Below are 56582 nucleotides of genomic sequence, written 5' to 3' on the forward strand. Positions count from 1 at the left end.
TCTAAAACTCACTGCGCTGAGCTAGGCCTCTAGCCCCGGACCGTTCGCCTACTACGGCGACGGCCCGGGGTTTTCATATGCTCAGTTTGCTTCACACCATCCCGCAGAAGTTATCCACAGGGTGTGGATGAACCTGTGAATAAGTCACTTCCGTCCCACCTTCCACAGGCTGTGGATAACTGAATTTCCCGCGTCTAAACTGCAGTTTCAACAGGGCCCGCACCGAGTTGTGCACAACCCTGTGGAATGTGGCCTGCGGGTTTGTGGCTGGGGATGGCTGGGGATAACCCGGTGAACAACACACCGTGATTTCCACACGTTCCACAACCCGCAGGGTGGGTGCATGCGCTGGATTGTGCAGGCACGAAAAACCAGCGCTGGAAAAGCGCTGGTTCGTGCGTTCTGGGAGGTGATCGGGCTTAACGCCAACCCATGGTCATGAGCAGACCGATGATGAAACCGCCGAAGCCAATGGCGTAGTTCCACGGGCCGAGCTCGTTCATGAACGGGATCTGGGGGCCGGCGAGGTAGTTGACCACCAGCCAGAGCAGACCGACGAGCATGAAGCCGAACATCAGGGTCTTGTACCAGACCGGGGTGCCACCGGTGTTGATCTTCACCGGGGTGCGGTTGGCACCGGTGGAGGTGGTGGTGGACGGGGTGCTGACGGTGTCCTTAGTGACCTTTGCCTTAGGCATGTTGCACGTCCTTCATCGTGGGCTGAACCTGCACGGCTGGGAGTTTGAGTGGCTCCGTCGCGCGAGCAGGCAGCGCGCGTGTTCTTACTGTGTCGTCGGTAGTCTTCAGGTGTCTTCTGAGCGGTGACTTTACCAGCAGGAAGCTGAGGGCTCCCAGCTGGCTGCCGTCACTTAGCTACGGGCGGGGGAGAATACTGTCCACGCCTTCGCGGATCGGGTTCTTCCAGATGTCGATGGTGATGTCGGAGTCCTTGCGGATCTCCGTGCCCTCCGGCGGACGGTGGCCGGCGATCAAGCCGTGATCGTTCAGGTCCGGGGTGTCCACCGGGTGGCCGTTCCTCAACGTTCCGGTCCACCCCTGGCTGCGCAGGGTGGCCTCAGCCTGCTCGCGGGTCTGGCGGACCAGCTTAGGCATCTTCATCAGCATGCCGTTAGAGACGCGCAGTTCAATCGTCGTGCCACGGTCCACCTCAGAACCCTCGCCAGCGACAGCCAACACCTCGTCTGCCGGCTTGAGGGAGTCCACCTGAACTGTGGTGGACTTCAAACCGAGAGAGGCCAGCAGGGACTCAGCCTGGCCAGCATTCATGCCTGCCAGCGACGGAACCTGGATTTTCTCGCGGCCCTCGGACACGATGACGCTCACCTTCGACCCCTTGGACAACTGGGAGCCTGCAGCTGGCTGCTGGGAGATGATCACGCCTTCGGGGACGGAGTCGGAGTGCTCGCGCTTGATGTCGTCGTCAAGCTTGAGGCCCGCTTTTTCTAGTTCGGCGGCCGCGTCCTGCGGACTCAGGTCGGTGATGTCCGGGACATCCGTGATCTCGCGCCCCGAGGACACTGTGACCGTAATGTTCGTGCCCTTTTGCAGCTGCGAACCCTCAGTCGGGTTGGTGCTGAGAACCTGGCCGCGTGGCACCTCCGGGTGGGGCGCCTCGTTGACGGTGACCTGCAGGCCGAGCTTCTCCAGCTCCTTGACGGCTTCCTCCCGCGGCTTACCCACGACCTTGGGCACGAAGACCATCTCGTCGACGGTCTCTTCCTCGCGGTCCTGGCGCACCTTGTTGAACGCGAAGGCGCCCCCGCCGAGCAGCATGACGGACGCCATCAAGATCGCGAGGATTTTCAGCCCCGTGTTGTTCTTGCCCTTCTGGGTCTCCTTGCGGTGCTGCTCGTACCGGCTCTCCTCCGGGACCGGTGCGGGAGCTTCCGCCAAATCTGTCTCGGACAAGTGGTTGCGCGCCGCTTGGGTGACCGAGCCGCGTTCCAGACGTTCGAGGTCATCGGCCATTTCCAGCGCGGTTTGGTATCGGTCCGCCGGGTGCTTGGCCATGGCGGTGAGGATCACCGCGTCGACGTTCACGGCCTCGGACTCGGTGAGATCGGGGATCCGCGCGCTCGGCGGTTCCGGATCCTCCTGAACGTGCTGGTAAGCGACCGCGAATGGGGTCTCACCTTCGAACGGCGGGGTGCCAGTGACCGCCTCGTACATGACGCAGCCGAGAGCGTAGATGTCGCTTCGGTTATCTGCAGTCTTCCCTCGGGCCTGCTCCGGGGAAAGGTACTGCGCAGTGCCAATGACAGCGGAAGTCTGGGTCATCGCCGCGGTGGAATCATCCAGGGCGCGCGCAATGCCGAAGTCCATCACCTTCACTTCGCCGGTGCTGGTGACCATGATGTTGGCGGGCTTCACATCGCGGTGAATGATGCCGGAATCGTGGCTGGCCTGCAGGGCCAGCGTCACCGGGAACATCAGCGCCGCGGCTTCCTCCGGACGAAGCGGCCCGTCCTCGCGCACGATCGCACGCAGGTCGCGGCCCTTGATGTGCTCCATGACGATGTAAGGGATGGAGATGCCCTCGACGACGGTCTCACCGGTGTCGTAGACCGCAACGATATTCGGGTGATTCAGCCGCGCGGAATTCTGCGCTTCTTTGCGGAACCGCTCGCGGAAATTCTCGTCCCGGGCCATGTCGATTTTGAGCATTTTGACTGCCACTTCGCGGCCGAGGAGCGTGTCCGTGGCCACGTAGACGTCGGACATGCCGCCGGTGCCGATGGAATTACCAAGCTGGTAACGGTCGCCGATGAGAGTCATGAATCGCAGGTCCTTAGGGGTTTATGGGTTGGGCAGTCCAGGGAGATTCAGTCCAGGAAACGGATTGTCGTTGGCGGGTGGCTGCTGTTGCGTGGCCGGTGCTTCCGACGGCTGCGGTGCCGGTTGCTCGGGTTGGCGGCTCGGCTGTTGCGGCTGCTGCGGCTGCTCCGGCTGCTGTTGCGGCTGGCTCGGACGTTGTGCTTCCGGCGAATTGTACAGCGTCGACGGCGGTGCCTGGGTCTGGCGCTCGCGCTTTGTCGGCCGCTGTTCAGTGGTCTCGGTCTCCGTCACCGTTTCCGTCGGGGGAGCGGTTTCGCTCTCCGGTTCGGTGCTCGTGGCGGTGGTGGAGGTGGGTTTGTCACCGGTGCCTTCGAAAAACCCGGAGGTGTAGGCCCACACAGCGGCGGTGCCGGCCAGAATCACCAGCAGCGCGACGAGGACACCGGTGCCGAAGCCGTTGCTCTTCTTCTTCTGCTGTTGGGGTGTCTTCGGTGCGGGAGGCTGCTGCTGCCGAGGCCGGGGACGCGGCCGCGACTCAGGCAGGGGTGCTTCGGGCTGCATGGTCGTCGCCTCGGTCACGGCGGCGAGCTGTGCGGTGGATTCCTGCGGCGTCGGTTCGACCGGGACCTTCTTGGTCACGGCGGTGGTGGGGCGCGCGCCAACTCGGGCGTCGGCGATGGCGTTCTGGAATTCGGTGCCGTCAGCGAAGCGCGTCGCCGGGTCCTTACGCAGCGCGATTCCGATGAGTTCGCGTGCCGGCGCCGAGATGGAGGTGGACATCGGCGGGACCTCGTTGGACACATGAGCCAGCGCGACGGACACAGACGAGTCGCCGGTGAATGGGCGCTGGCCGGTGAGCAGCTCATAACCCACCACGCCGAGGGAGTACACGTCCGATGCCGCGGTGACATCGAAGCCCTGCGCCTGCTCCGGGGAGACGTACTGGGCGGTGCCCACCACCATTCCTGTGCGGGTGAGCGGCACGGCGGAGGCGGCTTTGGCAATGCCGAAGTCCGTGATTTTCACCTTGCCGTTCTGCGTGATCATGAGGTTGCCCGGCTTGATGTCGCGGTGCACGAGGCCAAGCTGGTGGATCACGGCGAGACCGTGAGCGGCTTGCTCGAGGACGTCGAGGGCAACGGCTTCCTCGAGCTTGCCTTCACGGGCAATGAGATCGGCCAAGGATTCCCCGCGGACGTACTCCATGACGATGAAGCAGACGTTGACACCGTCGCGGGAGGTGACTTCGCGGTAGTCGTAGGTGGCCACGACATTCGCCGAATTGATGCCTTGCGCTGCGTGGGCTTCGTTGCGGAAGCGGGTGAGGAATTCCTCGGTGCCGGAGAATTCGGGGCGCAGCACCTTGACGGCTACTTCGCGGTCGTTTGCGGGATCGTCGGCAAGCCAGACGGTGGACATCCCGCCGTGCCCGATGATCCATTGAAGCTGGTAGTCGGGGCCGATGAGCTCTTGAAGTTCTGCCCGGTTGTCGGTGTGCATTACTCAGCGCCTCCTACGGGGTTCGCGTCCTGCTTGTCGTCCTTCTTGGGGGCCGGTGCCACGGCCAGAATATTGCGGCCGACGGGTGCGGAGACTTGGCCGCCGGTCGCGCCCTCACCCAGGCCGCCGCCGTTTTTGACCACGACGGCTACTGCGACATCCTTGTCGGGGTCGAACGCGACGTACCAGGTGTGGGGCGGAAGATTCTCCCCGTGCTCGGCGGTGCCGGTCTTGGAAGCGTAGCCGTTGCCGTTGTACCCGTACGTGTTCCGCTCGGAGCTGTACATGAGGTCGGTGATGGTCTCCGCTTCTTCCTTGGTCACAGCCTCGGCCGCCTGGCGGGGCCGGATCTGCCGGACGGTCTTCATCTCCGGGCTGACCACGCGGGACACCACGTGCGGTTCCATGCGGCGGCCCTCGTTGGCGATGGTGGCAGCCATGACTGCGGCCTGCACCGCCGTCATGGTGACATCGCGCTGGCCGATTGCGGACATACCTACGGCAGCCAGGTCCTCAAGGTCGCCGAGGGAGCCCGCGGCGTTGGGGAGGCCCAGGTCATATCGCTGGCCAACACCGAAAGCGGTGGCGGCTTCTCGCAGTGGTTCATCGCCGAGCTCGGTGGACATCTGCACGAAGGCCGTGTTGCAGGACAGCATGAATGCGGTGCGCAGCGTCGTGCTGGTGCTTCCGCCGCAGGTGTTGCCGCCGTAGTTGGTCAGCTGGACCTCGGTGCCCGGCAACGTGATCGCGGACTCGCCAGTTAGCGGGGAATCGGGGGTGTACCCGTTCTTGAGGCCGGCTGCGGTGGTGATGATCTTGAAGATCGAGCCCGGGGGGAGCTGCTCCTGGGTGGCGTGGTTGAGAAGGGGCTGCCCGGGGGCGTCGTTAAGCTGCTTCCACGTCTCTTCGGCTGTGGCGTCGTTGGCCACGGAATTCGGGTCGTACGACGGGTTCGACGCCATGGCCAACACCTCACCGGTGGACGGGCGAAGTGCCACAACAGCACCCTCGTATCCGCGGCTTTCCAGCTGGTCGTAGGCGGCGGCCTGGGTCTTCGGGTCGATGGTCAGCTCAACGGAATCGCCCACCCGGCCGTCCTGGTTCGTGCGCAGGAAACGGTTGCCCTTCGCGTTGGATTCGCCGTTCAAGTCGGCGTTGAACCCGGACTCGATGCCGGCCACGCCGTAGCGGTCGGAGAGGTAGCCCACGACCGGTGCGAAGGAGTACGGCATATTCGGATAGCTGCGTTCGTAAAAGCCGTCGCCGACCGGGGTGGATTGCGCGAGGATCTGGCCACCGGCGCTGATCTGGCCGCGTTCGACCTTCTTCGCCTCGATGAAGTTGCGGGAATTGAGTGGGTTGCGCGCGTACTCCTCCTCGTGGAACGCCTGCACCCACGTGAAATTCGCCAGCAGCAGCACGGTCAACAGGATGGAGCCAAAAGCTCCCCAGCGTATCGACGTATTCATTTACCGCACCCCCACCAGCTCAGGCTCGCCGGCGCTTTCGGTGTCCTCCACCGGCCGGTTGGCGTTGTTGGAGATGCGCAAAAGCAGACCCAACAGGATGTAGTTCGCCATGATCGCGGAACCACCCGCTGACATGAACGGAGTGGTCAGACCGGTCATGGGCAGCATCGCGGAGACGCCGCCGGCCACGACGAAGATCTGCACGGCGATGGTCAGCGACAGACCCGAGGCGACGAGTTTGCCGTACGGGTCGCGCACCGCTAGGGCTGTGCGGAAACCGCGGGTGATGAACACGGCGAAGAGAATCAGCACAGCCGCGAGACCGACAAGGCCCAGCTCCTCGCCGATGGCGGCGAGAATGTAGTCCGCATGAGCCACCGGAACCATCTGCGGGTGGCCGAAGCCGAGGCCCGTACCGGTCACCCCGCCCCAGCTCAAACCGAACAGAGCCTGGGAGGGCTGGTACCCGGTGGTGTCGTAATTGGCCAGGGGGTCGAGGAAGTTGGCCACGCGGTCCTGGATCTTGGCAGAGACCTTGTACACAGCCAGGCCGCCAACGGCGACGAGGCCCAGGCCGATGACCAGCCAGCTCGTGCGGCCGGTGGCGAAGTAGACCATGCCCAGCACGGTGGCGAAGAGCAGCAGGGCAGGACCGAAGTCATTGGACACGCCCATGATCACGATCGCGATGGCCCACACCAGCAGAATCGGCGCCAAGTCGCGTAGGCGCGGGAAGGTCATGCCGAGGAAACGGTAGCCGGCCACCGTGAACAGGGAGCGCTTCTGCGCCAAGAGCTGCGCAAAGAACAGAAGCAGAAGGATCTTGGAGAATTCACCGGGCTGGATCGAGAATGGCCCGAGCCAAATCCAAATACGTGCTTCAGCGTCCGGCGGTTGCGGCCACACCAACGGCAGAGCCAGCAGGATCAAGCCGAGCAGCCCCAACAGGTAGGAGAACCGGGTGAGCTCGCGGTGGTCGCGCACGATCAGCAGCGTGGCCACCAGGAAGAGGATTCCCACCAGAGACCACATCATCTGGCGCGGGGCAAGCCCGAAATCGGTCTCTAGGTCGAGGCGGTAGATCATCACCAGTCCGAGCGCGTTCAAGGTTGCCACCAAGGGCAAAAGCACTTGGTCAGCGTGGGGTGCGGCGTAACACATGGCTACGTGGGCGATCGCGTACACACCGATGAAGCCGCCGACGAGCCACAGCATGTCCACTGTGAGCGCGTGGCCCTGGGACAGTTCCAGCCCAACGAGCATGAGCAACAACAGTGCCGCGGACAGCACGAGCAGGAAGAGTTCCCGGCCGCGGGAGAAGAGCTGGCGCATTTATTTCACCTCCCGGCAGTTGTCCGTGTCGGAGTCGTCGACGCAGGCGGGCAGAGCGTCGTCGGCAAGCCGGTTGAGCTGGTCCGTCACTTCCGCGTAGGACCCGGTGCCCAGGTTGTGCACGCGGCCCTGAGTCGATTCGGGGAGATCGGATTTCGCGAACACGCGGCAGTCGCCCGGCACATTGTTGGCGTCCACGAGCCGGATCTGGTTGTCATTGTTGATGCACACCTGCTGGACGGGTTCGTGCATGTCGCGTCCGAGGAGCGTGCTCTTCATGCCTTGCTCGATGACGAATTCATCGCGGTCGTTGACAGCCACGAAATACGTGTCGGAGCGTGCGGAATCAAACCACCACAGCCCGCCGAGACCAGCGAGAGCGACTGCGAGCACGCCGATCACCCACGGCCACACGGAGCGGCCTCGGTGATCCTCCTCATCGTCGGACGCGGGTTCCTCTTTCTTGCTTATTTGCGCCTGCGCCCCCTTTGCCCTCTGCGCCCCCATCAACTTCGCGGCGCGGCCGGCAGCCGTGTCCGGGTGCGTCGGCTCTTCGCCGGTCACGAGAGCACCCGCTATCGCGGAGGCGGTGGGCAACTCCGGGCAGTCGGGGGAGTCGGAGTCCACCACGTCGGCGACAACGATGGTGACGTTATCGGGGCCACCGGAGCGCAGCGCCAGCTCGATGAGCCGAGTTGCGGCTTCTTCCGGGGACCCCTCCGCAAGAGTGGTCTCCATCGTGGAGTGCGTCACCGGGTCGGACAAGCCGTCCGAGCACAGCATGAAGCGGTCGCCCGCCTGAACGGGGAGCAGCTCAAGGTGCGGCTCCACCGGGCGGCCGGTGTAGGCCTTGAGGATCAGGGATTTCTGCGGGTGCGACGACACGTCCTCCGGCTGGAGCTTGCCTTCGTTGACCAGGGACTGGACGAACGTGTCGTCCTCCGTGATTTGGGTCAGCTCGCCGTCCCGGAGGCGGTAGCCGCGGGAATCTCCCACATGGATAAGGCCTATGTCGGTCCCGTTGAACATCAGCGCCGTCAGCGTGGTGCCCATCCCGTCCCGCTCCGGATGCTCCTTGATGGAGTCGGAGATAGAGGCGTTCGCGTCGTCCGCGGCAGCACCGAGTAGAGCCAGGATGTCCGCGTCCTCCGGATCGCGGTCCAAATGCTCCATGTGCTCGACCATCAGCTGGGAAGCGACTTCGCCGGCAGCGTGGCCGCCCATGCCATCCGCGAGCAGAAGCAGGTGCGGACCGGCGTACGCCGAGTCCTCGTTGTTGTCGCGGACCAGACCGCGGTCCGATGCGGCGTGGAAGTTGAGCTTCAGGTTCGTCATGGCATCAACCTCACAATCGTGCGCCCCATTTTGATGTCGGTTCCCACCTGGACGCGCTCAGGTTGGTCGATGCGGATACCGCCGACAAACGTGCCGTTACGGGAATCCAAGTCTTCCACGAACCAGTCGGATCCACGGCGGAATAGGCGGGCGTGGCGCGAGGACGCGAAGTCATCGCCCAGCACAAAGTCATTATCGTCGGCGCGGCCCAACGAGAGATCCTCCACCGTGGAGATATTCATGTGGGATCCCCGCAGCGGACCTTCCACAACGACCACCTCGTGGGCTTTCTCCCGCCGCGCGGCGGCGGGGGCCGGTGCTCCGGCGCTGCGGCGTTGCGCCACCTCCGCGGTCTTGATGTCGCGGCGCTGCACCGCCAACACCACGAAAATGAAGAGCCAGAGAAGAATAAGGAGGCCGAAGCGGGCCCCAAGCATCAATGCAGAGTCCATAACTCAGATAGCCGCCTTACTGTCCGTACTGCCCGTACTGGTTCTGTTGACCGTACTCACCCTGTTGCCCGAACTGCCCGGTGGGAGCGCCGTTGTCCAACGCGGAACCGGGGTAGGGACGTGTGCCGGCGATGCGGACCTCAATATTGGAGTGCCCCACCGTGATCACATCGCCGTCCGCGAGCTCCCAGTTCTCCACCGGCTGGTCGTTGACCGTCGTTCCGTTGGTCGACTGCAGGTCCACCAGGAAGGCGGTCGCACCGTCCCAGATGATCTCCGCGTGCTGGCGGGACACTCCCGTATCCGGCAGACGGAAATCGCAGTCGTTGGAGCGGCCCAGAATATTGGAGCCCTCGTGCACGGGGTACGTGCGAGAGGACCCGTCCAACAGCAACAGGCTCACAGCGGCGCCGCCGGTGGCAGAACCACCTGCTGCGGCAGCGGCGGGGGGCTGGGTCATTGATGCCTCCTGGTGGTGGGGGGAACGGTCCGACAAAATCGCGTCGAACCCGCTATCGACATCCGGTTCCTCATCGACGTACGAGGACACGCGAAGCTGCCCTGTACGCAGACCGGACTCCTCCGCGACCCGCACGACAACAGGCCCGTACAGGCCGATGTTCTGGTTGCGGATGAAACGTGTGAGCTGCCCGGCGAGGTTGATGGGCAGATCCGGATCCTGGGACAGGTTCTCCAGATCCTTGCTGGACACACCAATCGCGTACACATTCGGGGCGATCAACTCGTCGTACTCGTTGTTGAACAACCCGTCCAGCGTCTCCTGCTTCAACAGCTCTTCCAACTCTGCCGGAACAACTCGGCCGCCGAAGACGGCGGCGAAGCTATTGTCCAGCCCACGCTGCAATGAACTATCGATCTTGGCCAACCTGTCCATCAGGCCCATCCGCCCACACCTCCTTCCGGCGATACTCCCAGCGGTAATGTTTCGACAGATAGTATAGGGTTTCAGGTTCCCACAACATAGCAACGAAGCCGAAAACCGCCATCTGCCAGTGAATTTGGAGGATGTGGGAGGTGCCGTGCTATGTTTACTTAGTCGCCCGCCCGGGTGGCGGAATTGGCAGACGCGCTGGCTTCAGGTGCCAGTGTTCGCAAGAACGTGGGGGTTCAAGTCCCCCCCCGGGCACAAACGGTAAGGCCCGTCGTTAAGCAAAATGCTCTTAACGACGGGCCTTCCGCGCTACCATTTTCCCCTGTCAAGAAAGAAAACTTCATGAACGATTTCGCGCGCAAGGCCGGTGCTGAGTTCCTGGCCACCCTGCTTTTCGTGTTCGCCATCATCACCGCTGTTGCTGAGGCTGGGCCGTTCGCTCCCGTCGCCATCGGCCTTGCCCTGATGGTGCTCGTGTACGCCACCGGCCACATCTCTGGCGGCCACCTCAACCCGGCTGTGTCCCTCGGTGCGTGGATCCGCGGTGCGATGACTGCCACCGAGATGCTCATCTACTGGGTCGCGCAGGCGCTCGGTGCCATTTCCGGCGCACTGATCTGCCGCGCAGTGCTGCCCGTGGCTGAAGAATCCGCGCAGATCCAGACTGGTTCCGCTTTCATCGTCGAGGCTCTGTTCACCTTCATCCTCGTCTTCGTCGTCCTCAACGTCGCCACCGCGAAGGCAAATGACGGCAACTCTTTCTACGGCCTGGCCATCGGCGCGACTGTGATGACCGGCGCTTTCGCCGTCGGCCCGATCTCCGGCGGCGGCTTCAACCCGGCCGTGGCCCTCGGCCTGTCGGTCAACGGCAACTTCGGCTGGGGCAACCTGTGGATCTACATCCTCGCCCCGTTCGTGGGTGCCGCGCTCGCCGCTCTGTGCTTCCGCGTGCTCAGCCCCGCTGACCACGAGCACGACCTGCAGGCGTAACCCCAGCGCCCCCGGCATGCCGCCGTTACACTGGCCGACATGCCTAACACCCCCATCCCCGGATATCTGAACACTATCCTCGACGATGTCCGGGACATCACGGACGGCGAGAACGCCGACTACATTGAAACGCTGCGCACCGCCGACCCGGACAAGCTCGCGCTCGCGCTGTGCACGCGAAGCGGAAACCTGTACTCCGTGGGGGACGACGAGTACGAATTCTCCATCCAGTCCATCTCCAAGCCCTTCGTCTACGCCATCGCGCTCGACCAAGGCGGGGTGGAAAATGTTCACAGCGTCGTGGGCATGGAGCCGTCCGGCGAGGCATTCAACGAGCTTTCGCTTGACGACGACACAAAGCGCCCCACCAACCCCATGATCAACGCCGGGGCGATCGCGGTGAACCAACTCGTTGCCGGCACCGACGCCACCGTCGAAGAGCGCTCCGCCATGGTCTTGGACGAATTCTCCAAACTGGCGGGGCGCCAACTCCGTTTCGACGAAGAGATTGTCCAAGCTGAGCTCTCCAGCGCCGACCGCAACATGGCGCTGGCCCACATGCTGCGCGAATACAAGATCATCGAGGACGAAGTCGATGACGCGGTGACCAGCTATATCCGCCAGTGCTCGATCCTTGTGACCGTGAAGGACCTAGCGGTCATGGCCGCGACATTGGCCAACGGCGGCGTTCAACCCGTCACGGGGGAGCGGGTCCTCAGCGCGCAGGCGTGCCGCCTCACCCAGTCCGTGATGGCGTCCGCCGGCATGTACGACGGCTCCGGCAAGTGGATGAGCACCGTGGGCATCCCGGCGAAATCCGGCGTGGCTGGCGGGCTGATCGGCACCCTGCCCGGGCAGTTGGGCGCCGCGTCACTCTCCCCGCGCCTGAATGAGAAGGGCAATTCCGTCCGCGGCGTGGAGATCTTCCGCCGCCTGTCAAAGACTCTGGGTCTGCACATGATGGGTTCGCACTACTACTCCGCGCCGGGCATCCGTTCGGTGCGGCGTGAAGGCGACACCAACGTCGTTGAACTGCAGGGCATGATCAACTTCACTGCTGCTGAGGCCATCCTCCACGACCTGGTGGAACGCGACCTCGTGGGCGAAGAACTCGTCCTGGACTTCTCCCATGTGACCTCCTTCAACCTGGCCGGCCGCCGCCTGATCAAGGAGGGCCTCCGCCAGTTCCGCGAGAACGGATTCGACGTCGCGGTGTACGACCCGGATTCCGCGATGCCGGATTACGAGTTCTCCGACGGCACCCACGTGGAGTCCATCCAGGACTTCACCGATTCCTTCACTGTCACTGCCTCGCCCCAGGACGCCTACAGCGTCGTCTCCAAGCCGCAGGAATGGTGGGAGGACGCCGAATCCGGATCCGGGTTCACCGTCGACGAGGTGGACGACGGCCAGCGCATCGTGCTGCACAGCGAGCCGACCGGCGAAGACTTCATCTTCGATTTCGACGAGGACGAAGACGGCAGCACCCGCGTGCACCTCACGCACCGCGGGCTGAAGCCGAACTTCGAGGAGGCGGCCGAGAGCTGGCACGAGCGCATCCGCCAGCGCCTCGAGCCCCTGATCAATCGGGACTGACGGGGCCCAGCCGGGGCCAACCGGGGCAAGAACGCGGACGGCTGGGCCCGTCGTCCGGGCCCAGCCGCGATGAGATGCGGAATCGGTTCTTGAGTTTAGTCGCTGTACTGCGCGTTGAGGCGGTCCTCGTCGCGCTTGCGGGTGCGCTTCGCTATGACGGGGACCAGGAACACAGCCACCACTGCTCCAGCGACGGCCCCAGTGAGGAAGCTCGAGGAGCCCATGCGCACAGCGATGCCCACCAGCATGACAACAGTGAGTACGGCGTAGACGGCGAGCAGCATCGGGTGGGTGTCACGCCACGTCAACGCTGGGCGAGGCACGTAATTCTTCAGCCACAGCGAGCCGATCAGACCCGGCACGACCGCCGGCAGGAATGCGACGAGTGCCAGCAGGGACTGCGATCCGTCCAGACTCCACGCCAGGATTGCACCGGCCAGCACGGAAAAGAGCGGCACGAGGGCGGCGGTCACGGTGGAGGATTTGTGGTACATGAGCTCCTGGTATTCGTCGCCAAGCTGTTTGGTGGAGCGCGGCATCACGAGCGTCTCGATTGTTTGCGAAATAGCCATTGTGCGGGTTCACCTTCCTTGTTCGTCCCCGAAGACTTCCTCGACTGTCTTGCCCAGTTCGCGGCAGATATTCAGCGCGAGGTGGACGGACGGGGAGTAGTTCTCTCGTTCGATATTGGCCACCGTCTGGCGGGAAACCCCGACCCGTTGCGCGAGTTCCGCTTGGGAGAGGTCGTTCCAGCGCCGCCATTGGCGGACCATGTTCGGGTGTTCAGGTTGGGTCTCAGGTTCGGTCATGGTGCAGTGTTTTCAGTTGCCGGTGTAGATCGATCTAGTCACAGGCTAAAACAAACATGACGCGATGTAAAGGAAAATAGGCAAATTGTCGGCTATCCCCAGTCGCCGAGCGCTCCTTCCAGCGCTCCCAGCGACGCCGCGATGATCGGCTCTCTACTCTCATTCGGGCACCCCGCGTCCACCCAGTCCAAGCACACAGCCTCCACGAACCCAAGGAAACCGGACACAGCGATCGAACGGTCGCCGACCAGAGCAAGCAGCTTATCGACGACCCCATCCCTCCTCTCAATCCCCACAAACTGCGCCTCCGCCGGTGTGTCCCCCCGAGTCACCGCCGCCCAGGAGAGCGGCTCCTCCGCGATGTGGTCGAGATACGTGACAATCAGTGCGCGCACCGTATCCCGCTTCGGTGAATTCGGCGGCATGCCGTCCACCGCGTTTCGCATCGCTTCGTCCAGGCGGTTCAAGCGCCGTTCCACAACCGCGGCGTAGATCTCGGCTTTGGACAGGAAGTGGTGGAAGAGCAGCCCCTCCGACACGCCGCACGCCTGCGCCACCGTGAGTGTGGAGACACCGTTGTAGCCGTTCTCCGCGAAGAGAGCGCCAGCCACGTCCAGGATTTGAGCCCGACGTTGCTCGACGGGCAGCCTGCGCCGCGCACCTTTACCGCTGCCCTGTTGAACCATGGCTAGAACAATAACCTAGAACGATAACATTGTGCTGGTACCATCGACCTCGTTATTGAGTAGCGCTCAATACCGCTCGTCTTTCGCGCTCCACAACAGGTCCAAGTGGCAGGAGGAACCATGCTCGACAGCACGATCTGGTGGCACGTCTACCCCCTCGGCGCGATAGGCGCCCCGATCCGCGACCGCGCCGGGGACGGCTGCGACGCCGCGCCGCGCCTCCGCCAATTGGAGCCCTGGCTGGATTACCTGATCGAGCTCGGCTGCGACGGACTGCTTCTCGGCCCGATTTTCGAGTCCGTCGGCCACGGTTACGACACCCTCGACCACTACCGCATCGACTCCCGCCTAGGCACCAACGAGGACTTCGACCGGCTCATGGACGCCTGCCGCCAGCGCGGCATCAAAGTGATGCTCGACGGGGTGTTCAACCATGTGGCGGCGAGCCACGCGGCCGTCGATAAGGGCCTTGCTGGCAGCACCTCGTGGGAGGGCCACGACGAGCTGGCCACGTTGCACCACGACGACGAGCGCGTGCGCGACATGGTCGCGGACATCATGAAATTCTGGCTCGCGCGCGGCATCGCCGGCTGGCGCCTCGACGTCGCGTACTCCGTTCCGCCCGAATTCTGGTCCGACGTGCTCGCCCGCGTGCGCGCCGACTACCCCGACGCCCTCTTCCTCGGCGAAGTCATCCACGGTGACTACGCCCAGATCGCACACGACGGCACCCTCGACGCCGTCACCCAATACGAGCTGTGGAAAGCCATCTGGAGCTCGCTGCAGGACGAGAATTTCTGGGAGCTTGACCACGCCCTGTCCCGTCACCGCGACGTGTCCGCGCAGCTGCTCACCAACACGTTCATCGGCAACCACGACGTTGACCGTATCGCCAGCAAAGTCGGCCAGGACAAGGAGATCCTCGCCCTCGGAATCCTCATGACGCTGCCCGGCATGCCCAGCATCTACTACGGCGACGAGCAAGGCTTCGAAGGGATCCGCGGCGAAGGCTTCAGCGCCGACGACGCCGTCCGCCCCGCGCTGCCCGCCACCCCTGGCGACCTGTCCGAGCTCGGCGCGTGGATCTACCGCGAACACCAAGCACTCATCGGCCTGCGCCGCCGCAACCAGTGGCTCACCCGCGCCGACATCGAGGTCCTCGACAAAACCAACGAGACCATCAGCTACCGCGTCTTCGCCGACAACGAGCAACTGCTTATCGACGCCTGGCTCACCCCCGCCCCCGGCCTCCGCATCCGCTCCGCCTCTTCTGCGTCTGATACCGACGCAGCTGGGACTATCTACGAGTGGGTGCCCTGAGCGAACCCCCCGCTGGTACCCACAATCTGTGGGCCAAGCTTGCTCCACCTGTCATCCCGGCAACAAATAGCCTTCAAACGCCGTCGACACCGAGCACCTCGCCCGTCACGCCCGCTAGTTTTTCTTCGCGATGGATGGAACCGCCCTTTTGCGCATGTCAGAGGGCGGTTTCCAAGTGTGATGGAACCGGGGGTTGTGGATAACTTCGGCGGCGTCGACGGTTATCCACAGGTTCCGGGTCGTGCCCTTTTCTTCGTGGTTGGCGGGTTTTAGCGTGTGGGGCATGAACGAGTTCGCAGTCCACGTGGGCGCTACCGGCAGCGCCGTTGATGCCCTGGCGCATTTTGATGCCCAGGTGCTTCTCGATGCCGGTGCTAACCCCGCCAACGTCCGTGACTGGAAACTCGCTTTCAACGCCTACTACGGCACAACCCGGTTTACCCGTCAGCAAGCCCATGCGATCCGGATCGCCCGGGAGACGGGGAAGTCTCTGGATCAGTTGGTGTTCATTGAGAACCAATTGAAGCCCATAACGCCGGCAAGTGAGACGTGGCGACTACGGCTTGCCTTATTGTCCGTGCCGGGTGACTACAACACTCTGCGCCGGCGTGCGAAGACCATCATCCCCGATCCCGATCAGGACGCCTCGGCCCCGGTGTCCGCGGTGCGGTTCAGCGCACCGAAGAAAGGCAAACGCTCCTTTACCGCCACGGGTGACGCTAGTTTCATCGCCGCCTTGGAGTATGCCTTGCGCCGGAACCTGGATCCGGGGCGTCCTGCGGGCCCACAGATGTATGAAGCACTGACCGACATTCTGCGCGGCGAGGGTGGTGTAGCTGATGCTGTACCCCGCCCACTGGTGGTGGTGCCACTCGAAGAGCACACGAGGATTCTGCGTGGTGAGGGCAACGACACCATCCTGGGACTATCTGACGGCACCACGATCACTGGTGCGGAGTATTTGGCCCGGTTCCATGGTGAGGATCTGGAAGTAGCGATCTTCCATCCGCAGGCGGGTGCGGTGAACCTGTACGACACGAAACGGTTCGCCAACGCGAAGCAGCGTGACCTTGCCCGAGCAACACTCACAACGTGCCCGGTGCCGGGGTGCCGGCATGCCGCTGATAACTGCGAGGTGCATCATGTCACCGCGTGGTCACGCGGCGGACAAACCAACATGAACAACCTGGCGGTGGTGTGCAGGTACCACAACCGCACCAACGACGATGACCCCACCCGCCACCACCGGGGACGCATCGAAATCAGAGCAGGGACCCCGGTGTGGGTATCCCCAAGGGGAAGACCGGCGGCGAACACCACCCACCAATACGGCGCGATGCACCTGTTATTCGGAAAACAACGCGAATAAACAACGGGAATAACGCCGGGCCACAAAGACCAGCGACCAGTGGGCCAGCTGAACTAAGGGGCGGGGACCAGCCGAAACTATTGGGTCGAGGAGACGGAGCGGGAAAACGCTAACAACTGGACCAGCCGGGGGCGAAACACGCCCCACGGCCGGTTCAGTGTGCCTGATTGCGACTAGCGTATGAGGTCGCGGCCGTACTTGAGGGCGAGGGTGAGGGCCTGTGCCCACTTCTCGGGGGCGATGCCGTCGGGGCCGGCGATGGGGACGATGCGCTGCTCGGCGACCGTGCGGGATTCGGTGTACTTGAGTAGACCGCCATCACCGTGGCGTCGGCCGACGCCGGAGCGCTTCCACCCGCCCATCGGTGCGCCGATGGAGGACCACCCGGCACCGTAGCCTTCGTTGATGTTCACGGTTCCGGCCTGGAGCTGGGATGCGATCTCGTGTGCAGTGGACGGTTTGCCGAAGACGGAGGCGTTCAAGCCGTACTCGGTGTCGTTGGCCTTGGCGATGGCTTCCTCGTGCGAGTCGACGACTTCGATGTAGACGACCGGACCGAAGACTTCGTCGCGGTACAGGTTGGCGTCCTCGGGGACGTTGAGCAGCACGGTCGGGGCGTAGAAGGCGGGGCCGAAGTCGGGTAGGCGCTTGCCGCCGGTGGCGACGGTTGCGCCTTTGTTCACGGCGTCGTCGACGAATTCGGCGACGGTGTCTGCCTGGTCCTCGTTGATGAGGGAGCCCATGTCAATGTTCCAGTCGTGGCCGCCGCCGATGCGCATCTTTTCCACGCATCGCACGAACGCCGGAATGAACCGGTCGGCTACGTCGCGGTGGACGTAGATGCGCTCGATGGAGATGCACAGCTGTCCGGTGTTGGAGAAGCAGGCGTGGCGGACACCGCTGACGACTTTGTCCACGTCGGCGTCGGCGGTGACGATCAGCGGGTTCTTGCCGCCGAGCTCTCCAGAGAAGCCGATGAGGCGTTCGCCGGCCTGGGCGGCGAGTTTCGCGCCGGTGGCGGTGGAGCCGGTGAACATGAGGTAGTCGGTTTCTTCGACGAGGAGCTGACCTACTTCGCGGCCGGACCCGGGTACGACGTTCAACACGTCTTTGGGCAAACCGGCTTCAGCGAAGAGCTCGGCGGCGCGCAGCGCGGTGAGGGGGGTGGAGGAGTCGGGTTTGAGTACGACGGTGTTGCCGGCGAGGATGGCGGGGATGGCGTCGGAAAGCGCGAGCACGAGTGGGTAGTTCCATGGTGCGATGATGCCCACGACGCCGACGGGAGAGTGCTCGACGTGGGTCTTGGTGGCGATCGGCAGGGCGACCTTGGCGCGTTCGTTCTTCAGCACCTTTCCCGCGCGGTACGCGTAGTGGCGGGCGGTCAGGGCGCTGTCGAGGACTTCCTCGAAAGCGGAGCGGCGGTTCTTGCCGTTTTCGTCTTGGATCAGGTCGAGCAGCTCAGCCTGGTGCTTGAGTACGAGGTCGTGGTAGCGCAGCATGATCTTCTTGCGCTCTTTGACCGGGGTGGCGGCCCATTCTGGCTGCTTGGCGCGGGCGCGCTCGATGTATTCCCGGGCGGTGTCCGCGGAGTGGTAGTTGGTGGTGCCGACGATGGAGCCGTCAGCCGGGTTGGTGATGGTTTTTGTCGAATTATCCTGGTTGAGCTGCGTCGTCATAACCTCCAAAGATAATGCACGGGCACCACCCCGCACATGTCCTTTGGGGAGAAAAATTAAACGCCCAGGAAGCGCCGCACGAGGCTGCGGTAGGCGCGCGCGGTCAGTTCGACGTCTTCGACGTGGACGAATTCGTCGTGGGAGTGGAGTTGGTCGAGCACTTCGCCGAAGCTGCGTCCCGCGGCGTGGAGCGCGAAGCCGTAGCCGACGCCGCCGAGCCGCCGTCCGAAGCGGAGGTCGGAGCCGCCGGCGGCGATGGTGGGCACGATGTCGGCGTCGGGGAAGAATTCGCGGCAGGTGTCCTCGATCGCTCGGTAAAGCGGCCCGGAGGTGGGGGAGCGGGTCGCATCTTCAGTGATCAAGTGCTCGATGTCGACGCGTTCGGCCAGGTCGCCGAGAGCTTCGAGCAATAGCTTATCGACGTCCCCCTGCCCCTGCCCCGGCAACGGCCTGATGTCTAACTCCACGTACGCGGTGGACGGCAGCACGTTGATGGCGCCGCCGGCCCGCAACACTGTCGGTGAGACGGTGAGGTGGCTCATGGCGTGCGAGTAGCGTGCGAGCGGACCGAGTGCCTCGTAGTTCTCGCCCGCGATGAGTGCTGCCTCGGTTTCCGGGTCAAAGCGGAAGGAGCGGATGTAGCCCTGCCACAGGTCGTCGGAGACGACATCCGGTTCGATGGAGCTCAAGCGGCGCGCCACTTCGCCGATGAGACCGACGGTGATCTCCCGGCCGTACGGAGCGGAGCCGTGGCCGGCATCGCCGTGGATGGTGATGCGGCGCTGCGCCGCGCCCTTCTCGCCGACGACAACAACGATCGCGTGGTGCGCGTCCTCCGCGTCCTCCGCGTCTCGCGCCCGCTTCATGTGCTGTGTCTGCTTTGCGTGCTGTGCGTCTTCCGCGTCCTGCACCTGCTCTGCGTCGTTTCCCTCGCTGTCCGCTCCGGCGTCACCGTTCCCGTTCTCAGACGCACCGTCGCGTGCGGTCCGCACCGGGATGTGTGAACCGCCGGTCTCCGAAAGACAGTTGCGCCAGCTGAATGCTTCAGGCTCATGCTCGGCTATCCAGCCTGCCCCGAGACCGCCGCGAGCTTCCTCGTCGGCGCACGCGACGAAAGTGAGCGTGCCTCGGGGTGGGGAGCCGGCCTGCGCGGAGACGGCGACTTCCCTGGTCACCGCGGCCATCCCGGCGGTGATGAAGAGCATGTCGGTGGCGCCGCGGCCGTAGATACGCGCGCCGTCTTCGGTTTCGACGGTCTCAGCGCCGAAGGGGTCGGTGGTCCACTTGTCTTCGTCGACGGGAACCACGTCGGTGTGCCCGAGCAGCGTGAGCGGTTCGGCATCGGGGTCGCTGCCCGGAACGGTGAACGCGACGGAGACGCGGCCGGGGTGCGGCTCGAAGCGGCGGATCTCTACGCCGGTGCCGTCGAAGAAGGCCTCGAGAGTCTCTGCGTTGCGGATTTCCTGGCCTGAGTCCGGGGTGAGGTCGTTGACGCAGGCGTTGCGGATCAACGTCTTCAGTAGCTCGACGGTCGTCTTCTCGAGCGTCTTCGGTGATGTCATTGCGTCTTCCTTCAACTGTTCTCGGTGTCGGCGCCCGCGTCTTCCGCGCCCTCTGCGGCGGCCGCATTCTCCTTGTCGTCAGTTCCGGCCGGCTCTTCGGCGTTCTCAGCATGCTCAGTGTTCTCAGCATGCTCGGCGTTCTCAGCATGCTCAGAGTCAGCGTGGCCAGGCAGGACCGGTTTATCCTTCGCGCGCAGCTGGAGATCGGAGCTGGTCAAAAGGGCTGCGAGCTGATCGAGAGCATCGTGGCAGTCTTGTTCGGAACCGAGGAGGGAGCGGGCGGCGATGGCGATGCCATAGTCGGTGCCGTCGGCGGTGAAGAAGCCGAGCTGGCGGACATGGAAGGATCCGTCGTCGGCATCTGACCAGCCGCCTTTGAACGGCATGTCGGCGATGGTGCCCAGCCCGTAGCTGTGTTCCGCGTCGATCTTGTGCATCTCCTGGATGACGGGGTTGTCGGCGGGGATGGAGGCGAGGTGCTGGGCGTACCGGGCCTGGGCGGGGATGGGCCAGGTGGTGGTGCCAAAGGCAGGCTCCACGTGCACGGAAACACCGGAGGTTGCGATTTCCTCGCCGACTAGGCGGCTCGCTTCCTCGTCGGAGCCGATGCAGCGCCAGAGGGCGAAAGCGGCATCATTGTCGGACCAGTCGATGGCGGCGGTGGTCTGTTCGACGACGAAGTCTCTGTCATCGCAGTGTTCTAGAGCTGTCAGAGCGATCGGGACTTTGATCGTGGACCACGCGGGGAGGGCGCCGCCGGAGCCGGCGTTGGTGGCGTGGGTGCCGTCGTAAAGCGAAAAGCCGATTTGGGTGTTGGTTTGCTCTTCGATCGCGGCGACTTTGCTGTCGAGGTCCTCGAGCCCGTCGATCTGCGAGTCGTCGCCATCAGGCGCGGGGGCGGCCGATTCGGCGGAGGTCTCCGGGGATTGAGGGTCCTGGCTCGAGCACGATCCGAGCGCGAGCGGAAGCACGACCAGGAGAGCTGCGAGGCGGCGCTTCATGTTGACGGGGTTGGTCACAGATGAGCACTCTAGCCCGTTAGTTTCCGTGTTTTCAGTAGGGTTGGGCGCATGGGAGCGTTAGAGGTTGTGGGAAGCGTTGACGGGGCCGTCGATAAGCTGATCGAGCTGTATGCCGCTGCCTGCGATGTTGCGCGCGATGGCGGGGATTACGCGGACGTGCTGTACCCGAAGATCGCGGTGAACATCAAGGAATGGAAGCCGATCGACCGTTCGGAGCCGTTCGGCTACGTCGACGAGGCCGGGGTCTACTCGGCGGCGGTGTCGCGCCCGGACCTGATGTCGGGCTACCTGCGCCACCAGCTGCGGTGCCTCGTGGATAATTACGACGCGGAGATTTCCGTGGGCTACTCCGACATCGGCATCGCGCCCGAGTACATCCGCGGTGCGAAGCGCGGCGCCGACGCGAAAGTTCCGCGCCCCACGCTTGACGACGTCCACGATGCCATCATCGACGGCGACTGGGACGCCTTCCACGGTGCGGAGAAACCCCTATTCCACTTCGGGCCGCAGCGGTTCGACATCGCCTGCGCCCGCATCGAGCACTACACCGGCATCGAGGTGGACTCGGTGCAGAAATTCATCCTGTTCACCAACTACGAGATGCACACGCGCGAGTTCGTGAAATTCGGGCTGAGCCAGCTTGCGGACGACACGACGCGCTACAACGCCCTCATCCTCCCCAACGGTACCCGCATTGAACGCGGCGACGTGGACGGCATCGACGCGCTGGCGATGGACTTGGCCTCGAACTACCAGATGCCGCGCTTCGACCTCGTGGCTGAGGGCAACAACGGCGTGACCATGATCAACATCGGTGTGGGCCCGTCGAACGCGAAAACGATCACTGACTGCCTGGCCGTGCTGCGGCCCGAGTGCTGGATCATGATCGGCCACTGCGCCGGCCTGGACGCCCGCATGCGCATCGGCGACCTCATCCTGGGCAACGCGTACGAGCGCCGCGACCACGTCCTGCACAACCACATAGACCCCGAAACGCCGATCCCCGCGGTGCCGGAAATCCAGCGCACGCTGGAGAAATCCGTGAAGAAGATCTACGGCGACGAAGAGCAGTCGCTCATGCGCACCGGCACCGTCCTGTCCACTGACGACCGCAACTGGGAGTGGCAGGCGCCGCGCGATCTGTGGGAGTGGCTACGCAACTCCACAGCAGCGGCTGTGGACATGGAGTCCTGCACCATCGCCGCCAACGGGTACCGCTACCGGGTGCCGTACGGCACGCTGCTCGCCGTATCCGACTTGCCGCTGCACGCCGTGCCGAAGCTCCCGGCGGCGGCGCAGGCGTTCTACTCCAACTCGAAGGAAGCGCACGTCATGTGCGCGGTGCGCGCGATGGAGCGACTGGCCAAGCACCCGGAGCGTCTGCGCACCCGCAAACTGCGCCGCGCGCAGGGCGAGGTCCCGTTCCGGTGACGCGCTCCAGCTTCCCCGAAAGCTTCCCCGAACCTGAATTCACTGACCCGGCTGTCGAGCTCGCGCACCGCAGCGCAATCCGCTCCATCGAGCGCGTCGTGCACGAGACGGCGGAGCCGACGCCGCCGCAGGAGGCGCTCGAGCACATCGCAGCTCTGCTCCGCGACGGCCCGGCCCTGGTCATCACGGGTGCAGGGGTGTCAACGGCGTCAGGCATCCCGGATTACCGCTCGCCGGGCGGTCGCTTGTCCAAGGGGCGGCCGATGACGTACCAGGAGTTCGCGCATTCCCCGGCGGCGGTGCGCCGCTACTGGGCTCGCGCGTTCGTGGGCATCCGCCAGATGCGCGCCACGTCGCCGAACCGCGCGCATTTCGCGCTGGTGGAGTTGGAGCGGGCAGGGCTGATCAGCGGCATCGTCACGCAGAACGTCGACGGGCTGCACCTCAAAGCCGGCTCCCGCAACGTGATCGCGCTCCACGGGGACATGGAGCATGTCGTGTGCCTCGACTGCGGGTTCAAAGAGGACAGATCGCTTTTCGACGCCCGCCTCCAAGCCTCCAACCCCACCTACCTGCAGTCAGTCTTGGTCACCGATTCCATGATCAACCCCGACGGCGACGTTGAACTGCCGGAGGAGGCCGTCGAAGCCTTCACCATGGTCGCCTGCACCCGGTGCGGGGGCTGGCGCATGAAACCGGATGTGGTGTATTTCGGGGAGAACGTGCCGAGGGAGCGTCGACAAGCGGCTGGCAAATGGTTGGATGCGTCGACATCGCTGCTCGCGGTGGGCACCTCGCTCGCTGTGATGAGCGGGTACCGCCTGGTCCTCGACGCGCGCGCCGCCGGCAAACCCGTCGCCGTGATCAACGGCGGGCCCGGCCGCGCCGACACGAAGGCGGCGACGTTGTGGCGCACCGACGTCGGCGACGCGCTCGACGCGCTTCTCGACGCTCTGGACCTCTAAGCAGCCCCCTTCCCGCCCCGCGCGGTAGTTCGGTTCTGAAACAAACCTGGCAAATCTGGCAAACCCCGGCCCCCGGTGCGCCGTCCACCCGTATTACGGCCGCGTCAGGGTAGCGTTCAAAGGGTGAAAGAGCTGGCAGGACGTATGACCGTGATCGCAAGCCTAAGCGTGCTTGTAGCGCTCATTGCGCTGCGCTACGTCGCCAACTGGAATGTCATGAACAGCGTGTTCAAGACCGATGTGCCGCTGGACCTGTGGATCTACATGCGCGGCGGCGAACGCGTCACCGACGGTGTCAACCTCTACGAGGGCGCCATCTTCAAAGACCTGCCATTCACCTACCCGCCGTTTTCGGGCCTGATCTTCGCATGGGTGAGCGCTCTCGACGATCACACCGTCACCGCGATCTGGCACACCACCACCGTCGTCTGCGCAGCTGCTGTGATCTGGTTCAGTGTGAGACGGCTGAATATCAACGTGAAACGCCCCTCGTTCGTGCTCATCATCCCGCTGCTCACGGTGTTCTTCCTGCTGGGCACTGAGCCTCTCCACGCGACACTGTTCTGGGGGCAGATCAATGTGGTGCTCATGCTGCTGGTGTGCCTCGACTTCCTGCCGCTCAAATACCGCTTGCCGGGCATCGGCGTGGGGCTGGCGGCGGGCATCAAGCTCACGCCGGCGTTCTTCGGTATCCTCTTCCTCATTCAGCGGCGCTGGTGGGCTGCGCTGGGCAGCTTCCTCACATTCCTCGTGACCGTGCTGCTCGGCTTCGTCTTTGTCCCCGACGCGAAAGTCTTCTGGACGGATGCCATCTTCAACTCCAGTCGCGTCGGCGACCACCTCAATCCTGGTGCGCAGTCGCTCAAGTCGGTGCTGGTGCGCAACTTCGGGGTCGAGTCCGGTGCAGTCTGGCTGGTCGTCGTGCTCCTTGTTATCGCTCTGGTCGCTGTCGCTGCGTACTTCGCTGTCGAGCGGGACTGTCTCCCCGTCGCCGTCGGTGTCACCGGCTTTGGTGCGTGCCTTGTCTCCCCGTTCACGTGGTACCACCACTGGGTATGGATCGTGCCGGTGGCCGTGAGCGTCTTCGTCGCCGTGAACCAGGCTGCAGCTCGCTTCACCAGGGAAAACGCCGCGCGATGGCAGGTCGCGGGACTCTTGTCCGTGGGCGCATTGGTGCTTGTCTGCGCGCCGTTCGTCGCAGAGAACGTCCCTTCTAACTTGCTCTGGGAAGACCAACCGGGCGTCGGGTTGTCCTGGATGTACGTGCCTGCGGCGGTGCTGTTCTTGGTCGGCTACGTCGCTTACATGCTGCTGGAGCGGCGAGAAAGACGCTAGAAGCGCTCGGGCAGGGACATCGGGGCTAGGGCAGCAGCTCTAGGGCAGCGACACCGCCAGGGGCTCGCGCAGCAGCGCTAGGGCAGCGTCACCGCCAGGGGCTCACGCAGCACGAGGTCGAGAGCGACCGCGCGGGCGATATCGCGCACCATTTCGCGGTGGGTCGGGATCATGCGCAGGCTGGCATCGGCACCGCCGGGCAGGGTCTGGCGGACAGTGCGGGCGAAGACGGCGGGGGCTTTCGGGTCGTCGAGAAACGCGGACCCGGCAACGACCAGGGTGGAGGCGCCGTGAGCCTCCATCAATTGCGCGGCTACTTCGCCGAGGTCTTCGGCGCGGCGGTCCAGGGCAGAACGGATGGGGGGGTGGGTGTGGGAGAGCTGGACGGCGTCGATAAGCGAATGTCCGTGTTCGATGCTGTCCAGCAATCCGTGCGTGGTCAGGTCCCCGCGGTCGACGGCGATGGGCAGGACGCGTTTGTCTTCGGTGACGGCGGCGCCGATGGAATCGTCCGCGAAGATCGCCATGATGGGCGCGTCGCCGATGATGTCGCCGGACTGGATTTCGGAGCCGATGATCGCCGCTACCGCGGACGACACGGTGACGGGCACGGAGAATTGCTCGTTCAGCTGGTCGCCGATGTTGACGTCGTGCCAGCCGAGGTTGGGTGCGTTGACAACACCGTCGGGGCTGACTGCGCCGGATGTGGTCACGCCGACGGTGGCCAGCGGGCGGTCGAGGTCCGCCATGAGGCGGTTGAGGCCCGCCATGATGTGCTGGATGAAGTCGTCTTGGCTCACGTCCGCGACGGGCAAGTCCACGTCCGCGTCGCGGATCGTGCGGCCTTTGATGTCGAAGAGCGCGATGTACGTGGCGGTCGTTCCCACCGAAATCCCGGCGAAGACGGGCGTGAGCTCGGCGAGTTCCAGCGGAATGATCGGCCGGCCGCGTCCCTGCGATTTCGTGAGGTCCATCCGCTCGTTGACGTAGCCTGCGGACATGAGCGCGGCGATCGCGCGGGTCACCGTGGGCTGCGACAGACCTGTCGCGACAACCAGCTCGCTTCTCGACGTCACCGTGTTCAACCTCACCAAGTGCAAGCACTTCGCGGCGGGGTTGTGGGGGCGCGAGAACGCAGACCACGAGGATTTCATGCATCACATTGTAGAACCCTGGTAGACAATGTTGTCCATTCGGTCCGCGAAAGACTGCACTAAGCGGACTAGTTGGGCGGGGTGCTTCCGGAATGCCCAAACTGCCCCGACAGGGTTAGACTCTGCACTTATGAGTGAACGCGCCCCATCGCTCCTCGACGCTACCTGTGAGGATTTCGTCTACGACCTCGCCGAGCTCTCGCCGACGCTTGCCACGGAGCTCGGCATTCCCGGCCACGACGACCAGCTGCAGGATTTCAGCCCGGAGCACTGGAACGACATCGCCGACCGCATCCGCGACCTCATCGCCGACGTCGATGCGCTTTACGACGGCACTGATGCCTCCGACGACGAAGACGATTTCGACGAAGTCGACTACGTCACCAGCGCGATTCTGCGCGACCGCATGATGGTGGAGCTGGAGCTGCACCACCGCGGAGAGAACCTCCGAATGCTCAACAACGTCACGTCGCCGGTGCAGATCATCCGCAACGCTCTCACCGTGATGCCGAAGGAGACGGAGGAGGACCTGCACAATCTTGCCGAGCGCATGCTGTGCGTGCGGCGGTCGTTGGCCGGCTACCGCGAGTCGTTGGCGGAGGCGGCAGGGCAGGGCGACGTGGCGTCGCAACGCCAAATTGATGCTGTGATCAGTCAGTGCGAGGCTCTCGCTGAGGACGGCTCTTTGCTGGAGTCGATGGGGCTGGACGTCGATTCTGAGCCTGTGTCGCAGGCGAAGTACGCGTTCGCGGAGATGGCTGATTGGCTGTCCACGGAGCTCGCCCCGCTGGCGTCCCACGAGGATTCCGTCGGCCGTGAGCGCTACGAACTGTTCTCCCAGTTCTTCCTCGGCCGCGAGATCGACCTCGACGAGGCGTACACATGGTCGCTCGATGCCCTCGCACAGATCGTGGAGCGACAGCAAGACGTCGCCCGCGACCTCTTCGGCGGAGAATGCACGGCACGCGGCGCTTATCGACGCCTCGATGAAGACCCCCGCTACACACTCACCGACAACGACAAGCTCGTGGAGTGGATGCAGAAGGTCTCCGACCAGATGATCGGGCGCCTCGACGGCGAAATGTTCACACTGCCCGAGGAGATCAAGAACCTCGACTGCCGCGTGGATGCCGCCGGCACCGGCGGAATGATGTACACCCCGCCGTCGGAGGACCTCCTGCGCCCTGGAATCCTCTGGTGGTCCGTACCCCAGGGGCAGGACGGCTTCCACGCCTGGCACGAACTCGCCCGCATCTGCCACGAGGGGGTGCCCGGCCACCACGTCCAGCAGGGAATTGCCATGACCCAGCGCAACACCCTCAACCTGTGGCGCCGCACCCTCAACTGGAACGCCGCGCACGGCGAGGGCTGGGCCGTCTACGCCGAGACATTGATGGAAGACCTGGGCTACTTCGACGACCCCGGCTACCGCATGGGCCTGCTCGACTCCCTCCGCATGCGCCTCGCCCGCGTCGCCGTCGACATCGGCGTCCACCTGCACAAGAAGACTCCCGACGGCACCGGTCACTGGGATGCCTCGTACGCGAAAGCGTTCCTCCGCGACAACACCGCGATGAACGAGCAGAACCTAGGCTTCGAGCTCGACCGCTACATGGGCTGGCCCGGCCAGGCCACCTCCTACGCCCTCGGCTACCGTGACTGGATGGACCTGCGTGAAAAGGCCCGCGAGAAGGGCATGACGCTGCGTGAATTCCATGACAAAGCCCTGCGCCTGGGCTCCATGCCGATGGACATGCTCGCCCGCGAGGTGCTCTGCCGCTAGTTTTCGCGGCTCACACTCGTAGCTCGCGCCCGCCGTTTTCGCGTGCTGCTCCCGCCGCAGTTCTCTGGTCGCGGCGTGGTGCGCCAGCTACCCCCTGCCGTTCTTGTGCCGGTCCATCGCCCGCAGAATCCTCGGTAGGGAGCCGGCGAAGATGAGAATGCAGATCAGCCGGATGAGCTGCAGCGCCACCACTGCTGGGCCGCCCCCGCCTTCCGACGACAGCGCCAGCACCGTTTCGATCGCGCCGGGGCTGGTGGCCAGGTAGCCCTCGAAGAACGTGATGCCCAGCCACTTTGCCACCACGTACCCCATTGCGGCACACGATGCCATGACCACCACGATGAACGTGATGGTGGCTGGCAGCAGCCGCGCGAATCGTTTCAGGGCGGGCACGCTCAAACCGCCGCCGCACGCCCAGCCGATGGACATGAACGCCATGACAGCCAGGGGCTCTGGCGGGGCGATGGGCACGGGCAACACCGCTGTGATGACGGCGGTGAGGATCAGAGGCCCGAACACTGCCGGTGCCGGCAGGTGGACTTTGCGCGCGATCGGGTCGCCGACGAACGCGATTGCGATGACCAACAGCCACATACACCAGGTAGTTTCCAGGCCTTCGGCGTGATTCGCACCGGGGCGTGTGAGGAACGACGCGACGAGTGGCAGCGTCATCGACACCGCCAGCAAACGCAGGTACTGGGTGAGAGCGACGTAGCGCATGTCTGCGCCGAGTTCGGTAGCGAGACTCATCATGATCGACGCCCCGCCGGAGAGCATCGACAGCACGCTGGTCTCGCGGCTGATGCCTTGGGGCCCGGCGTACCGCGCGAGTGAAAGTCCGCCGACGAACCCGATGCCGATGATCACCGCTGCAGACGCGAGTCCAGGCAGCAGGTAGTGCAGCAACTCCGCGGGAGGCACACCCGCCAGGGGCACGGCGGCGAGCACGCCGATAATGCCGCGGCAGAAGTTGTAGAACTTGGCGTTGATCTTCAGCTCACGGCCCGTGCCCAAAGCGGAGATGCCCGACACGACGATCGCGCCCAGGATCCACGCGGCGGGAACGTGCAGGAGGGCAAGCAGGTATCCGAGGAGCACCGAGAGCGGCGCGACTATCATCCATCGGCTGCGTTGTTCCACGTTTCGTCATAGTAGCGTGGGGGCCTATGTTCGCCGTCTTGGTCGCCGCCGCAGCTCTCGCCGGCTGGGTGGATGCGGTGATCGGGGGCGGCGGCTTGATTCTCATCCCGGTGCTCATGGCGGCGACACCGATGCCGCCCGCGGCGATTCTGGCGACGAATAAGCTCGCGGCTGTCTCGGGCACGGCGTCGGCGGCGGTCACGCTCGTGCGCCGCGTGGGCGTACCCCGCCGCACTTGGGGTTACGCGCTCATCGCCGGGGCGCTGTCGGCAGCGGGTGCGCTCGCAGCTTCGCTTATCGACGCCTCCCTGCTCCGCCCCGCCATCCTCGCCCTCCTTATCGCCGTGGGGGTGTTCGTGGCGGTGAAACCGGAGTTCGGGACGGGGTCCGCGGACACGCCTGCAGTGGTGACGCGCAGCCGTGTTCTCGGTGCCGCCGGCTTGGTGGCGGTGATCGGGTTCTACGACGGCACCTTCGGCCCCGGCACCGGAATGTTCCTCATCATGGGGTTCACAGCGTTGTTCGCGCAGAACTTCCTGCGCTCGGCGGCGATGGCGAAGGTGGTCAACACCGCGACAAATATCGGCGCGCTGGGGGTGTTCATCTCAGCCGGGTTCGTCGATTGGCCGCTGGCTCTCGCGCTCGCTGCGGCGAATGTCGCCGGCGCGCAGATCGGTGCCCGGACGGTGCTCGGCGGCGGCGCGAAGCTGGTGCGGTACGCGCTGCTCACGCTGGTTGTCGTGCTGTCGACGTACTTGGCGTTCCAGCTCTGAACGTCCTCTGCGCTCGAGTTGGGCGCGTCTTAGGTTCGTTCTGCGTCCCGGTTTTCGCGCACTGCAACTACCGGCTGAGCCCATAGCCCGCCACAGACTTTCCTCAGGGGGCGGGTCTAGGGTCGTTCCCCATGATTCAAACCAAGACGGCCATGGCGGTCACGGTCGCCCAGTCCGAGGCGGAGCCGGTGGACACCCAGCAGGCCGAAGAGATCGTGGATGCCGTGTTGAGATTCGTCTCCGGCACCACCATCGAGCAGCTGCACATCGTCGCTGACTCGGAATCCCTGCCGGCGCTCGCAGTCGCCATAGCTACTAGGGAGGAGTTGCCGGAGAACCTCACGCTCGTGGAAGCCGGCCACGAACTCGATAACGAATTCGTGGCGGTGTCCTCTGACTTCATCCTGTCAATGACGGGGTGACGGGGTGACGGTGCTGCCCGGTTATTCCAGAACGAGCGACCCGTTGGCCAGGCCCACCACAGCGGCGATCGCGCCGACGATGACAAGGGCGACGACGACCCACTCAAAGGTGTTGAAGGCTTTCTCGTTGTTGGCGCGGCGCGTCCAGAGGTAGGGGATCAGGCCAGGGATGACAGCAAGGGCGCCGAAAAGGACGTAAACGGGGTCGGCGGCGTAGATCAGCCACAACGAGTAGATGAATCCGATGATGCCGATCACCAGGTGGCGGCGGTTGTCGGAGGAGGAGATGGCGGGGCCGGAGTCGTCGAAACGCGATCCTGCGTGCGGGTGCGTCAGGCCTTTGCCGCGCACGGCGAGGAGGACGAGGTAGAGCGCGGAGAAGATGTACGGCAGCAGGTACATGATGGTGGCTAGTTGCACCATCGCGTTATAAGAGGTCTCGTTGGCGAAGAAGAGGATGACGAAGAACTGGACCACCGCGGTGGACACCAGCTGCGCCATGTACGGTGCGCCGGCCTCGTTCGTGTTGGCCAGGCGCTTGGGCAGGAGGCCGTCGGAGGCCATCATCACGATCGGTTCCGCACACAGCATCTGCCAGGAAATGTAGGCACCGAGCACCGACAGGCACAGGCCCACGGAGATGAGCGCGCCGCCCCACGGGCCGACGGCTGCTTCGAGGACCGCGCCCATGGAGTTATCCGGAAGCGCTGCGAGTTCTTCGCGGGTGAGCACGCCGTAGGAAAGCGTGGACACCGCGACGAGCAGGGCCAGCACCGACAGGAAGCCGATGACCGTCGCGCGGCCGACATCCTGGCGGGAGCGCGCCTGCTTGGAGTACACTGACGCGCCCTCGATGCCGATGAAGACCCACACGGTGAACAGCATGATGCCCTGGATCTGCTCCGACAGCGGGATGCCGGAGTTCTCGCCCCAGAAGTCGAGGGTGAACTTGTCCCAGCTGAAGCCCACAAAAGCGATGAGCACGATGAACGCCAAAATGGGAACGAGCTTTGCGATTGTGGTGACCAAGTTCATCAACGCCGCCTGCTTCACGCCGCGGGTGAGCGCGAAGAAGATGCCCCACGTGAGCACGGAGACCGTGAGCGCCATGACCCACGGGTTGTCCTGGTCGAAGAACGGCAGGTAATGGCCGAGCGTACCGAAGAACAGGGTGGCGTAGCCGACCTGCGCCATGACCGAGCCGAGCCAGTAGCCCCAGCCGGAGGTGAAGCCGATGAAGTCGCCCAGGCCCGCGCGCACGTAGGAGTACACGCCGGAATCCAGGTGCGGTTTGCGCCGCGCGAGGATTTGGAACACGAACGCGATAGACAGCATGCCCACACCCGCGATCGCCCAGCCGATGAGCATCGCACCGGGGCTGGCCACGGAGGCGATGTTCTGCGGGAGGGCGAAGATTCCGGATCCGACTGTGGAGCCGATGATGAGGGACACCAGCGTCCAGATGGTCACCGAGTGGGTGCGTTGGCTTTGGGCAGTGCTCATAGGGGTTTAACTTACTTGGTGCCTGCCAAAAGTTGCGAAAACAGGCTAGTCACATCCATTTAATTCCGTATACGATAAGGCCATGGTCAAGCGGACAATCAAGGGTAGAGAGATTACGGACGCACAGATTCAGGCTTGGGCGGACGAGGCGGAAGCGGGGTACGACCCGGCGACACTTCCTCCTGCCCGTCCCGGTCGCCCTTCTGTTGGTGATGGACCTGGATCCGTGGTTCCGGTCCGGCTTGATGAGGCGACAATCACAGCCGTGATGGAAAAAGCGAAAGCAGAGGGGTTTGCTACCAGGTCTGATGCCATCCGGGAAGCGATCAGAAAGTGGATCAGTGCCGCTTGAGATCCACTCATCCGCCCGGAAGCATTACAAACCCCACAAGCTGAACGATGAACTGGTGCTCTACGCGGCTGACCACGTTTTACAGAGTCGCCCGCTCGATGATGAGGAAAACCCTCAACGTTGGTTGATGATTGGGGTTGACCCAGGAGGGAGGCTGATCGAACTGGTTCTCCTGCAGTTCGATGATGGGCGCGAGATAATCATTCACGCAATGAAGGCCCGGAGAAAATATACAGACGAACTCTATTTCTAAGTGCTGTCTTGGTCACATCCGGTTCTTAGTTTTCGCGGTGGCGGTGGCGCTCCAGGGGTCTTCGGGCCAGGGGTGTTTGGGGTAGCGGCCGCGCATTTCTTTGCGTACCTCGGTGTAGGGGCCGTCCCAGAAGCTGGCCAGGTCGTCGGTGACGGCGAGTTCGCGTCCGGCAGGGGAGAGCAGGTGGAACAGCACGCGCACACCGCTGACCTCGGGGGATGAGGAGAGACCGAAGCATTCCTGCAACTTCACGCGCACAATGGGGCGGCCGGTGGAATAGTCCACCCGCGGGTGGGAGCCGCTGGGCACGGTGAGGCGTTCGGGTGCGAGCGTGTCCATGTCGGCGGCCTCGGGCCAGGGCAGTTGCCGCATCAGGGCGGCGCGCATGTCGAGCTTGCGTATCGACGTCCCCCGCGCCAGCTCCCCCACCTCCGGCGAATAGTCGCCCTCGCGCACGTCGGGCCACGGGTCGCCGTAGCGCTCGCGCAGGAAGAAGAGGCGGTCGCGCAGGCGCTGGGCATTCTCGTCGAGGGGGAAGTCGTCGAAGTCGATCCGGATGCCGGCGAGAGCTTCCTGCGCCTCGGCGGGGGAAAGAGTGATGGGGGTGGAAGTCAGCTCGATTGCGCCGATGGAGGTGAGGCGGCGGGAGCGGAGGCGGCCGTCGATAAGCGATGCTGTGGTGGACTCTTCGACGCGGTTGGCGGGGAACTCTGTGGCGGCTGCTGCGCGGATGACGGCGCCTTTGGCGGTGAGCTGGATTTCGGCCGCGGCGAGCCAGTCGCTCGGCGGGATCGTGGTGTCGAGGGTGGCGCGCGTGCCGCTGGCCAGGAGGTATTCGCGGTTGCCGAGGTGTTTACCCACCCAGTCGGGATAGGCGGTGGCGATGACCTCGCCGGGCGGGACCGGGGCGGTGTCGGGCACCATTCGGGCGTAGCGGTCGACCTGTCGCTGGGGAGCGTGAGCGCGGGCGAGGTCGCCGCTGGCACTTTCTGCGAGCGCGGCGACGGTGCGCGCGGCGCCGGAACCGTGCTGAAGGAGAGCAGCGCCCAGACGTGGATCCAGCGGCATCGCGGCGAGCTCCTCGCCAAGCGCCGTGATCCCGTTATCGTCGAGCGCGCCAAGGGAACGCAGGGTGCGCTGGGCGTCGGCAAGCGCGTTCGCGGGAGGCGGGGTGAGCAGCGGCAGGTCGGGCGAGCCCCACGCCGCGAGAGTCAGCGCGGCGGAGGTGAGGTCCGCGGTGGTGATCTCCGGGGCGATGTCGGCGTTGAAGTGCTGGTAATCGGATTGCGAGTACGCGCGAAGGACCTCCCCGGGCCCGAGACGCCCAGCGCGTCCCGCACGCTGGTCGGCGCTCGTCTTCGCCGCGGACACAGTGACCAGGCCGGTCATGGCGCGGGCAGCGTCGCGGCGGGGGACGCGGGACAGGCCGGCATCCACGACGCGGTTGACGCCCGGCACTGTGATGGAGCTTTCCGCGATGGAGGTAGCCACGACGACCTGCGCTTTCCCGTTCAACGCTTCATCTTGTTCCACGTTGCTCAGCCGCCCGTGCATCGGTGCGGCACTGGGCAGCTGCGAGCACACCATGTCCACTTCGCGGGCGCCGGGCACGAAGACGAGGGTGCGCCCATCCCGGCCGTTAGGCGCTTGGTTCGCGGCGAGGTCAGCGACGTGACGGTAGAACTCCCGCGACCCCTCCGCGCGGCCGGGGTGCGGATGGTAGCTCACGTCCAGCGGATGCGTGACGGCCTCGGTGGACAGAATCTGCGCGCCCATGTGGGCGGCGAGAGCTTCCGCGTCAAGGGTCGCGGACATGGCGGCGAGGTAGAGGTCCTCGCGCAGGAACGCCACTTCCATCGCCATGGCCAGCACCAGGTCGGTGTCCAGTTGGCGCTCGTGGACCTCGTCGATGACCACGGCGCCGACACCGGTCAGTTCCGGGTCCTTGAGAAGGCGGTTGAGCAGGACGCCTGGGGTGACGAACTCCACGAGTGAACCATCTTTGTGCTCGCCGCGAATGGAGTAGCCGACGCGGTCGCCTAAGGGTGTGCCGTCGAGAAACGCGAGCCTGCGGGCAGCGGCACGCACCGCGACGCGCCTGGGCGCGGTGACCAACGTGATGCCGCTGCTGGCGGTGAGGTTGCTGATTGCCGGCGGCAACAGCGTCGTCTTACCTGTGCCCGGCGGCGCCTCGACCACCAGCGGGCCGCGCGCCGGGAGGTTCCCGATGACATCCGAGACCGGGAGGCCTGCGCCGATGGTGGAAAGGTCGAACCTGTCGATCATGGTGCACCCAATCTACCGCAGCCCGTGAATGCTTACTGAAGTGCGCATTCGCCCCTTAATTTCGCTGCGGAGCACCGCTAATGTCGCGGGCGAGGGGGGAATGAACATGACAATTCACAGCTACACGATCATTTATCAACCAGACACGGACACCGACTACGAGTACCCGGCCGGGATCATGGCCATCACCGCGGAGACGGGGGAGACGCTCTTCGTTGGGCTACCCGCGGACCACCCGGCGGCACCGGTAGGGCACGACGAAACGGTCGCCGACGAGATCATGGAGTTCTTCGAGGAGATTAAGGGTTGGCTTGTCGCCCTGGACCGCGGGGAGAGGGCAGAGCTTATCGACGATCCCTTGGACCACGCCCACCATATCCACCTCGAACCGAACCCGGAGATCGAGGCAGACGACCTAGACACCGGTACGATCACGCTGCTTAGCCGCCACGTGTTGGAGGAGCTTGGGTACGTTGAGTCGCTGTACCAGACGTTTTGCATCGTCTACCGGGTGAGCGAGTACGAGGGCTACCCGTTGGCTATCTTCGCCCAGGATGTGTCTGGCGGGGGTTTGGAAGGAATGGTCATCGGCAAACCCAACCCGTACCTGCCGCGATTGTCGCGCCAGCAGCGCCGCGCCATCGACCGGGAGATGACCAAGTTCGCCCGTAAATTCGTGCGCGGTGACATCCAGGCCGCTTTCGCAGGGCTGGACCGCCCGCGGTTCGGGGTGTTCACCATCGACGACTATCAGGCAGTTTCACCGGAGCATGCCGTTGAGCAAGCGGTGGCGGATCTGGACGAGATTCACTTCGGCGCGGCCGGCAGAGGTGAGGACCTGGCGAGCTAGCAGAACCTGGGCGAACGAACGCGACCTAGCGGCGGGTGCCCGTGCCCGTGCTCGTTAGTCCAGCGAACGGATGAGCTTTGCCGGCACTCCGCCGACTAGTGAGTTGTCCGGCACATCCTTGGTCACCACCGCACCGGCGGCGACGACGCAATTGTCGCCCACAGTCACGCCGGGCATGACCATCGCGCCAGCGCCGAACCAGCAGTTGTCGCCGATGGTGACGGGGCGGCCGCGCTCCCAGCCGTCGGCACGCGCTTGTGCGTCGTTCACGGGGTGCTCGACGGTGATGAGCTGGCAGCCGGGGCCGAAGAGGGTGTTTGCACCCACCGTCACCTCGGCGATGTCCAGGATGACGCAGTTGTAGTTGAGGAAGCAGTGTTCGCCGAAGCTGGTGTTCAAACCGAATTCCACGTGCAGCGGCGCGAATACGCCGGGGACCGCGGAACCCGGCGCGAAGATCTCGGCCAGCAGCTCCTTCGCACGCGCCTGGTCGGTGTTGCCAAGGGCGTTGAGCTCCCGGATACGCTCCCACGCGGCCGCGTGCGCTGCGTCGATTTCCTCAGAACCCGGTGTGTACCAGCGGGAGGAGCGGAGGTCGGAGAGGGTGGGGTTTGCGGTGCCGTCGTCAAGCGTGCTCATGCGCGCCAGGCTACATGCGTGCCCTAAACTAGACGCGTGTCACAGATTCGCGCCCGCGCATGCTTTACGCTGGGCGCGTTGTTGTGCGCGGGGCTGACGGGGTGCGCGGGGCAGGCGGCTCCGGCGCAGGATGAGCTGATGTTCAGCGATGTGCGATCGCAAGCCAGCCCGCTCGCCAACGACAAACGCGTCGCGTACTACGTTCGCGCTGCGAGCGGGGAAGAACCGTCCGAGCCGCTATGTGACGGCCGCGGCATTCTTATCCTTGGCACCGTCCGGATGTGGTCGGGTTTCGTGCGGGAAATGCTGGCGCAAGAATTGGCGAAGTCGCCGCGTGCCGAGTTCACGTACCCGGGCCAATGCGCGTCGCTGAGGGAACGCGAGCGCGAGGGCGATGACCCGTTGTATCCCGTTTACATCGATTTCGGCCACGATTACGACGCGTTGTGCGCGGCGGCGCCCGAGTACCTGAACTCCATGCCGCGGCTGCTGACCAACGAGGATGAATATGTCACGCCCTGCAGCGCATAGGACGGAACTCGTGCGCACGGACGCCGGCACGGGCGGTGGCGAAAGCGCCCTGAGCAGTGCAAATACCTCGCTCACCGTCGCGGAGCTCGGCCTCGCCGGGTACGACGTTGAGCGCGTCGTGGGCCGCGGCGGAATGGGCACGGTGTACTTGGCTAAGCACCGGAAGCTCGGCCGCGAGGTAGCGGTGAAGGCGCTGTCGCCGGTGCTGAGCCAGGACCCGGTGGCGATGGCGCGTTTCGACAACGAGATGGTCACCATGGCCGGGCTCGACTGCCCGTCGATCGCCCGGATTCACGACGGCTCCGTAACCCCGTCCGGTGTCCCGTATTTCGTGATGGATTTCATCGACGGGCCGTCGCTCGCGGAGACCATCGAGGCATCTGATCGTCCGTTCACGGTTGAGGAGACCGTCGATATCTTGCGCCCCATCGCGGAGGCACTCGATTACCTGCACGACTCGAATGAGCGGGATCCGATCGTGCACCGCGACGTGAAGCCGGAGAATATCCTGCTCGCCGAGACAGGTGCGGTGCTCACCGACTTCGGTATTTCATACATTGCGCAGGACACCCGCCTGACGGTCGAGGGCATCGTCGTGGGCACCAACATGTATATGGCGCCTGAACTCTACCTTCCCGGCGCTGCGGCCTCGCCCGCGGCGGACAATTACGCGCTGGCGCTCATCGCGTACGAGATGCTCACCGGCACGCCGTTCTACCGCACGATCAGCCCCGAAGCATGGTGCGGCCCGCGCCCGACCGCGCAGCTCGAGGACACCATTTTCGCGACCGCGCTCGCGAACGACCCCGCGGACCGGTACCCGAACGCGCGATCGTTCATCAACGAGCTTTCGCTTATCGACGCCACCCCACACCCCCACCCCCTCTCCTCCCTCCCCGTGCACCGCACTGGCTCTTCCGGCCCCTCCGGACATCCGCGCACTTCCCGTGCCGCCAGTCTTCTTCTTTTATCGCGACGTCCCGGGTCATCCCGCGGCAGATCAGCCCTTGCTTTCGCGCTGGCCGGTTGCCTCGCCGCTGTTGTGAGCGCCGCGGCACTGTCCCTCACGGGTTCTGAATGGGCGGGCGGTGAACAGCGCATCGCCGAGACCTTCCCCGAATTGGTGTCCGAGGGAAACGGCGGGACAGGCTGGATGGACGCGAGGTGCACCACAGGGGTGCGCGAGATGGGTCAGCAGGGAAAGATCGCGTGCAGCTCTAGCAGCGTGAACTTCTCCGTCGCCGACTACGGCACGGCCGAGGAGCGCAGCGGCAGCGTCGACTGGCCCGAGGAGTCGAACTTCACCCCCACGCGCTGCTTCACCAAAGCCGATGTGACACCGATGAGCTCTCAAGTGGAGAAAACGCCGCTGCGCTTCGCCGTGCTGCCCGCAGCCCCGAACGATGGCTTCGCCGTACTCATCGGCGGCGACAAAGCCGAGGAGCTCATCGCTGATATACCGGTGTGTCCGTCCACCAATCACGCAGACGGAACACCAAAGCACGAGAGCCCATAACTCGCAGAGGCAGGAGCCGAACCGAAGTCGAAAAAGCTCAAACGGCTCCCACTTACACAAGTGGAAGCCGTAGAGATGACGGGGCTCGATCCGAAAAAGGTTGAACCCTAGAACTTGATGAGGCCTTGGGAGAGAGCAAATCCTCCGATACCAGCGAGAAGAGTCAGAGCGATGCCGGTGCCGACCAAGATGTCGTGGGTGGTACCGAGCTTGTAGCCGTTATTGGCATCGTTCCGGAAGGAACTCGTTCTAGCGGCACCGAGGTCTGCCTTTGTAGTTTCGTTACCAAAATTGAAGAGGCCGGCCTCAGAGGACGCCATAGCTGGGCCTGAGATTCCTTCGCCTTTGCTGAGCACTTCACGGGCAACCATTCGAAGGACGTAACCGGCGAGCTCGGTGTCATTTACTTCCGAAGACGAATCCTTGTGGAAGCCAGGGTCAGCAAACTCGTATGCGCTGGCGTCGGGGGCGACGGCGAGGGACAGGGCGGTAGCAGCGGCGACGGTGGCTGCGGTGAGACGACGCTTCATAGCGACTCCTTTGAGGGAAGGAACTTTGGGAAAACCTGCCAAAAACTTTGGCTTAAATTCAAAATAAGTTCCTTAAAGCATTAGATCAATAAGCCCGGGGGTTAGTCCCCACATGTCTTGAAGCTCGGGCCAGGCGATACTTATATGGGGTGTAATTTCCTCGTAAAACTAAGCTCATTCGGCACTAATCTCCCGGGAGGGGGTATCCGAGGGCTTTCGCATACTGGGGGAACGAACAGTGAAGCAGGTGCCGCTCGGACGCGAGGGGCGCAACGCAAATGCGGAAGGATATCGGAGTGCTTGCTCGGGGCGATTTGCTAGTCGAAGAAAGCGACCAGAATAGACTCACGCTGTCACCGCGTCGCGAGATCACCGTGGGGCGTAGCGCGGACTTCCCAGTAGGCATTGATGATCCAGCCATGCACCGCCGCTTCCTGCACATCTGGAATTCGGATGGGGATTGGCTGATACAGAACGTCGGCAACCAGATAACCGCGAAAATCCATCCCGAGGGCAATATCCAGTTTCTTCCGCAACGTCTGGCCCCCGGTGATTTTGCGTATATACCGGCGGGTAAGTCGTCGATCGCATGGGCCACAAAGAATGCGCGGTACGGATTGACCTTGACCAACGCGAGCGTGATTAGACGCCCGCAAATGAAGCCGTCGAGTGATTTCCGGGCAACTGCGGAGAATTTTCTGCCCTCCTCTGAGCAACAGCAGCTTCTTGATGCCCTCGCTAAACCCGTGCGCGACAACCCATTCGCGGAGCTGCACACCGTGGTGCCCACTGTGGAGGAGCTGGCCGGGGAGCTCGGCTGGACCAAGAAGAAGACGGAGCAAAAGATCCTCCGCATCGTCGATGCGCTAGAGCGTGCAGGGGTGCCCGAGTTCCAGCGCAGTGAGAACCGGGTGCCGTGGCGCGTGCTGCTCGCGCGGTTCGCTTACGAGCAGGGTGAGCGAATCGAATAGCCCGACAGGGCAGGGGCACACGCTAGACTGCACACCATGAGCAAAATCGCAGTAGTCACCGGCGGCTCCGCGGGGATCGGAGAAGCAGCGGCGAGGGCATTGGCTGCCGACGGCTGGACCGTCTACGTCTGCGCGCGCCGCAAAGAGCTGTGCGACCGGATCGCCGAGGAGATCGGCGGGGTCGGGGTGGAGCTGGATGTGACGGATCAGGGGAGCGTCGATAAGCTCGCTGCTTCGCTTGATCGCGTGGACCTGCTGGTGAACAACGCCGGCGGTGCGCGCGGGCTCGACCCGCTGCGTGAGGCGAAGCCCGAGGACTGGGACTGGATGTACCAGACGAACGTGCTGGGCACGGTGCGTGTGACCAAGGCGCTGTACCCGGCGATCGTCGCGGCGGAGGGCTTGGTCATCAACGTGGGTTCCGTCGCCGGCTGGGATGCCTATGTGGGCGGGTCTGGCTACAACGCGGCGAAATTCGGGCTGCGTGCGCTCACGCGCGCTTTTCGACGCGAAGAGGTCGATGCCCCCATCCGCATCACCGAGATCGACCCGGGCCGCGTGAAAACGGACTTCGCCTTCAACCGCTTCGGCGACGAGGAGCGCGCCGCGGAAGTCTATGACGGCAAGCTCAACCTCACCGCTGACGACATTGCTGAGGCGATCCGGTGGGTGGCGTCGCTGCCGCCGCACGTCAATATTGACACGATGAACATCATGCCGCGCGACCAGGCGGAACGTTAATGGGTTTCGCTGATCTGCTAGCGCTTGTCGGCATCTGGGTTGCCGCGATAGCCAGCCCCGGCCCTGACGTCGTGCAAATCACGCGGCTAGGCGTGAAGTCCCGCGTGGCCGGTGTGGCGTGCGCGGTGGGAATCATGGCGGGCAACACGTTGTGGATTGCCGCGTCGCTGCTGGGTCTCAGCGCGCTCATCCAGGCGGTGCCGGAGGTGCTCGCTGTCTTGCAGCTCGTCGGCGGCGCCTACCTGCTGTACATGGGTGTGGGTGCCGTGCGCGCCGGGTTGGCCGCGCGTCAGGGGGCACTGGCCATGGCGGAGAACGCGGATGCGGGTTCGGGCGGCGCTCCCGTCGTTGGTTCTGCACCGTCGACCGGCAAGGCGTTCGGCATCGGCGTGGCCACCAACCTGTCCAACCCGAAGGCGGTGCTGTTCTTCGGAGCGGTCTTTGCGCAGTTCGTGCGCCCCGGTATGGGGTGGGAGTGGATGTTGGCCATCCTGCTCACCCTCGTGGTCATCGGTTTTGCGTGGTTCGTCGGGTTCGCACTACTGGTGGACACCTTCGCCGGGTTCCTGGAACGGCACGGGCACGTCGTCGACATTGTGACGGGCCTGATCTTCATTGCCTTGGCGGTGTGGATGGTCGTTGAGGGCGCATCCACCCTCATCGCGCACCTCGCCGCGATTTAATTTCAGCTTCCTTCCGGGAGCGACTTCTGCCCCAGTAATGCGCTGGAATACCTGGGGTCACGAGCGACTAGGCAGCGCGGAAACAGCGCCGGCTGGCGGGAAGATCATGCCATTTCTTCCGGTTAGTTGCCGGGGCCACCTGGTTGTAAAACAAGAGCGTGAAGAAGCTTTGGGCGATGATTCTCGCTCTCGTGATTGCTGTTGGTGCCGCCCCCGCGGCGGAAGCGATGGACGTGAAGCCGGACGCGGCGGGCGGCCGCACCGCCGTCGCTGTTTACCACCCGGACGGCTCGTGGACCGGCTCGCGCGATGCGCACCAGCCGCGTCCCGCGTTGTCCCTGTCCAAGCTCTACCTCGGGTACTGGGTGCTCCGCTACGGCCACCCCGGGGACAAAGGGCAGGTGGAACACATGATCCGGGTGTCGTCGGATTCCATCGCGGCGCACCTCGACCGGAAGTACCCCCAGGCCATCGACGCGGTGGCGCGTGATTTCGGGTTGCGGAACACGGCCCGCCGCGGCCGGTGGGGCAACACCGCGACATCGGCGTACGACGTGGCTAAATTCGTCAGCGTGATCCGCAACGACCCGGTGGCCGCGCCGATTATCCGTGGCATGCGCACGGCCGCACCGGTCGCCCAGGACGGCTACCGGCAGGATTACGGCACGTCGCGTCTGCCGGGGGCGGAGGGCACGAAATTCGGCTGGTCCGACAACCGCTGGTCCTACACCGCCAGCGTCAGCTTCGGTCCAGGTTGGACGGCGGCGGCGATGACAGTCGGCGACAAGCACGCAAACACTAACGATGCGTTGGCACTCATCGACCCGAACTTGCCGTGGCGGGCACCGGCAACGAGTTCCCTTGGCCCGTACAGTGTGCCGCTGGTCCCGTTGCGCGATATTCTCCCGCCGCAGGTCCCGTACCAGATCCGTGACGCGGTGCCGCCGAGCATTCTCGTCCCGGCTGGCCCGCCGACGGGTCCGGGACTGCCCGGATAGAATCGCTGGCATATGGATATCAGCATTAGCAGCAGCAGCATTAAGCTCGGTCAATTCCTGAAACTGGCCAACCTCGTGGAAACAGGCGGGCACGCGAAGGAGCTCATCTCTTCAGGCGAGGTCGCAGTCAACGGCGACACCGTCACAGCGAGGGGGCACGAGCTTATCGACGGCGACGTGGTCTCCATCCCCTCCGCCAGCGTCACCGCGACTGTGGTGGCTGACGGTGGCGACGGCGAGAACGACTACTTCGACGAGCGCACCGCCAACGACGATTTCGACCCGGAGAAGTGGAGGAACCTCTAACCCATGCCAGCTTTTGAGGCCCGGGAGGGCATGCCGTACTGGATTGACCTGCTGTCGTCGGAAACGCGGAAATCCGCGTATTTCTACTCGCGGATCCTGGGCTGGGATGTCCAGGAAGGGGACTACCGCATCGCACGCCTGCAGGGAATGCCGGTTGCGGGGATGGTGCCGCAGGACACGATGCCGGATGCGTGGGTGACGTACTTCCTGTCCACGGACATCGGGCGTGACGCGCAACGCGTGGCAGAACTCGGTGGACGCGTGCTGGCGGAGCCGCAGCAGGTCTCCCTTGGCACGATGGCGCTGTGCGCGGACAACGCCGGAGGTTGGTTCGGCCTTTTCCAGCCAGAAGGAGAGGATTCCTTCGTTGCGGCCGGTGAGCCGGGGACGCCGGTGTGGCACGAATGCACGTGCACTGGGGACGTGGAGAAGCTCGCTGCCTTTTATGGCGAGTTGTTCAACTGGGACATTGTGGACAATGACGGCTACCTACTGGCCATGCAGGACGGTGCCGCCTTCGCCGGAATCTGGGACGCACGCGAGCAGATTCCGGCGGACGTGCCCAGCTTCTGGCGTTCCTACCTGGGTGTGGCGAATGTGGCGGAGACCTGCTCGCGCATCGAGGAATTCGGCGGAGAGATTCTGCGCGGACCCGAGAATTCCCCGTTCGGTCTGCTGCTCACCGCTGTGGATCCGACGGGTGCTGTGGTGACGTTGTGCGAGGTCGACGAGCCGGTCGACGAAGACACACTCGACGAGGGCGACTCCATCCTGCACCTCTAGCCCCGTCCCAGCCTCCGTCCCAGCTCGGTCCTGACGCCTGCCCGTTCAGCTGGCTGTGAACGGTGAATTCCCAGTGTGCGCGTTCCAGTGCATAATGAGCTCTTGTGAAAAAGTTCCTCGTCGCCGCGACGTTGACCGCGGGCCTGATTGCCGCCGTTCAGGCGGCCCCGCAGGCTGCCGCGATCGATGTGATTCCCGGCGATCCAGGGGAACGCACGGACGTGGTGGTCTACCACCCCGACGGGCACTGGACAGGGTCGCCCCACGCGCGTGAAACACGCCCGGCGCTGTCCTTGGCCAAGCTCTATTTGGGCTACTACGTGCTGTCCAACGGCACCCCGGAGGAACAGGGCAAGGTGCTGCGCATGATCCGGGTCTCCGACGACCTGCTCGCGGTGGAGCTCGATGAGGAGTACCCGGACGCCATCAATAAGGTGGCCGAGGAATTTGAGCTTGAGGACACGTACAGCACCGGTTACTGGGGCAAGTCGGGGACTTCGCCGTACGATCTGGCCAAGTTCGTGACCATGATTCGCGACGACCCCGTTGCGGAGCCACTTATTCGGGGCATGGCCAACCACGCCCCGTATGCGCAGGACGGCATGAAGCAGGACTTCGGGACTGATCAGCTCGACGGTGCGATCGGCTCCAAGTTCGGGTGGGCCGATGACCGCGAATCTGCTTTCGGCTCCGTGTCCTTCGGCGCAGACTGGGTGGCCGCCGCGATGACGTACGGCGACGTGGACGAGCACACAGACGATGTCCACGAATGGATCGACCAGGAAGAGAAGAACCCTCTCTCCTTCGGTTTGAATGACTCGACTACTGACAGATTGACCGCGCGCAACGGGGCGGGCGAGCTGTTCATCTGGATGACGGACCAGGGCCACTGGGGGCTGCGGACCCTGGACGTGCTCTAAGCCCCGCTCAGTTTCTGCGCGGTGTCACGGACGATCCGTCGGAATTCCTCCGGAGTGGCGATGATGCCGGGGCCATCGCCGATCTGAGATGCCGCGTAGCCGTCCGCCGGATATAGAAGCGGTGCAGCGTCGACGGGGTTTACTGAGTATTGGTCAGCAACCCGCTGCGGCTCCATGGCCAGCACTGCGGTGGTAGAAGGCTCCTGCTTTGCGATGAATTCGAGCGCGGCAGACACCGACCCCTCGTTCGGATCCTCGATGTCCACGATCGTCACACCGGAGAGCTGTGCCACCGCGGCGACAAGGGGACGCCAGTAGTGCTCGAGCGAGCGAGGTCCGAAACCCGGGTGGGAGGACACGGCCCACGGTCCGGTAGGTGATGCCTGGGCGCCGCCGGCGGGCGCGAAGACGCGTGCTCCGATCCCGGGGACGTCCTGTATCTCAACGCCCATCCCGTAGGCCACGCCGGGCATGGTGTGGTCCAGGCCGGAGCCAAGCATGAGCATCGCGGCGTGAGTCAAGCGGTCCGGCAGCGCGGCGAGGTACCTGTCGAGCGCTTCAGAGTCGCCAGCGTCGGGCACCGGGTAGCTCGATTCCATGTAGGAGACCAGCTGATCCAGCTGTTGCTGCGGCGGGAGCGAACGCTCGACGCCTCCGACGTTGAAGTCCTCCAGGTGCTGCTCGTTGACCGGATAGGCGTCGCCGGCGTTTCCCTGGGGCAGGGGAGCGTCAGGCTCGACCTGTTCCGGGACATGGCGCATCCGCTCCTGCGCGGCGGCGTGGTCGGCGGCGCCGGGGAAAGAGGCGTAACGGCCCGCGGGGGAATTAGGGGAGTCCGTCACCAGATCACCACACGGTCATCGGGTGCGACCCACATTGCGGAGTCCTCGTCGACATCCGGGAATGCCTCGTAGAACTCGGCGACGTTGCCGGCAATCACGTTGCAGCGGAATTCGGCGGGGGAGTGCGGGTCAATAGCCAGGTACTGCTCCGCCATTTCGGGGCGTATCGCAGTGCGCCAGATCCGGGCCCAGGACAGGAAGAGACGCTGCAGGCCGGTGAACTCCTTCCCGTTCAGTTCCTCCGACGAGCCGTCGGTGTCGAAGGGGAGCAATGGGCCGTCGTCAAGCTGCTTGTCCTTGAGGTAGTTCTTGTACGCCACGACGGCGATGCCAAGTCCACCCAGGTCGCCGATGTTCTCGCCAAGGGTGAACTCGCCGTTGACGCCAGCGGTGTCGCGGCCTTCCAGGACATGCGGGACGAGGCCGCTGTACTGCTTCACCAGCTTGCTGGTCAGTTCCTCGAAGCGGGCGCGGTCGTCGTCGGTCCACCAGGAGTTGAGGTTGCCGGTGCCGTCGTAACGCGAGCCCTGGTCGTCGAAGCCGTGGCCGATCTCGTGCCCGATGACGGCGCCGATCGCCCCGAAATTCTCAGCCGGGTCGGCGTCGATGTCGAAGAACGGCGGACGCAGGATCGCCGCGGGGAACGTAATGTCGTTGACCACCGGGTTGTAGAACGCGTTGACGGTTTGCGGTGTGGTCACCCACTCGTCGCGGTCGGCGGGTTTGCCGATCTTGGACACCTGGTAGTCGTGCTCGAATTCGGCGCCTGCGCGCACATTGGCCACGAGGTCTTTGCCATCGCGGGAGAACTCGAGGCCCTCGAAGGAGCGCCAGGAATCCGGGTAGCCGATCTTCGCACGGAACTGCGAAAGCTTCTCCAGGGCGCGCTCGCGGGTCTCCGGCGACATCCACTTCAGCGCGCTGACGCGCTCGCGGTAGGCGGCGACAAGGTAGTCGACGAGCTTCAGCATCTCGTCCTTCGCTTCAGGAGAGAAGTGCTTATCGACGAACTCCTTGCCCATGTCTTCCCCCACCAGCGACTCCGCCAGCGCGATGCCGCGCTTCCAGCGGTCCCGCTGCTGCGTTGCGCCGGACAGGACGGTTCCGTAGAACTCGAAATTGGCGGCTCCGACTTCCTCCGGCAGAATGCCGGCGCGGGAGATGAGAATGTGCCATGTGGCCCACAGCTGCCAGTCGGGGAGGGTCTCCGCGCGCAGCATCTTCGCCAGGTCCCCGGTGTAGGACGGCATCATGTCGATGACGCGGCCGTCGGTGAGCCCCGAGCCCCGCAGGAGCGTCTGGATGATGGCCGGAAGCTCAGTCAGCTCCGTCGGGTTATAGGTCTTCACAGCGTCGCGGCTGGCTACGACGTCCCAGTGGCTGTGCGCGATCTGCTTCTCGGTGTCCACGATGCGTTCTGCGGCGGTGGCGGCGCTCAGGCCGAACAGGCGCGACGGGTCGAGGAAGCCCAGCATGCGCTCCACGTGGGCGCGGTATTTCTCCAGTGTTTCCGCGTGAACTGGATCGCGGTAGTAAGCCTCGTCCGGCAGGCCCAATCCGGACTGCACCAAATAGGGGACAGCCTCGTCGCCGCCGGAGTCCTTCTCCACCCAGTAGCTAAGGGGACCGGAGATGCCGCTGCGGTCCAGCACACCAAGGTTGTGGGCCAGCTCGTCGATACTGGCGACGCTGAGCAGCGCGAAGTCCTCGTCCAGGGGTTCGAGACCGGCTGCGTTGATCGCGTCGGTGTCCATGAACGAGGCGTACAGGTCGCTTGCGCGGCCGGAGCCCTCCTTGACCAGTTCATGGACATCTTCCTCGGCACGGTCGCGCAGGCCGTGGAATGTTCCGTCGACACCTCGGTCGTCGGGGATGACGTGGCTTTCCAGCCAGGGTCCGTTGACAAGTCGGTAAAGGTCCTTCATGAGGCCCCATGGTAGTGAAACGCCGGGGCCACTTACGTGACCCCGGCGGATAGGACTGGGCGAGTGGCTCTAGTCCTCCTTCTCGTGCGGGTTGCGGATCTTCATGTCCGACGGTTTCCACCAGCCGGAGCGGGTGATCTCCTCGTGGGTGATGTCCGCGGGCGCGGGTTCCTCACCGAGCGAGTTGGTGCGCAGCATATAGCGGTATGCCGAACCCCAGTCGCGGTGCCAGTCCTTGTCCAGGTAACCGGGCATCTCGTACGCGTAGTTCACCGCTTCCGCCGTGGACATCGCGCCACCGCCCAGGAAGTCCTGGAAGCCGCTGAGCTGCTCTTTGCCCGGTGCATCCGGTGAGATGCGGAACTGCGGGATCTCGGTGACACCCGCATAGTGGCTGAACGTGCGGTGGCACGGGAACTGCAGGGCCACCGGCCAGTCGAGCAGGCCCGGGGTGTCCGAGTCGAAGACGTCCGTGATGTGCTCCAGCGTGGGGTTGCGCAGCGGAGTCAGGGCCATCCACTCGTACGGGTCGAGGTTGATGTCCTCACCGACCAGGCGCACCACATTCGCACCCTCCGGCAGGTCCGCGATGGGGTAGCGGAGGTTGCGCCACTTGACGGACGGGCCCGGATCCATCATTTCGACTTCGCCGATGTTGGTGACGGAGCCGCCGCTGTTACGCGTGCCGTATTCGAGCTTGAGGGTTTGGCCCTCTTTCTCCTCACCGTTGATGTCGTGGTGCTCGAGGCGACCTGCGACGGAAGCGACCAACAACGGTGCTTCTTCCGTAGCTTCAGGGAGCTCGAACCAGGAAGTGGTGATCTCGGAGGAGGTTTGCGCCTCCTCGTCGAAGGTGCCCAGAACCGGAATGCGGTTGTAATCCAGGTTGAACGGCAGGCGCACCGTGGATCCGTTGATACCCACCTGGTCAGCGGAGCGGTTACCCTGCGTGCCCGCGCGGCTGGTGGACTGGACGGTGTCGGAGGTGACGTCATCACCCTGGCCGTTCGAGCCGGTCGCGGTCTCGGTGGCGGCGGAATCCTTGGCAGCATCACCGTTGGCAGAATTCGTGGAGTTGGTGTTCCTTGCGTTCGCTGTGCTGTCGTTCGCGGCAGGGGTGTTGCCGATCGCGCCGACGCTTGCGGAGCCCTCGTTCTCCGAGTCGATGTAGGCGGGCACGCCCTCCGGGTGGAAACCACGGACGGTGCCGGACTCGAGCGACTTGCCCAGCGGAACACCGTCGATCGGAGTGAGGAAGGAGTCGTTGGTGTCGGTCTCTAGGAGCACATCGCCGCTGAGCTGGCAGGAGTCGCCCTTTAGCGAACGCACGTTGCCCATGCCCACGGAATATGCGGGGGCCTGGTCGACAAAGGATTTGACGAAGGTCAGGCACGAGAAGGCGACCATCAGGATGGAGGCGACGGCGATCGGGGCTGTCATCACTTTGGCGAAGCGTGAGCTTTCCGCAGCTTCGGCGGCCTCGAATTCTTGGACAAGACCCGCTTCTTCTGCCTCCGCGTGGCGCTGGTTGTAGCGCAGAGACTGGAACACGCCCACGACGACAGTGATCAGGCAGAGCCCAAGCATGACAGTGCTTGCTTCCACACCCTTGAGCTGAACAGTCTTGTCCCACCACGGAACGGCGAAGGACGAGACGTACCACCATGCGTTCCAACCGGCGAGAGAGATGGCCAGGAGGAACATCACTGCGGCGAGGGAGAACGTGCGTGCACGGGCGGAGCGCGCCGCGATCTGCGCCAGCACCACCGCGCCGAGAGCAGCCGCAGCACCCGCGATGCCTGCGTAAATACCGAAGTGGTGGGTCCACTTCGTCGGGGTGAACATGAGGAAGAACATGGACAGCGCGAAGATGGCCAGCATGCGCTTCGTCGGGGCCTTCGCTGCTCCGTGGACTTCGCCGAACCGGGACATGCTCCACAGCACCAAACCCAGGCAGAACAGCAGCGTGAACATGGCGTACCTGCGGGTGAGCGACCCGTCCACCGCCGCCTCAAAGAGAGTGGAGTAGCGGACGTACTCGTTGTACCACTCCAAAGCCGGGCCGACTTCGGAGCGCACCGCAGTGGCCTCCAGCACCGCGGCGAGAGTCTGGTCGTGGAAGACCGGAATCATTACCGCGAATCCGAGTCCGAGGAACGGCAGGACATACGCCCCGGCGGGAGCGTATGCGGTGCGCTCGCGCAGGATGCGCAACAGCTCTGGCAGGCACACCAAGAAGACTCCCACAGCGGTCAGGCCGGTCGGACCGCACGCGAGGGTGAATGCAGCGAAGACAGTGCCCAGCGCGGCGGGCAGAAGACGGCGCGAGGCGATCGCGCTCTCAAACGACGCCCACGTGACAATCGTGCCCAGTGCGATGATCGGCTCCGGGCGCAGGCCGTTGTCGTACGGCATCCAGAACGCCAGGAACATGAACGCGGCGGTCCAGTACGCCACGCGCCGGGTGGCGATGGTCTTGCCCAACCGCGGCAGAATCTCACGCGAGAGCACCCACCAGATGGCAATGCCTGCCAGCAGCGTCGGGAGGCGCATCCACGCGGAAGCTGTACTGATCTTGGCCAGCCACGACAACAGGTTGTAGAACGGGGCGCCGAAGGGCGACTCGGGCACGCCGTACCAGCGGTAGTAGTTGGCCATGTAGTCCGAGTCGTTGGCCACGCGCGCCATGGTGAGCAGGAATCCGTCGTCGGACGTATTCGCACCGAAGAAGTGCCAGAACAGCAGCAGGCCCACAACCACAGCGTCCAACGGTTTGAACGTGCGCCATTCCGGGCGCAGCGCGCGGATCCGGCGGCCGTCCAGCAGGTCGAGGCGCGCCAAGGACCACAGCGCCACGAGGGCGGAAATCGTGCCCGCGATCATGACCAGCCACTTCACCACGGAGGGGTGGGAGGTGAAGCGGGAATTGATTTCGACGTGGGCGGTGAGTCCGGCGTCGATAAGCGCCTGCGCTTCGTCCTCCGAAAGCTCGGTGTAGATACCTGTGAGCTGAGGGCGCATGTCCTCATCGGTTTCTTCCGCGAAGTCCGTGCCCGGGACTTCTACCGTGACACCGTCACCCGTGGCATGCAGGTGCAGTGCGGCGTCCTCCTCTTTGCGAGCCTTGTCCAGCTCGTCGGGTGTGAGCTCGAAAATGACCTCGTTGAGCGAGGAGACCGTCAGGCCGCCGCTCTCCGGCGCGGTGACGAACAAACCGCGGTCCAGGGCTTCTGTCGAATCGGCAGGCAGCGTGGACAGCACATTCGTCTGGCCCGGGTTGAGCGAATCGGTCACGCTCAGCGGGATGGTCAGATCCATGCTCTCCGGCGCCAAGGAAATGAGCGGCGCGTTGACTGAGTTCAACGACCCGTTCTGCGGCCAGTCGAAGGAGGACTGAATCTGCTTCACCGGCAGCAGCGGGGTGAGCACGAAGAACAGGAACGCCAGTGCGCCCGAAAGCATCGCTGTGCGGTTCAGTTTGCGTGGGCTTCTCTGGGCGGCCTTTTCTACGCGTTCTACGCGGGTGCTGCCCACGACGGACGAGGTGTTGTCTTTGGCCTTGCTCACCTTGTTCACAGCGCGTGATTCTACTTTCTGCTGCTTTGTCACTTGTTGCGGACCACCACCACGAACGGACCGAACTGCTCGACGGTCCAGTCGCCGGAATCGAATGCCTTCGGGTTGAAGAACAACGCCTCGTAGTGCACGTTCGGCTGGCTCGGGAAAATGTCGTGGGCGATGTGCGTCTTCCACGGCTCCTCCGGGTCCGTCTCGTTGCCGCGCAGAATGAACACGTCGGGTGCACGCCAGCGCTCGTTCGTCTCATCGATGGCCTGGGTGAATTTCGCCGGGTTCGACAATTCGCCAAACGAGCCGCGGGCCCAAGAAGCGATGGCTTCGTTGCGGGCCTCGAATTCACCCAGCGGATTAGCGTAGTGGCTGGTGAAGGCATTGAACCCGTGGTACGGGTGGTAGGCCATGAAGTTGATCTCGTCGGTGAGCAGCACTGTCTCCGAAGGCTCAAAACCACGGCTTTGAATGAAGTCGTTCATCTCGATGTAGTAGCGGCCCACATCGGATTCGCGGCGGTCCGCGCGCTCCCCGTAACCGTCGGTGCTGGTGTACGCCTGATCGATGAAGCTCTCGTTCTCGTCCGGGATCTGCTGGATGTATGCCAGGGCGCCGGCGGCGAGTAAGACCACGAATGTGGCGGTCACGGTGCGGTTGCCCCGCTGGGTAAGCCTGTCGGGGTAGAGCGCCTCCACGCCGACGAGGCGCAGATCCGCGATGGCGAAGATGCCGGCGGTGGACAGCAGAAGCGCGATGAGCACTTCCACGCGGAACCCGAGCAAGGTTGTGCCGATCAGCGAGATCACCATCGAGCCGAACACCCACGCGTAGCAGACACTCACCGCGATAGCGAGGTAGGTGATTTCCGGTTCGCGGAAGCGCGCGATGATGTAAATGAGGCCCAGCAGGCTCAGTGCACCGACGGCGCTGAGCGCGAAGAACGGCATCGGGATCGTCGTGCCCTCTGAGGGGAGGAAGTGCTGCGCCGTCGAGGTGATCTCTTCCGGGCTGGACAGTAACCCTTTGAGGTACGGTGCCCACGCCAGGAGAGCAATGGCGATTGAGCCGAAGCCCATCACAGCCAGTTGGCGCAGCGGCACCCACCAGCGCTGCCCGCGGGGCCGGGCGACCATGGCGATCAGAGCGAATGTGACCATTGTCAGTGCGACGATGCCGGTATAGAGGGTGTAGAAGCAGGCGGACACCCCCAGGAAGACCATCAGGCCGATCGTCGCGTCCCAGGAGCCCCGCATGGCGCGGCAACCCATGACAGCCGCGGCGGGAACACCCATGGCCACGATCGCGGCATAGGGCTCATCAGGCACCATTGCCAAACAGATTGCGGTGGTGGCGATCGCGATGGCCGTGGCCACAGGGAGGGAGCCGACAAGCTTGCGCCACACCGGGACGAGCGCGGAGCCCGCAGCGGCGAGTGACATCAGCGCCCACGGTTGGTACACCTCCCAGCCAGGCATTCCCAGCAGGTGGGACATGCGTCCGCCGAGCCAGAACCACCCCAGCGGGTAGAACGACGGCATGTCGATGTAGTTCATGTCCTGGTTCGCGGCGGTTTCCGCCATGCGCGTCAAGAACTGGGTGCGGAAGCCTTGGTCAACCTGGATGCCGTCCAGATACAGCTTGGTGGCCGAGAGTGGGATCCCTAGCGCGGACACCACGAGGCCGGCGGGCGCGAGGGTGCAGACGACCTCGGTGAGGAGTGCGCGCCAGCGCGGTCGTTGCCCGTCGCCGTCGCGCAACCACAGCCAGGTCAGTAGCGCCACAGCCACGATGACCAGAAGGGAGCATGCCGTCGCCAGGGCACGGGTCACCATTGAGACGTTGAACGCGGCCAATGGCACCGAGTGGAGGACGTACCAGCAGGCGAGCGCAAAGGCAGCGCCGCCGAGAAGGGCGCACACAAAACGCACCAGGGCGCTTACCGTCGATAAGCGATCTGGTGCGTAGGCGGAGACGCGTCCGCGCTCCGCGATTGTCGATCCTGACTGCCGCTCGCGCTGCTCGGTGAGGTGCTCTGTCATACCTGACAGTGTCCCACAGCGCGGGGCAGTTGCCGGTATTAGAAGCTCAAGCGGCGCATGATCGGCGCCGGAATGTGCTGCAGCACGAGCGAGATCGGGCCGAAGAGCTTGTGCACGAAGACGTTCGGCTTCCCGTCGAGGGCCGCGGAGACAGCAGCCTTCGCGACATCCTGCTTATCGACGGTCAACGGCGCCTCATCCAGCCCCTGCGTCATCTTCGTACGGACCTGTCCCGGACGGACGACGGTGACCGTCACACCCGAATCGCGCAACGCCTCGCCGAGCTGGGTGTAGAAGCCGTCCATGCCCGCCTTGGTGGCGCCGTAGACGAAATTGGAGCGGCGCACCTTCATGCCCGCAACGGAGCTCATCGCGATGATCGTGCCGTGGCCCTGCTCCTTGAGCTTCTGGCCCAGCAGCACGCCGACGGAGACGGGCGCGGTGAAATTGGTTTGCGCGGATGCGACCGCGGCTTCCTGGTTCTGCCACAGCTCCTCCTGGTCGCCCAGGGTGCCGAAGGCCACGATGGCCACGTCGACGTCGCCGTGCGCGAAAGCCTCCTCGATGACAGCCGGGTGGGACGCGGTGTCGAATGCGTCAAAGTCCAGCACGCGCACTTCGCCGGCGCCGTGGCTGGTGACCTCTTCCACAGCGGCGTCAATACGCGGGCTGTTCTTGCGTGCGGCGAGCGTCACCGTCGGGGAACCGCCGCGGGAGGCGAGCTCGTCAACGATGGCGAGACCGATCTCGCTGGTCCCGCCGAGAAGAAGGATGTTCTGTGCTTGTCCAACTGCGTTGAGCATTATGTTTCCTCAGTTTTGTCGGGTGGGGCGGGGCTAGGAGAGTTCCAGGCGGCGGGACATGTCGGAGGCGAAGACCCCGGTCGGGTCGATCGCGCGGCGGGTCTCAAGCCAGCTGTCCATCTCCGGGTACATCTTGTGGAATTTCTCCGCGGAGGTGCGGGACTCCTTGGCCAGGTAGAGGCGACCGCCGAATTCCATGACCTGCTCGTCGAGGCGGTCGAGGAAGGAGTGCAGGCCGTCGCGGATGGGGAAGTCCACGCAAACGTTCCAGCCGCGCATCGGGTACGACAGCGGCGCGCGGTTGCCCTCACCGAACAGCTTGAACACGTTCAGCGCGGTGTAGTGGCCGGAGGACTGGATGTCGTAGATGATCTGCTTGAACGGCTCGACCGCGTCGGTGGGAACGACGAACTGGTACTGCAGGAAACCCGCCGGGCCGTAGCCGCGGTTCCACTCCGCGATCATGTCCAGCGGCTGGTAGAACTGCGTCAGGTTCAAGATGTCGTTCTGGCTGGGCGAACCCATCATGTAGTACGCCTCGCCGATCGCCGACAGAGTCAGCTTGTTCATGGTCCAGGACGGGAAGATGTCCGGCACCGTCATCAGCTGCGGGGCAGAGAATTTCAGCGGGTTCTTGGCCAGCTTGGGGGCGTACTCCTCCAGCTGAGCCAGCGTGGCCAGCGAGCCGCGGGAGATCGTGGAGCGGCCGGTCTTCGGCGGAGCGGAGATCGCGTCGAACCACGCGGAGGAGTAGGTGTATCCCTCCTCCTGGCCGTGGGAGTGCTCCTCGATCGTCTCGTCCAAGGTGGACGTGCGCACGGTGTCCGAGATGAAGTAGGCGGTCTCCGTGAACGTCATCTGAATGCGTGCGCGGAGAATGATGCCGGTCAGGCCCATGCCGCCGACCGTCGCCCAGAACAGAGAGCCATCCGGGTCATCCGAGGATCCCTCCGGCTCGAGGTGCAGCACGCGGCCGTCGGCCACGAGAAGCTCCATGGACAGCACGTGGTCGCCGAAGGAGCCTGCGGAGTGGTGGTTCTTACCGTGAATGTCTGGGCCGATCGCGCCGCCGATGGTCACCTGGCGGGTACCCGGTAGAACCGGAACCCACAGGCCGTAGGGCAGCGCCGCCTTCATCAGCTGGTCCAGTGTCACGCCGCCGTCCACGTCGACGATGCCGGTGGACGGGTCGATCTCGTGGATCTTGTTCAGCGGCTGCATGTCCACGACGAGTCCGCCGCCGTTTTGCGCCGGGTCGCCGTAGGAGCGGCCCATGCCGCGGGCGATCACGCCGCGCCGGCGGTTCTCCGGCAGGGTCGCGTTGTCTTCAGCGACCTGGCGGACAGCGTCCTTGATCACATCCACATCCGGCGTGGACAGGACGTGAGCGGTCGACGGAGCCGTGCGGCCCCAGCCGTAGAGCGATTTCGTAGTGGTGTGAAGTTCCATCTCTTCCATCCCCATAGATAGGTGTTGCCCTCATCCGGGCACTGTGGGCCAGCCTAGTCACAGTGCCGCCAGCCCTCGGGGGCCGAAAGGCTCAAATGCGGGAGGAAGCGAGGAGAATCACAACTCCATGATGTCGCGAATCCGCTGCGGCAGCTCCTCTTGGCTGGTAATCGCCGGCCTGCCCGACTCTTTGTATTCGCGCAGCTCCGCGTACACGATGGAGCGGCTCGTGCTGTCCAGCAGCGGTAGTTCCTGGGCTACGAGCCGGGTCATGAAATCATCCAGCGGCAGGTCGGTGAGCTGGGCGGCGATGTGCGGGGAATCATCGTGGTTAGCCATGCGGGACATCTTACGGTGGTCTTGCACGCCAGTAGGATGACGGCATGAGCGAGCAGAAGACAGTCCAGGAGCAGACGGGTGAAACCCGTATCGACTACAACGCGTTGGACAACACCACCGGAGGTCGTGTGATTCAGGCTGCGTTCGCCGGGGTGTTCACGGCAGTGCCCGACTATGTGCAGTCGACGCCGGCGCGCGTCGCGTCGTGGGCGGCTGTCACCGCCGCGTTTGCGGGTACTGTCGCCGCGTTCAACGCTTTCGACGAGGATCCGCGCAATGACCTTACTGCCCGTGTGGAGCAGACCGCGGAGACGGGTAGCCCGGTGAAGACGTGGGGGTTCATTGCCGGCGGGCTTGCACTGTTCGCGGGCGGGGTGCGGTTGAACATCGCGGTGCAGAAGAAGCTTGCGGGCGCCCTGCGCCGCCGCGGAGCGAAACGACCGAATACGCTGCTCGGACTAGGTACCGCGGCCCTCGTCTTTGTCGGTACAGAGGCGAACGCCCGCTTCACAGCAAACTAATCGTCACTAGTGTGGGGCGCATGCCGAGCACGTTGTATCGACCGCGCCGCCGCCAGCAGGTGGCGTCTGTCGTCGACCTCGACGCCGCTCGCGCCCGACTCAGGGGAGCCACGCGCGATCAGCCCCGCACGCTTCTCGTGCGATGCGCGACATTGCTTGCCGACGAAACCGTGCTCCGTCACATCGGTCTCCGCTCCGACAGCACTCTCGAGGATGTCCAGCGGATTCTCCACATCTCCTTTGCGGTCCCGGCGGACACCCCGACTCCGAGCCGGTTCACCCGCGCCGAGTCCGATTCGGGGCGGCTGGATGTCACCGGAAAGATCGGGGACTACCTGAGTTCACCCGGCGACACCTTGTTCTTCCACTGGGGGCTGTGGCAGTTCACTCTCTCCCTGCTGGATGTTTACCCGCGTGACGCGGCTACACCCCGTGCACTGTGCGTCGCTGGTGCCGGGGAGTTCGCGGGGCAACCTTTCGATGTCGCCGCCATCAACGCCCAGCTTCTCGGTCCCTCGGCCGTTGAAACTGTTCTGGCCACTGTCCGACCTGATGTCGTCGACGTGGTTGCCCGCTCCCGGGCGATGGACTTCCTCCCGCTGTTGCAGGCCCTCGACCTGGGTCGCCCCGCTGACCTTGATCCCTCCGTTGCCCAAATTTTGGCAACTCTTCCGCGGGAGCGCACCGCCGCAGCCTGCGACGCTTTCTGGTGCACCGTCCTCTCCCTCGCTTGTCTTGTCGACGAGGCCACCGCCAACGATGTCGCCGAATCCGCCATGGCCGCGCTGGGGTGGGCCCACGAGGACGGCAGGCGCTATTCCGCCGGTGAGATTCACGAGCTCTGTGCCGGGTCCCTGGTGCGGCTCGCATCCGTGGGGGGATATGGGGCGGGGGGCAGGTCGGCCGTCGATAAGCTGGATCTCTATCGTGCGTTGCTTCGGGTAAAGTAATCCGGCGTGTCTTCGAAGGTTGAAAAGACTCGGGCCACGAGCGCGAAGAGTCAGCTACTGCGATTTCTCGTTGTCGGTGTGTTTTGTGCCGTGCTCGATTTCGGTCTGACGTACCTGCTCACCCATGCTTTCGGCTTAACACGCGTGACCGCGAAGATCTTCGGCTGGTGCCTGGGCACACTTGTCGCGTACCTGCTGAACTCCAAGTTCACGTTCCAGGCGAAGATCACCGGCAAGCGTGCGCTAGCTGTGTTCGTTTTGTACCTGTCCACCCTCGGCGTGCAGACCCTTCTGTATTGGGTGACCAACGACCCCCTCATTGCGCTTGGCCTCGTGGACCCCTGGAAAGATGCCGTGTCCTTTGTCATTGCGCAAGGTGTGGCCACCGTGACCAACTTCGTGCTTCAGCGCGTGCTCATCTTCCGCGAGCCGGCGCGCGTGGTCATCGAGGAGCCGCCGCGGTAGGTCTTTGA

At 64.3% G+C, this 56582-nt stretch carries 52 protein-coding genes, 1 tRNA gene and 1 pseudogene (1 of these 54 only partly in view); 27 read left to right on the top strand and 27 right to left on the bottom strand.

The features are described from left to right. Positions 1 to 5 carry the 3' portion of an NAD-dependent succinate-semialdehyde dehydrogenase gene (locus CZ338_RS03390; RefSeq protein ID WP_087116908.1) on the top strand. It extends 1390 nt beyond the left edge of the window, so only the last 5 of its 1395 coding nucleotides appear in the window; the start codon falls outside the window, past its left edge; its stop codon occupies positions 3 to 5. Between the two features lie 414 nt (positions 6 to 419). Here the strand turns inward: CZ338_RS03390 and crgA are convergent, their stop codons facing one another. The 8 genes from crgA to CZ338_RS03430 all read right to left on the bottom strand — a co-directional run bounded on the left by crgA (position 420) and on the right by CZ338_RS03430 (position 9788). After that, complete coding sequence (gene crgA, locus CZ338_RS03395; protein WP_087116909.1) at positions 420 to 698, bottom strand: cell division protein CrgA; 279 nt, start codon at positions 696 to 698, stop codon at positions 420 to 422. A 175-nt stretch (positions 699 to 873) separates the two neighbouring features. Next, entirely contained in the window at positions 874 to 2796 is a 1923-nt protein-coding gene (gene pknB / locus CZ338_RS03400; protein ID WP_087116910.1) for a Stk1 family PASTA domain-containing Ser/Thr kinase, read from the bottom strand. Between the two features lie 21 nt (positions 2797 to 2817). After that, the gene (locus CZ338_RS03405; RefSeq protein WP_087116911.1) at positions 2818 to 4296 is read right to left on the bottom strand and encodes a serine/threonine-protein kinase; all 1479 of its coding nucleotides are present in this window, start codon (positions 4294 to 4296) and stop codon (positions 2818 to 2820) included. Further along, positions 4296 to 5765, bottom strand: a complete 1470-nt coding sequence (locus CZ338_RS03410; RefSeq protein WP_087116912.1) for a penicillin-binding transpeptidase domain-containing protein — start codon at positions 5763 to 5765, stop codon at positions 4296 to 4298. Before CZ338_RS03410 ends, CZ338_RS03405 begins: the two co-directional genes overlap by 1 nt. Further along, the gene (locus tag CZ338_RS03415) at positions 5766 to 7097 is read right to left on the bottom strand and encodes an FtsW/RodA/SpoVE family cell cycle protein (protein WP_087116913.1); all 1332 of its coding nucleotides are present in this window, start codon (positions 7095 to 7097) and stop codon (positions 5766 to 5768) included. Next, on the bottom strand, positions 7098 to 8432 hold the full coding sequence (locus CZ338_RS03420) for a PP2C family protein-serine/threonine phosphatase (protein ID WP_087116914.1): 1335 nt from the start codon (positions 8430 to 8432) through the stop codon (positions 7098 to 7100). Continuing rightward, positions 8429 to 8884 (bottom strand): FHA domain-containing protein FhaB/FipA, encoded by a 456-nt coding sequence (locus CZ338_RS03425; RefSeq protein WP_087116915.1) that lies wholly within the window; start codon positions 8882 to 8884, stop codon positions 8429 to 8431. The genes CZ338_RS03420 and CZ338_RS03425 overlap by 4 nt, the downstream gene beginning before the upstream one ends. A gap of 16 nt (positions 8885 to 8900) precedes the next feature. Next, entirely contained in the window at positions 8901 to 9788 is an 888-nt protein-coding gene (locus tag CZ338_RS03430) for a DUF3662 and FHA domain-containing protein (protein ID WP_087116916.1), read from the bottom strand. A 159-nt stretch (positions 9789 to 9947) separates the two neighbouring features. On the opposite strand from CZ338_RS03430, the gene CZ338_RS03435 reads away from it, so the two are divergent. The 3 genes and pseudogenes from CZ338_RS03435 to CZ338_RS03445 form a co-directional block, all read left to right on the top strand. Continuing rightward, positions 9948 to 10031 (top strand) — tRNA-Leu (locus tag CZ338_RS03435). A gap of 87 nt (positions 10032 to 10118) precedes the next feature. After that, complete coding sequence (locus CZ338_RS03440; protein WP_087116917.1) at positions 10119 to 10766, top strand: MIP/aquaporin family protein; 648 nt, start codon at positions 10119 to 10121, stop codon at positions 10764 to 10766. Between the two features lie 39 nt (positions 10767 to 10805). Continuing rightward, a pseudogene (locus tag CZ338_RS03445) lies at positions 10806 to 12050 on the top strand (glutaminase); the annotation flags it as partial. A 407-nt stretch (positions 12051 to 12457) separates the two neighbouring features. Here the strand turns inward: CZ338_RS03445 and CZ338_RS03450 are convergent. The 3 genes from CZ338_RS03450 to CZ338_RS03460 all read right to left on the bottom strand — a co-directional run bounded on the left by CZ338_RS03450 (position 12458) and on the right by CZ338_RS03460 (position 13857). Beyond that, positions 12458 to 12934: a hypothetical protein gene (locus CZ338_RS03450; RefSeq protein ID WP_087116919.1), complete on the bottom strand. Its 477-nt coding sequence runs from the start codon at positions 12932 to 12934 to the stop codon at positions 12458 to 12460. Between the two features lie 9 nt (positions 12935 to 12943). Beyond that, positions 12944 to 13171 (bottom strand): helix-turn-helix transcriptional regulator, encoded by a 228-nt coding sequence (locus CZ338_RS03455; RefSeq protein ID WP_087116920.1) that lies wholly within the window; start codon positions 13169 to 13171, stop codon positions 12944 to 12946. A gap of 92 nt (positions 13172 to 13263) precedes the next feature. Further along, on the bottom strand, positions 13264 to 13857 hold the full coding sequence (locus CZ338_RS03460; RefSeq protein WP_087116921.1) for a TetR/AcrR family transcriptional regulator: 594 nt from the start codon (positions 13855 to 13857) through the stop codon (positions 13264 to 13266). A 120-nt stretch (positions 13858 to 13977) separates the two neighbouring features. Here CZ338_RS03460 and CZ338_RS03465 point away from each other — a divergent pair, with 120 nt between their 5' ends. Then, positions 13978 to 15177 carry an alpha-amylase family protein gene (locus CZ338_RS03465; protein ID WP_087116922.1) on the top strand — a complete coding sequence of 400 codons (1200 nt, stop codon included), beginning with the start codon at positions 13978 to 13980 and terminating at the stop codon, positions 15175 to 15177. Positions 15178 to 15460: 283 nt separating this feature from the next. Continuing rightward, on the top strand, positions 15461 to 16546 hold the full coding sequence (locus tag CZ338_RS03470) for an HNH endonuclease signature motif containing protein (protein ID WP_087117269.1): 1086 nt from the start codon (positions 15461 to 15463) through the stop codon (positions 16544 to 16546). Positions 16547 to 16719: 173 nt separating this feature from the next. Here CZ338_RS03470 and CZ338_RS03475 read toward each other — a convergent pair whose 3' ends face one another. From CZ338_RS03475 to CZ338_RS03485, 3 genes are read right to left on the bottom strand one after another with little or no spacing between them, the layout of a single operon-like run. Next, on the bottom strand, positions 16720 to 18222 hold the full coding sequence (locus CZ338_RS03475; protein WP_087116923.1) for a succinic semialdehyde dehydrogenase: 1503 nt from the start codon (positions 18220 to 18222) through the stop codon (positions 16720 to 16722). A gap of 56 nt (positions 18223 to 18278) precedes the next feature. Beyond that, the gene (locus tag CZ338_RS03480) at positions 18279 to 19784 is read right to left on the bottom strand and encodes a M20/M25/M40 family metallo-hydrolase (RefSeq protein WP_087116924.1); all 1506 of its coding nucleotides are present in this window, start codon (positions 19782 to 19784) and stop codon (positions 18279 to 18281) included. 11 nt (positions 19785 to 19795) lie between these two features. Next, positions 19796 to 20803, bottom strand: coding sequence for a serine hydrolase (locus CZ338_RS03485; protein ID WP_087116925.1), 1008 nt, complete (start codon positions 20801 to 20803; stop codon positions 19796 to 19798). 51 nt (positions 20804 to 20854) lie between these two features. Between CZ338_RS03485 and amn the strand changes: the two genes are divergently transcribed. The 3 genes from amn (at position 20855) to CZ338_RS03500 (ending at position 24537) form a co-directional block, all read left to right on the top strand. After that, positions 20855 to 22237, top strand: coding sequence for an AMP nucleosidase (gene amn, locus CZ338_RS03490; RefSeq protein WP_087116926.1), 1383 nt, complete (start codon positions 20855 to 20857; stop codon positions 22235 to 22237). Continuing rightward, positions 22234 to 23202 (top strand): Sir2 family NAD-dependent protein deacetylase, encoded by a 969-nt coding sequence (locus tag CZ338_RS03495; protein WP_087116927.1) that lies wholly within the window; start codon positions 22234 to 22236, stop codon positions 23200 to 23202. The genes amn and CZ338_RS03495 overlap by 4 nt, the downstream gene beginning before the upstream one ends. A gap of 150 nt (positions 23203 to 23352) precedes the next feature. Then, the gene (locus tag CZ338_RS03500; protein ID WP_162287300.1) at positions 23353 to 24537 is read left to right on the top strand and encodes a glycosyltransferase 87 family protein; all 1185 of its coding nucleotides are present in this window, start codon (positions 23353 to 23355) and stop codon (positions 24535 to 24537) included. 77 nt (positions 24538 to 24614) lie between these two features. On the opposite strand, the gene CZ338_RS03505 is transcribed toward CZ338_RS03500, so the two are convergent. Beyond that, complete coding sequence (locus tag CZ338_RS03505) at positions 24615 to 25691, bottom strand: ROK family transcriptional regulator (protein ID WP_087116929.1); 1077 nt, start codon at positions 25689 to 25691, stop codon at positions 24615 to 24617. A gap of 130 nt (positions 25692 to 25821) precedes the next feature. Between CZ338_RS03505 and CZ338_RS03510 the strand changes: the two genes are divergently transcribed. Continuing rightward, entirely contained in the window at positions 25822 to 27474 is a 1653-nt protein-coding gene (locus CZ338_RS03510) for a DUF885 domain-containing protein (RefSeq protein ID WP_087116930.1), read from the top strand. Positions 27475 to 27561: 87 nt separating this feature from the next. Here CZ338_RS03510 and CZ338_RS03515 read toward each other — a convergent pair whose 3' ends face one another. Continuing rightward, positions 27562 to 28614: an AbrB family transcriptional regulator gene (locus CZ338_RS03515; protein ID WP_235839418.1), complete on the bottom strand. Its 1053-nt coding sequence runs from the start codon at positions 28612 to 28614 to the stop codon at positions 27562 to 27564. A 26-nt stretch (positions 28615 to 28640) separates the two neighbouring features. On the opposite strand from CZ338_RS03515, the gene CZ338_RS03520 reads away from it, so the two are divergent. Further along, the gene (locus tag CZ338_RS03520; protein ID WP_087116932.1) at positions 28641 to 29387 is read left to right on the top strand and encodes a TSUP family transporter; all 747 of its coding nucleotides are present in this window, start codon (positions 28641 to 28643) and stop codon (positions 29385 to 29387) included. A gap of 131 nt (positions 29388 to 29518) precedes the next feature. Next, positions 29519 to 29809: a hypothetical protein gene (locus CZ338_RS03525; protein ID WP_087116933.1), complete on the top strand. Its 291-nt coding sequence runs from the start codon at positions 29519 to 29521 to the stop codon at positions 29807 to 29809. Positions 29810 to 29830: 21 nt separating this feature from the next. Here the strand turns inward: CZ338_RS03525 and CZ338_RS03530 are convergent, their stop codons facing one another. Then, positions 29831 to 31312: an amino acid permease gene (locus CZ338_RS03530; protein WP_087116934.1), complete on the bottom strand. Its 1482-nt coding sequence runs from the start codon at positions 31310 to 31312 to the stop codon at positions 29831 to 29833. Between the two features lie 82 nt (positions 31313 to 31394). On the opposite strand from CZ338_RS03530, the gene CZ338_RS03535 reads away from it, so the two are divergent. Together CZ338_RS03535 and CZ338_RS03540 are read left to right on the top strand one after the other, a co-directional pair. Beyond that, positions 31395 to 31664 (top strand): ribbon-helix-helix domain-containing protein, encoded by a 270-nt coding sequence (locus tag CZ338_RS03535; RefSeq protein WP_087116935.1) that lies wholly within the window; start codon positions 31395 to 31397, stop codon positions 31662 to 31664. Further along, a complete protein-coding gene (locus tag CZ338_RS03540; protein ID WP_087116936.1) occupies positions 31654 to 31917 on the top strand; it encodes a toxin in 264 nt (87 codons plus the stop codon). The genes CZ338_RS03535 and CZ338_RS03540 overlap by 11 nt, the downstream gene beginning before the upstream one ends. A gap of 12 nt (positions 31918 to 31929) precedes the next feature. Here CZ338_RS03540 and CZ338_RS03545 read toward each other — a convergent pair whose 3' ends face one another. After that, positions 31930 to 34203: an ATP-dependent RNA helicase gene (locus CZ338_RS03545; protein ID WP_087116937.1), complete on the bottom strand. Its 2274-nt coding sequence runs from the start codon at positions 34201 to 34203 to the stop codon at positions 31930 to 31932. Between the two features lie 106 nt (positions 34204 to 34309). On the opposite strand from CZ338_RS03545, the gene CZ338_RS03550 reads away from it, so the two are divergent. Beyond that, positions 34310 to 35053, top strand: a complete 744-nt coding sequence (locus tag CZ338_RS03550; RefSeq protein WP_143341246.1) for a hypothetical protein — start codon at positions 34310 to 34312, stop codon at positions 35051 to 35053. Between the two features lie 54 nt (positions 35054 to 35107). Here the strand turns inward: CZ338_RS03550 and CZ338_RS03555 are convergent, their stop codons facing one another. Then, entirely contained in the window at positions 35108 to 35692 is a 585-nt protein-coding gene (locus tag CZ338_RS03555; protein WP_087116939.1) for a sugar O-acetyltransferase, read from the bottom strand. A gap of 36 nt (positions 35693 to 35728) precedes the next feature. On the opposite strand from CZ338_RS03555, the gene CZ338_RS03560 reads away from it, so the two are divergent. Next, positions 35729 to 36223, top strand: a complete 495-nt coding sequence (locus CZ338_RS03560; protein WP_143341247.1) for a hypothetical protein — start codon at positions 35729 to 35731, stop codon at positions 36221 to 36223. After that, entirely contained in the window at positions 36201 to 37739 is a 1539-nt protein-coding gene (locus tag CZ338_RS03565) for a serine/threonine-protein kinase (RefSeq protein WP_162287301.1), read from the top strand. The genes CZ338_RS03560 and CZ338_RS03565 overlap by 23 nt, the downstream gene beginning before the upstream one ends. 107 nt (positions 37740 to 37846) lie before the next feature. On the opposite strand, the gene CZ338_RS03570 is transcribed toward CZ338_RS03565, so the two are convergent. Then, positions 37847 to 38269, bottom strand: a complete 423-nt coding sequence (locus CZ338_RS03570; RefSeq protein WP_087116942.1) for a hypothetical protein — start codon at positions 38267 to 38269, stop codon at positions 37847 to 37849. Between the two features lie 278 nt (positions 38270 to 38547). On the opposite strand from CZ338_RS03570, the gene CZ338_RS03575 reads away from it, so the two are divergent. The 7 genes from CZ338_RS03575 to CZ338_RS03605 all read left to right on the top strand — a co-directional run bounded on the left by CZ338_RS03575 (position 38548) and on the right by CZ338_RS03605 (position 43671). Continuing rightward, positions 38548 to 39240, top strand: coding sequence for an FHA domain-containing protein (locus CZ338_RS03575; protein ID WP_087116943.1), 693 nt, complete (start codon positions 38548 to 38550; stop codon positions 39238 to 39240). A 36-nt stretch (positions 39241 to 39276) separates the two neighbouring features. Beyond that, positions 39277 to 39981, top strand: coding sequence for an SDR family NAD(P)-dependent oxidoreductase (locus CZ338_RS03580; RefSeq protein ID WP_087116944.1), 705 nt, complete (start codon positions 39277 to 39279; stop codon positions 39979 to 39981). Then, positions 39981 to 40664: a LysE family translocator gene (locus tag CZ338_RS03585; protein ID WP_087116945.1), complete on the top strand. Its 684-nt coding sequence runs from the start codon at positions 39981 to 39983 to the stop codon at positions 40662 to 40664. The genes CZ338_RS03580 and CZ338_RS03585 overlap by 1 nt, the downstream gene beginning before the upstream one ends. Positions 40665 to 40822: 158 nt before the next feature. Then, entirely contained in the window at positions 40823 to 41662 is an 840-nt protein-coding gene (locus tag CZ338_RS03590) for a serine hydrolase (RefSeq protein WP_235839420.1), read from the top strand. A 12-nt stretch (positions 41663 to 41674) separates the two neighbouring features. Further along, positions 41675 to 41968 carry an RNA-binding S4 domain-containing protein gene (locus tag CZ338_RS03595; RefSeq protein ID WP_087116946.1) on the top strand — a complete coding sequence of 98 codons (294 nt, stop codon included), beginning with the start codon at positions 41675 to 41677 and terminating at the stop codon, positions 41966 to 41968. 3 nt (positions 41969 to 41971) lie between these two features. Next, entirely contained in the window at positions 41972 to 42751 is a 780-nt protein-coding gene (locus CZ338_RS03600) for a VOC family protein (RefSeq protein ID WP_087116947.1), read from the top strand. A 104-nt stretch (positions 42752 to 42855) separates the two neighbouring features. Further along, positions 42856 to 43671 (top strand): hypothetical protein, encoded by an 816-nt coding sequence (locus CZ338_RS03605; protein WP_087116948.1) that lies wholly within the window; start codon positions 42856 to 42858, stop codon positions 43669 to 43671. Here the strand turns inward: CZ338_RS03605 and CZ338_RS03610 are convergent. From CZ338_RS03610 to CZ338_RS03640, 7 genes are all read right to left on the bottom strand, one after another. Then, complete coding sequence (locus tag CZ338_RS03610; RefSeq protein WP_087116949.1) at positions 43668 to 44513, bottom strand: hypothetical protein; 846 nt, start codon at positions 44511 to 44513, stop codon at positions 43668 to 43670. The genes CZ338_RS03605 and CZ338_RS03610 overlap by 4 nt on opposite strands. Next, positions 44510 to 46438, bottom strand: a complete 1929-nt coding sequence (locus CZ338_RS03615) for a M13 family metallopeptidase (protein WP_087116950.1) — start codon at positions 46436 to 46438, stop codon at positions 44510 to 44512. The genes CZ338_RS03610 and CZ338_RS03615 overlap by 4 nt, the downstream gene beginning before the upstream one ends. A gap of 69 nt (positions 46439 to 46507) precedes the next feature. Further along, the gene (locus CZ338_RS03620) at positions 46508 to 49900 is read right to left on the bottom strand and encodes an arabinosyltransferase domain-containing protein (RefSeq protein WP_087117271.1); all 3393 of its coding nucleotides are present in this window, start codon (positions 49898 to 49900) and stop codon (positions 46508 to 46510) included. Positions 49901 to 50043: 143 nt separating this feature from the next. Next, on the bottom strand, positions 50044 to 52047 hold the full coding sequence (locus tag CZ338_RS03625) for a galactan 5-O-arabinofuranosyltransferase (protein ID WP_087116951.1): 2004 nt from the start codon (positions 52045 to 52047) through the stop codon (positions 50044 to 50046). Positions 52048 to 52085: 38 nt separating this feature from the next. After that, positions 52086 to 52850, bottom strand: coding sequence for a decaprenylphospho-beta-D-erythro-pentofuranosid-2-ulose 2-reductase (locus tag CZ338_RS03630; RefSeq protein ID WP_087116952.1), 765 nt, complete (start codon positions 52848 to 52850; stop codon positions 52086 to 52088). A gap of 33 nt (positions 52851 to 52883) precedes the next feature. After that, positions 52884 to 54299: an FAD-binding oxidoreductase gene (locus CZ338_RS03635; RefSeq protein ID WP_087116953.1), complete on the bottom strand. Its 1416-nt coding sequence runs from the start codon at positions 54297 to 54299 to the stop codon at positions 52884 to 52886. Positions 54300 to 54416: 117 nt separating this feature from the next. Continuing rightward, entirely contained in the window at positions 54417 to 54638 is a 222-nt protein-coding gene (locus CZ338_RS03640; protein ID WP_407919357.1) for a hypothetical protein, read from the bottom strand. 44 nt (positions 54639 to 54682) lie between these two features. On the opposite strand from CZ338_RS03640, the gene CZ338_RS03645 reads away from it, so the two are divergent. From CZ338_RS03645 to CZ338_RS03655, 3 genes are read left to right on the top strand one after another with little or no spacing between them, the layout of a single operon-like run. Beyond that, entirely contained in the window at positions 54683 to 55159 is a 477-nt protein-coding gene (locus CZ338_RS03645) for a hypothetical protein (RefSeq protein WP_087116955.1), read from the top strand. Positions 55160 to 55179: 20 nt separating this feature from the next. After that, positions 55180 to 56109 carry a hypothetical protein gene (locus CZ338_RS03650; protein ID WP_087116956.1) on the top strand — a complete coding sequence of 310 codons (930 nt, stop codon included), beginning with the start codon at positions 55180 to 55182 and terminating at the stop codon, positions 56107 to 56109. 6 nt (positions 56110 to 56115) lie between these two features. Then, complete coding sequence (locus tag CZ338_RS03655; RefSeq protein ID WP_087116957.1) at positions 56116 to 56574, top strand: GtrA family protein; 459 nt, start codon at positions 56116 to 56118, stop codon at positions 56572 to 56574. Positions 56575 to 56582: the final 8 nt, after the last annotated feature.

The sequence above is a fragment of the Corynebacterium urinipleomorphum genome, from assembly GCF_900155535.1.
In the GTDB taxonomy this organism is placed as follows: domain Bacteria; phylum Actinomycetota; class Actinomycetes; order Mycobacteriales; family Mycobacteriaceae; genus Corynebacterium; species Corynebacterium urinipleomorphum.

Excerpts from the sequence above, each read along its gene's own strand:
- CZ338_RS03575 (WP_087116943.1), top strand. The coding sequence starts at position 38,548 with ATGCGGAAGGATATCGGAGTGCTTGCTCGGGGCGATTTGCTAGTCGAA.
- CZ338_RS03615 (WP_087116950.1), bottom strand. The coding sequence starts at position 46,438 with ATGAAGGACCTTTACCGACTTGTCAACGGACCCTGGCTGGAAAGCCAC.
- CZ338_RS03580 (WP_087116944.1), top strand. The coding sequence starts at position 39,277 with ATGAGCAAAATCGCAGTAGTCACCGGCGGCTCCGCGGGGATCGGAGAA.
- CZ338_RS03630 (WP_087116952.1), bottom strand. The coding sequence starts at position 52,850 with ATGCTCAACGCAGTTGGACAAGCACAGAACATCCTTCTTCTCGGCGGG.
- CZ338_RS03585 (WP_087116945.1), top strand. The coding sequence starts at position 39,981 with ATGGGTTTCGCTGATCTGCTAGCGCTTGTCGGCATCTGGGTTGCCGCG.
- CZ338_RS03470 (WP_087117269.1), top strand. The coding sequence starts at position 15,461 with ATGAACGAGTTCGCAGTCCACGTGGGCGCTACCGGCAGCGCCGTTGAT.
- CZ338_RS03600 (WP_087116947.1), top strand. The coding sequence starts at position 41,972 with ATGCCAGCTTTTGAGGCCCGGGAGGGCATGCCGTACTGGATTGACCTG.
- CZ338_RS03620 (WP_087117271.1), bottom strand. The coding sequence starts at position 49,900 with ATGCTTTCGGGCGCACTGGCGTTCCTGTTCTTCGTGCTCACCCCGCTG.
- CZ338_RS03505 (WP_087116929.1), bottom strand. The coding sequence starts at position 25,691 with ATGAAATCCTCGTGGTCTGCGTTCTCGCGCCCCCACAACCCCGCCGCG.
- CZ338_RS03465 (WP_087116922.1), top strand. The coding sequence starts at position 13,978 with ATGCTCGACAGCACGATCTGGTGGCACGTCTACCCCCTCGGCGCGATA.
- CZ338_RS03525 (WP_087116933.1), top strand. The coding sequence starts at position 29,519 with ATGATTCAAACCAAGACGGCCATGGCGGTCACGGTCGCCCAGTCCGAG.
- CZ338_RS03425 (WP_087116915.1), bottom strand. The coding sequence starts at position 8,884 with ATGGACTCTGCATTGATGCTTGGGGCCCGCTTCGGCCTCCTTATTCTT.
- CZ338_RS03595 (WP_087116946.1), top strand. The coding sequence starts at position 41,675 with ATGGATATCAGCATTAGCAGCAGCAGCATTAAGCTCGGTCAATTCCTG.
- CZ338_RS03650 (WP_087116956.1), top strand. The coding sequence starts at position 55,180 with ATGCCGAGCACGTTGTATCGACCGCGCCGCCGCCAGCAGGTGGCGTCT.
- CZ338_RS03420 (WP_087116914.1), bottom strand. The coding sequence starts at position 8,432 with ATGACGAACCTGAAGCTCAACTTCCACGCCGCATCGGACCGCGGTCTG.
- crgA (WP_087116909.1), bottom strand. The coding sequence starts at position 698 with ATGCCTAAGGCAAAGGTCACTAAGGACACCGTCAGCACCCCGTCCACC.
- CZ338_RS03550 (WP_143341246.1), top strand. The coding sequence starts at position 34,310 with ATGACAATTCACAGCTACACGATCATTTATCAACCAGACACGGACACC.
- CZ338_RS03570 (WP_087116942.1), bottom strand. The coding sequence starts at position 38,269 with ATGAAGCGTCGTCTCACCGCAGCCACCGTCGCCGCTGCTACCGCCCTG.
- CZ338_RS03510 (WP_087116930.1), top strand. The coding sequence starts at position 25,822 with ATGAGTGAACGCGCCCCATCGCTCCTCGACGCTACCTGTGAGGATTTC.
- CZ338_RS03635 (WP_087116953.1), bottom strand. The coding sequence starts at position 54,299 with ATGGAACTTCACACCACTACGAAATCGCTCTACGGCTGGGGCCGCACG.
- CZ338_RS03645 (WP_087116955.1), top strand. The coding sequence starts at position 54,683 with ATGAGCGAGCAGAAGACAGTCCAGGAGCAGACGGGTGAAACCCGTATC.
- CZ338_RS03480 (WP_087116924.1), bottom strand. The coding sequence starts at position 19,784 with ATGACATCACCGAAGACGCTCGAGAAGACGACCGTCGAGCTACTGAAG.
- CZ338_RS03545 (WP_087116937.1), bottom strand. The coding sequence starts at position 34,203 with ATGATCGACAGGTTCGACCTTTCCACCATCGGCGCAGGCCTCCCGGTC.
- CZ338_RS03430 (WP_087116916.1), bottom strand. The coding sequence starts at position 9,788 with ATGGGCCTGATGGACAGGTTGGCCAAGATCGATAGTTCATTGCAGCGT.
- CZ338_RS03405 (WP_087116911.1), bottom strand. The coding sequence starts at position 4,296 with ATGCACACCGACAACCGGGCAGAACTTCAAGAGCTCATCGGCCCCGAC.
- CZ338_RS03455 (WP_087116920.1), bottom strand. The coding sequence starts at position 13,171 with ATGACCGAACCTGAGACCCAACCTGAACACCCGAACATGGTCCGCCAA.
- CZ338_RS03535 (WP_087116935.1), top strand. The coding sequence starts at position 31,395 with ATGGTCAAGCGGACAATCAAGGGTAGAGAGATTACGGACGCACAGATT.
- pknB (WP_087116910.1), bottom strand. The coding sequence starts at position 2,796 with ATGACTCTCATCGGCGACCGTTACCAGCTTGGTAATTCCATCGGCACC.
- CZ338_RS03520 (WP_087116932.1), top strand. The coding sequence starts at position 28,641 with ATGTTCGCCGTCTTGGTCGCCGCCGCAGCTCTCGCCGGCTGGGTGGAT.
- CZ338_RS03530 (WP_087116934.1), bottom strand. The coding sequence starts at position 31,312 with ATGAGCACTGCCCAAAGCCAACGCACCCACTCGGTGACCATCTGGACG.
- CZ338_RS03625 (WP_087116951.1), bottom strand. The coding sequence starts at position 52,047 with ATGACAGAGCACCTCACCGAGCAGCGCGAGCGGCAGTCAGGATCGACA.
- CZ338_RS03450 (WP_087116919.1), bottom strand. The coding sequence starts at position 12,934 with ATGGCTATTTCGCAAACAATCGAGACGCTCGTGATGCCGCGCTCCACC.
- CZ338_RS03440 (WP_087116917.1), top strand. The coding sequence starts at position 10,119 with ATGAACGATTTCGCGCGCAAGGCCGGTGCTGAGTTCCTGGCCACCCTG.
- amn (WP_087116926.1), top strand. The coding sequence starts at position 20,855 with ATGGGAGCGTTAGAGGTTGTGGGAAGCGTTGACGGGGCCGTCGATAAG.
- CZ338_RS03460 (WP_087116921.1), bottom strand. The coding sequence starts at position 13,857 with ATGGTTCAACAGGGCAGCGGTAAAGGTGCGCGGCGCAGGCTGCCCGTC.
- CZ338_RS03565 (WP_162287301.1), top strand. The coding sequence starts at position 36,201 with ATGTCACGCCCTGCAGCGCATAGGACGGAACTCGTGCGCACGGACGCC.
- CZ338_RS03555 (WP_087116939.1), bottom strand. The coding sequence starts at position 35,692 with ATGAGCACGCTTGACGACGGCACCGCAAACCCCACCCTCTCCGACCTC.
- CZ338_RS03475 (WP_087116923.1), bottom strand. The coding sequence starts at position 18,222 with ATGACGACGCAGCTCAACCAGGATAATTCGACAAAAACCATCACCAAC.
- CZ338_RS03410 (WP_087116912.1), bottom strand. The coding sequence starts at position 5,765 with ATGAATACGTCGATACGCTGGGGAGCTTTTGGCTCCATCCTGTTGACC.
- CZ338_RS03640 (WP_407919357.1), bottom strand. The coding sequence starts at position 54,638 with ATGGCTAACCACGATGATTCCCCGCACATCGCCGCCCAGCTCACCGAC.
- CZ338_RS03415 (WP_087116913.1), bottom strand. The coding sequence starts at position 7,097 with ATGCGCCAGCTCTTCTCCCGCGGCCGGGAACTCTTCCTGCTCGTGCTG.